The sequence below is a fragment of the Marinobacter sp. L-80 genome (assembly GCF_056859395.1).
Genome location: NZ_JBSXOI010000067.1, coordinates 115,344 through 173,014, shown reverse-complemented (window position 1 = coordinate 173,014; position 57,671 = coordinate 115,344). Strand labels below are relative to the sequence as shown.

The following is a 57,671-nucleotide window of genomic DNA, read 5'->3' as shown; positions in this document are numbered from 1 at the left end:
AGCTCACCGCCGCCAACGGCTATGATCTGGTGAAGTTTTTCTTCCTGATGACCTTCGCCGCAGCCATTCCCGCGATTGTCTCCGGTGGTATCGCTGAACGGGCAAAGTTCTATCCGATGCTGATTGCCTCTGGCCTGATTGTTGCCTTTATCTATCCCTTCTTTGAGGGGCTGATCTGGAACGGCAACTATGGCTTCCAGGGCTGGCTGGAGAACCAGTTTGGTGCGCCCTTTCACGACTTCGCCGGCTCCGTTGTAGTGCATGCAGTGGGCGGCTGGATAGCCCTGGCGGCCGTTCTGGTCCTCGGTGCACGAAATGGGCGCTACCGTAACGGCAAGGTGGTGGCTTTTGCCCCCTCCAACATTCCCTTCCTGGCCCTGGGCGCCTGGATCCTGACCGTCGGCTGGTTCGGCTTCAACGTCATGTCCGCCCAGACCCTGGACGGCATCAGCGGCCTGGTGGCCGTAAACAGCCTGATGGCCATGGTCGGCGGCATCCTGGTGTCCATGCTGCTGGGCCGCAAGGACCCGGGCTTTATCCACAACGGTCCGCTAGCAGGGCTGGTGGCGGTATGTGCCGGCTCTGATCTGATGCACCCGGTGGGTGCCCTGGTAACGGGCGGCGTCGCCGGCGCCATCTTCGTGTATTTGTTCGAGTGGGCCCAGGCCAAGATCGAGCGCCTGGACGATGTCCTGGGTGTCTGGCCCCTGCACGGTGTCTGTGGTGTCTGGGGCGCGATTGCCTGCGGCATCTTTGGCCAGGAGGCACTCGGTGGTCTCGGCGGCGTCAGCCTGATGTCCCAGATCATCGGCTCGGTGGCCGGCGTGGTGGTGGCCTTTGTGGGCGGTCTGATTGTCTATGGGGTTATCAACGCCATTTCCGGACTGCGTCTGACCGAAGAAGAAGAGTTCAACGGGGCGGACCTGAGCATCCACCGGATCGGGGCAACCGCGGTCGAATAAGCACTGAGTGTTCAGTCGCCGTAGCCGGTCAATTCCATGTAGCCCTCGCCAGAGTGGCTGCCGGCGACGGTGACAGGGCTTTCCCAATAAGGGTAAAGCCCGTCATTCAGGTAGTTTCCAGGGGGAGCCGAAATTTCAAGGCTCACCCCATAATCCGGAACCTCCAGACGCCAAAGGCGGGGAAAGCCCCGGGCGTCTGGTTCCTCCGGGCGAATGCGAAGCTGACTGGGCTGAAGCGCTACGGGCTCGCCATCCTCCGGAATCCAGGTTCCGGAACGAAAACCGCCGTCCTCCTCGCGGAGCTGGAAAGCCATCAATTTGTCACCCGACTCCAGGTGCAGCGCAAACCAGTCCCAGCCCTGCTGGCCCGATTTGAGAAACTGACTACTCCACTCCCGGTCGAACCAGCCCTTGCCCGCAACCTCAAGTGTCTCATTACCCAGCGTGACAGTACCCTCGATGTGCAGGTCCACCAGACTGAAATACATCGAACCCTCACCATCGGCGGATTTGGCACTGAAGCCGTTATCACCGTGCGCAACAGGCTTGCCATTGATCGAGAGGGACAAGTCGTAGGACCAGCCATCCGCCGCCAGCTGCAACCGCCATGACTCGCTTTCGGATGTTGCCTCAAGCTGCCAGTCGTCCAGCCAGACGGCCAGTGGCTGCGCCTGTGCGCCGGCATGGCCGACATCGCCCCGGGCCAGTTTCTCTGCAAAGTAGTGCCGGGCATCAAAGCTCACCGCGGCATGGGCCATCCAGGCCGCTTCCAGGGGCCAGTCGGCTGCCTCAGGAGGTTCAGCATCTGCCGGTCTGGGCGTAATGGCTTGGCGGAACTGGGTCCATTGCAGGCCCAACGGCTCACCTTCTTCAGTCCTCAAATTGGCGGTCAGATACCACCATTCGATCCGGTGTTGCGGGTGCGGGCCGAAATCATCGGGAAATATCAGGCGGTCGCCCGGCCCGGGCTGAAGGAAGGGCACTTCGGCGTCGTTTTCTGCGACACCCGCCAGTCCGGCGAACCCTGCTTCTTGTTGTGACTCCGAACAACCGGCCAGAACCACGATGGACAACATCAGTATCCAGCGTCTCATCGCTCACCTCCCGCCAGCGCGTTGGCGTTCACAGGGGCAACCGTTGGTGATTTCAACTGGCGCATCATCAGCAGGCCGATGCTGAGGCCAATCAGCAGACTCAGCACCCCAAGCTCCAGCCAGAACCGGGGATAGACCGCCATGGGCAGGGACCAGCCGAACGCGATGGGGTTGATGCGATGCACCAGAACCAAGGTCAGCCAGATGCCAAGCGGCAGGGCCAGCAGGGTAATTGCAGCGGTCAACGACACTGACAGCCGGATCAGTTGGGCCGATGCTTGTCGCACGGATAGTCCCCAGACGACCAAAAGCCGGAAATACCAGGCCCGGGTGGAGAAGAAGACCCAGCCCATCATCAACAGTGCAATGGCCGCCAGTATCAGGGTCAGGGTAGTCATGGCCCGGGTCAGCAGGAAGGTCTGGTCAAAGATGGCCGTGGCGAGTTCTTCAATAGCCCGGTTGTCCCGGACCGTCAGCTCATCCACCTGCCATACCCGCTTTAATCCACCGGTCACTTCCTCGATGTCGAGATTTCCGGGCGATACCGACAGGCTCTGGAAACCGGTTGCGAAGTCTTCAGGAAGCACCGAAGGATGAATCAGGATTTCGCCAGCGGGGCGACCGTAGTCCGGGTAGGTGGCCAGCACGGGAAACTCGAACGAACCGCTTCCGAGGGTTACCTCCAGGGACTGGCCGACCTGTACATTCTGCCTGCGCGCCAGCTGTTCATTCACCATCACTCCCTGGCCCTGCTGCAGTCGCTGCCAGGGCCGTGACGCTGACTCAAGCAACTGCCAATCGGTCACCAGTGGGCCTACAGGGCCGATGGCAAAGACGTCCACCTCTGTGCCTGCCTCATCCCCGTTGCCCGGCAAAGTTGCACGGCCGCGAATCACCCGGTGCCACAGGCCAGACGCTGCGAGTTCCGGTTGCTCAGCGAGCCAGTCCACCGCGAGGGTCGCATCCGCTGACTCAGGAACTTCAATGTAATAATCCGCCTCCAGTCTCTGCGCGAGCCATCGATCAAATGTACTTTCAAAGGTCGTCACCAGAGCCTGAACCGCCAGAACCATGGCCATGGCGAACTGCAGAGCGACCAATGGCAGTGCCAGACGCCGCGCCAGCACTGATAGCTCCCGATGGCGCCAGCGGGCCTGCAGATTCCGGTCGTGCCCGGACCGCCAATCCGCAAGCCAGGCAATCAATCTCGGTGCAAGGATCCCGGCAGCCACAAACACGAGGGCCACGGCGACAAAAAGCCAGAGCAGATCCGTAACCCAGGCTGACAAGGCCAGGCCAGCGATAAGCACCAACACCACCAAACCGCCGGACCGGCGGCTACTTCCCGCAAACGCTCGGGCCCATGGACGGAGAAAATCGGCCAGGCAAGCCACCAGAACCACCGTCAGCATGGTTGCAAGCGGAACCAGCCAGTTGCCACCCTGGCCCGCGTACAACGGCTGATCGAACAGCCCCTCGAGGGCGCGCCCGAATCCGCTACCCAGCCCGGTCGCCAGCCAGCGACCCAGCCATATACCAGGTACGATACACAGCAGGGCCAACAAGAGAATCTCCACGACCAGCAGCCGGTTGAGTCGGGCTTGGGGGACACCAAACCGGTGCAGCAAAGCGAAGCTGTCTCGACGTTGCGCCATCCCCAGCAGATACACGCTGCGAACCAGCAAGGCGGTAATCAGCAAAACCAGCACGCCCAGCGCGTCAAGATTCAGCAGAAAACTGTCGCCCAGCTCTCCGGTATCCGGGCCAACCCGAAACGGCGCCAATCGATACCCGTCAGGAAGTGACCCGTCAGTGTGGGCATCGGAGATCAGCAACGACAACCCACCTTCGTTCTTTCCGGCAAGTTCAGCCGCTTCACTGATATCAACAAAGGGACGACCATCCAGTTCACCCTGCCAGGGCGCCTCTTCGCTGTCAGGACTCTCAAAGCATCCGGCCGCCAAAGGGGCGATACCCACCACACGACCGCCTTGCGGCGAAGGCACTTCCCACCAGGGCATCACGCAGAGCCCTGCTCGGCGCAGCTCGACAAAATCATCCACAGTCAGGGGCTTACCGTCCTGGCGGACTATCTGCTGGCGTTCGGCCACCGCCGATTCGCTCTGATCAAGACTGGCCCGGGCCTGGCTGGTGAGATGGTGCACGCCCGTCCAGAGCATGGTGGCGAGCACAATCATGGCAGCCAATGCCAGCAGCTGAAGCGGATGGCGGCGGTAATGACTGAACAGGGCGGCCAACAGGGTCATGTCGGGCTCAGGTTTCCGGCACGTGGCCAAGATCCAGATGCTGGCTGCAGCGGGCGGCCAGTTCCGGATCGTGGGTGGCGAGGATCAGTCCGCAGCCATGGCGGGCCTGCAATTCGAAAAGCTGCCCGATCACGGCCTCTGCCGTGTGCCGGTCCAGGCTGCCTGTGGGTTCGTCAGCAAGAACCAGGGCCGGCTTCATGGCAAACACCATGGCCAGTGCCGCGCGCTGGCGTTGTCCCCCGGACACCTGATCCGGGTATCGGTCGGCAAGCTCGCCGATCCCCAGGCGCTCGAGCCAGTCCTGACATCCATCCTCGGATTGGCCGGCAAGCCGGGCACGAAAACGGACGTTGTCCAGCAAAGACAGGGCCGGCATCAGGTTGGCTTCCTGAAAGACTACCCCGATCTGTTGTCGGCGAAGCGTCCCCCAGCGACGTTCAGACTTGCTCTCGGCCTCCGTTGACCGGGCATCAAATGTCTCGCCGAGCACCTGAACCACCCCTGAATCCGGTTTCTCCAGACCACAGAAAATGTTCAGCAAGGTACTCTTGCCGGATCCGGATCGACCGGTCAGCGCCAGTGACTGGCCCCGCTCCAGACCCAGGGAGAGCCCCCTGAGCACGGGCACCGGTTCATTACCGCTGCGGAATTGCTTGTTCAGGCCACGGGCCGAAAGCAGAGAGTCCACCATAGTTTCCCTGTCTGACGAGTTGAGGCGACGGCTTTGCCCGGGTCAATCAGAACCAGGTGGTCAATCCGCCGCCCCGATAGGATCAGCATAGGTTCCGTGCCGGCGCGCACGCCACTCGCGGAACTGCTCCAGCCAGGACAGCAACGCCGGTATGACCAACAGGACCAGCAAAGTCGATAGCCCGAGGCCAAAGGCAATTGAGGTGGCCATGGGGATCAGGAACTGGGCCTGCAGGGACGTTTCGAACATCAGCGGCAATAGCCCGCCGATGGTGGTCAGGGAAGTCAACATAACCGCACGAACCCGCTGTACCGCGGCCTCGTTAAGCGCATCGGTGATTCCCAGGCCCTTTTTCCGCTGCTGGTTGTAGAAAGCTACGAGGATGATGGCGTTATTGACCACAATCCCGGAAAGACCAAACAACCCGAAGAGGGAAAGAATGGTCAGTTGCAGCCCCATCAGCCAGTGCCCCAGCAACGCGCCCACCAGGGCGAACGGGATGATGGCCATAACGATCAGCGGCAGGCTCCAGGAGGCAAACACCCACGCAAGCACCACGTACATCAGCGCCAACCCGATAACCAGTCCGGTTTGCATGTCTCCCAGGGTCTCCCTCTGGTCGGCCGCACGGCCCTCGAAGCTGTAACGCACATTGTAGCGACTGGCGATATCCGGCAGTGCGTCTGCTTCAAGGCTGGTCAGAATCTGGTCGGTGGTGCTGACCCGGGTGTTCAGCCCAGAGGTGACTTCAACCGCCAACCGGCCCTCGGCGTGTCGCAGGGCCTGGAAGCCCTGACGGTGGTCCAGGTTCATGACCTGGGTCAGGGGAACAAAGCGACCGTCCGGCACCCGCACGGTGATTCGGGAGAGCGTCGACAAGCGCTCCCGCTGATCCTTGGGCAGTTGCACGCGAACTTCGACTTCATCCCGGCCATCCTGGTAGATCTGGGCGATCCGGCCGTCGAAGGCAGCCCTGAGCTGGCGCCCGAGATCGGAGGTGGTCAATCCGAGTGCCTCGCCATAGGCGCTGACCTGGTAAAGCAGCTGCTCCCTGCCCCACGGCATGTCATCCTCAACGTCCAGCACACCGGGCAGCGTCGAGAGCGCCTGCCCCAGTTCATCCGCGGCACGCTTCAGATTCTCCGCGTTGTCGCCGGTCAAACGCACATTCACATCCCGGCCCGGCGGCCCGGCCTGACGTTCGGAAATCGTCAGATTGTCCAGCCCGGCCGGTGTCTCCAGACGGCTGCGCCACTCCGTGATAAATTCCGGATTACGAACCGAACGGCGATCGGAGGGCACCAGTTCGATCATCATCGAACCCAGTTCATCGCCGCTACGGGAACTGCCCTCGGCACCCTGGGTTGCGCCCCGGGTAGTGACTGCATGCAAAATGAAATCACCACCAAGCGCCTCTTCGGTCTCATTGAGCGTTCGCTGCATCTGGGTCAGGAACTCCTCAACGGTGCCGCGATCCGTTCCGGCCACAAAGCTGGCATTGGCGTAGAAGACCGAAGGCTCCGGTGTTGGGAAAAAGTTGAATCCGAGCCGGCCACCGGCCAGCAGACCGACCGTTACGATTGCCAGGGCCACCGCGCTCGCCACGGTAGCCCCCCGGTGTTCCAGGCTATACCGAGAGAACCGGCGAAACCGGCCTTCCCGGAAACGGTCGAAACGCTGCTCGAACCCCCGCCGGAAGCGCTCCACGGGACCCGGTGCTTTTGGCTCGGGTTCTGCCTCTCCCGCTTTTTTCTTACGTCTGGGCACGAAGGCATGACGCAAGTGCGCCGGCAATACGATGAAACACTCAAGCAGGGACGCGACCAGAACGCAGATCATCACCAGCGGAATATCGCCCAGAATGTTGCCAATGACACCGCCCACCACGAGCAGGGGCATAAAGGCCGCAACCGTCGTGAGAGACGAGGCCAGCACGGGCCACACCATACGTTTGGCAGCCCCTTCCGAGGCGTAGATGGATTCCTCGCCCATGCGGGAGTGGGCGTCGGCATCCTCGCCCACCACAATGGCATCGTCGACGATCACCCCCAACGCCATGATCAGGGCGAACAGGGAGATCATGTTGATGGAACCCCCAATCAGCCAGAGAACCGCCATGGCCGCCAGGAACGCCGTCGGAATACCCACAGCCACCCACATGGCAACCCGACCGGGGAGAAACAGGTAAAGCAGGCATACCACCAGAACCAGGCCACCCAGCCCGTTGTTCACCAGTAGGGAGATACGATCATCCAGAAGCTGCCAGGTCTCATCGTACACCTCCAGCTTTACCGTCGGCGGCAGCACCGGCCGGGTATCGGCCAGCCAGGTTTCCAGTACCTGGGCCGCTGCCAGCGAATTGCCGTTTTCCGATCGCTGCAGCTGGAGTTCAACGGCCGGCTTGCCGTCCTTCTCGAGGGTCACCTGGCTCTCGCGGGCCTCCTGCCGGATAATCGCCACATCGCCCAGATTGAGCTGGATCCGCTCACCACTGAGCACCGGAATGTTCTCGAATTCCTGGGGGCTTCGGCGCTGTTCCACGGCCCGAAGTTCCCGGGTCGCATCCTGCTGCGCCATCATGCCGGCAGGCAGATCCCGGGAGATGGCGGCCACGCGCTCGGCAATCTGCTCCAGTGACAGCCCCAGTGCTTCCAGCCGCTCAACCGGCACATCAATGCTGATCTGCTGCTCCGGCAGGCCGCGGATCGAAACCCGGTCAATGCCACGCTGGAGCAGTTCATCTTCAAAACGGTAGGTCATCTGCCGCAGCTCACTGCGGTCTACATCGCCGTACACCAGCAACCGGGCCACCGGCTCGTAGCGTTCAATGCGGGTTACCTGGGGTTCCTCCGCCTCCGCCGGGAAATTGGTGAATTCATCCACCTGCTGGCGTACGTCGTCCAGGGCCTGGATCGGATTGGTGCCTTCCTCGAATTCGAGGGTTATGGAGGAAACCCCCTGGGCCGAGGTGGAGGTCATTTTTTTCAGGCCATCGACGCTGCGCAGGCGCTGCTCCAGAGGGTTGGTAATGCCCTGCTCCACGTCTTCGGCGGACGCACCACTCCAGACCACCCGGACACTGACCACGTCCAGGGCAAAGGTGGGGAAGAACTGGATGTTCATGCGGGTCAGAGCCAGCACACCACCGAGCAGCATCACCAGCATGACCAGGTTGGCAGCAACCCGGTGATGAACGAAAAAGCCGATGACGCCCTTTTTCCGCCTCATTGAGATGCCACTCCGGAATCTGCCACATCCACCTTGAGGCCGGTGACAGCGTTGGGCAGATGCGTCGTAATCAGTTGCGCGCCAGATACCAGGGCTTCACCGGATACCAGCAGACGGCGCTCACCATTGCTGCCCCGGGCCTCGCCAATACGTTCTATTCGGGCGCGCTGCATCCGGCCGTCTGAAGACATCAGGTAAACGCTGTCGGCGCCATAAAGAGCACTGAACGGAATCGACACGGTATTGCTCCGTGCCGCCCGTTCAAGCGTGACGGGCATTAAACCGCCCGGACGGATCCCACGGGGATCCCCCTGCAGTTCGAGAATGGCTTCGGTTCCGGACGGATCACTGGTTCCGGCAAACCGGGCAAGCTGAAACCGGTGCTGATCTCCGGCACTGGTGGCAATCAGTGTTTCCCCCCGCTGCAGGGCATCCAGAAGTTCGCCCCGGAACATCTCCGGCACCCTGGCCCTGAGTTCCAGACCATCAACGGGGTAGAGCGACAACAGAGGTTCATTACGGCTGACCTGGTCACCTTCGGCCACGCGGATGTCGGTCGCCATGCCGTCAAAAGGCGCCGTCATAAGGGCCCGTTCGGCATCCCGTCGGGTGCTGAGCAGGTTTGCCTCTGCCTGGGCGAGTTTCGCCTGAAGGCTCTGCAGCCGCGCCGGATGCTCTTCGATTGCCCGTTGCCTGGCATTTACCGTCAGCTCTGCTCTGGCCGCGGCGTCCGTGGCCGCTTCCAGTGCCTCGCGGGAAGCCAGGTTGCGATTCACCAACGACCGGGTACGCTCCAGCTTCCGCCGGGCGTTTTCCAGAATGGCCTGTTCGCTGGCCAGCGCCGTCTGATCATTCCGGTACCGGACCTGCTCCGATCGGATCTGGGCTTCAAGGTCTTTGACCTGTGCTTCGGCCTGGGCCAGCGCAGGCTGGATATCGGCATCGTCCAGTGCCACCAGAAGCTCGCCCTCCTTGACCCGCCGCCCCTCGGTCACGGGCCGCGTACCGATTCGACCGGCCAGGGTTGCTGTCACCGTCAGTTGCTCCGGGGCCAGTACTTCGCCATACAGGGGCAGCACCGGGGTATGCGTGCCCGGCTCAATTTCCTGAACCTGGACACGCCAACTGCGCTCGGTGGCACTGACCTCTGCAGGCTCCGGGCGGGTCATTTTGAGAATCATGAAACCGGCGATACCGACGGCGAGAATCAACAGGGGAATCAGTCTTTTGGACATTACTTGCAGGCCAGCTAAGGTAAATAAAGCCCATTGGGCTGTCGGGTTCAGACTACTATACAATCAGGGCTCGTTTTCGGATCGGACAAGCCGAATTCCTGCGTCAATTTTACGCAGTGTTTTTTCAGTCATGGCAACGGAGAGCATCATTGTTGGCAGCAGAACACCATGTCAATCTTCTCAACGCAACGCTCATTAACGGGCTGATCGTTGCCGTTGTGGTGCTGATCCATCACGAAGTGCTCCTGAATTTAAGCAGCCTTCTGTCGAGAATGCGCCAGAGCCACCGTTTCCGACTGATCGCTGCCGTCTTCGGCATTCTTGCCGCTCACACCCTCCAGGTCTGGATCTTTGCCAGTGCCTTCTATTTCATGCACCACGCCGAGGGCTGGGGCCATTTAACCGGCAATTTCAGCGGCAGCATCCTGGACTGCGCCTACTTTTCCTTCACCACCTTCACGACTCTTGGCTACGGCGATATCGAACCTTTCGGTATTCTGCGCTTTCTCACCGGCATAGAGGCGCTGGCCGGACTGGTTCTGATCACCTGGAGCGCCTCTTTCCTGTTCGTGGAAATGCAGCGCTACTGGCCGACTCGTTGAGGACCCCCTGCACCCTAGACTTTAGTCTAAGGTAGACGGCTACATTGCCGGATTTCTGATCTAATGGCCGGAGCTTGCAGCATGTGCAACCACTTTGTACACATCACTCCAGTGCACCGGATGCCCAGACCAGACCCATGGAAAGCTATACGGAATCACAGAAGCACCTTGCCCGTCCGTACCGCAAAGCGGTGTTAAAAACGCTGCTGATACTGACCGCCGTCAGTGGCCTGCTTTTCTTTATGCTCAACATGCAGAGAGGGAACTACCCCCTGGCCTTTGCCGAGATTGGCATGGCGTGCTACTCGGTTTTCATTTTCTGGGCAATCGGAAACACCAAACACCTGGAACGATGGATCCTGGCGTTTATCCTGCCCTTTTGCATCACCATGATGTTCGCGCTCACGTCTCCCCGGGCGACAACAACCGTATTCGCCTGGGTTCTGTTAATTCCCATCCTTTCTCACCTTCTGATGGGGCGGCGGCTGGGTCTTCTGGTATCAGCCGTGTTCATGGTTACGGCGGCAGTGATTTTCTTCTTCAAATTCCACGATGCGCCGGAGCTGATGCAGCCGCTTCCGATTGCCAACATGGGGCTGATGTCCCTGACCATTCTGGCCTTCTCCCATATTTACGAGATCACCCGGGAGCAATCCGAATCGCGCCTGCTGAAAATGGCCCAGACCGATGCGCTGACAGGTCTCGCCAACCGCGCACGCCTGAGCGACGTTTTCGAGCAGGAGCGCAAGCGCAGCCTCCGCAACGGAACCCCGCTGTCCATGCTGGTGCTGGACCTGGACCACTTCAAACAGGTCAATGATCAGCATGGTCACGAGGCGGGCGACCGGGCGCTCAGGCATGTTGCCGGCACACTGCGGGCATCGCTGAGAGCAACCGATCTTGCCACACGACTGGGCGGTGAAGAGTTCGCCATTCTGCTCACCAACACCACCGCAGACCAGGCTCATCGGGTGGCCGAAAAGATCCGGAATGAGATCGAGTCAAACCCCGTGTCCTATCAGGACCAGGCCATCAGGCTCACCATCAGCGGCGGCATTGCCCAGTTTGGTCCGGACGGCGCCGACCTTCGCAGCCTGATCGGCCGTGCCGACGAGTACCTCTATAACGCCAAGGACGCGGGGCGGAACCGGATCATCAGTTCCGACAGCGTCCTGGTGCCATGCCAGGCGTAAACACCCCGCGTCACACCCACTTGCAGCGCGCCAGGGTGTAATACAGCAGGGGCACCACCAGCACGGTCAGTAACGTGGACATGGCCAGACCGAACACCAGGGATATCGCCAGGCCGTTGAAAATCGGATCGTTCAGGATGAAGTAAGCCCCCACCATCGCCGAAATCGCCGTCAGGGCGATGGGCTTGATGCGCACCGCGCCGGCCAGGACCACCGCTTCGTCCAGTTCGACACCCTCCTCAATGAGCTGCCGAATAAACACCACCAACAGGATGGAATTGCGCACGATGATGCCGGCCAGGGCAATCATGCCGATCATGCTGGTGGCGGTAAATTCCCGCCCCAGAAGGGCATGGCCGGGCATGATGCCGATCATCGTCAGGGGAATGGGCGCCATGATCACCAGCGGCAGAATATAGGAGCGGAACTGGGCCACCAGCAACACGAAGATCATGAACACGCCCACGCTGTAGGCGGCGCCCATATCCCGGAAGGTCTCGTAAGTAATCTGCCATTCACCGTCCCATTTCAGGGTGCCTTTTTCCGGCAACGGGGGCTGATCGATGAAATACTGCTCTGGCGCTCCCTCCTGCTGGTTCAGGCGCTCCACCATGGCAAACATGCCGTACAGCGGCGAATCGACCTCTCCTGCCATATCCGCCGTCACGTAGGTCACCGGCAGCAAATCCTTGTGGTAAATCGCGCCCATCCAGTCGGCCTCGCGAACGTCGGCAATACTCGCCAGCGGGACGAGGTTGCCATCACGACTTCGCACGTTCAGGGATAACAATACCGAGGGCTGGGCCTTGTCACCTTCGCTCAGAATCACACGAATTGGAACAGGGTACTTGGCATGGTCATCGTGCAGGAAGCTGACACTGGTACCGCCCAGGGCCGTCTGGAGGGCACCGACCACCTGGGCCTGGGACACGCCAAGCCTTGCCGCGCGGTCCCGATCCACAACCACTTCCCATTGTCGTGTGGGCGCTTCCAGCGTGGTATCGATATCCACCAGGCCATCCACCTCGGTCATGCCCTCGGCCACCTGGCGGGCCAGTTCCGCCCGGCGGGTTTCATCCACCGCGTAGATTTCCGCCACCACGGGTGACAGTACTGGCGGGCCAGGCGGAACCTCAACAATCTTGACGCTGGCACCGTACTGCTTACCGATCTCGGTCAGCGGCCCCCGCAGGGATTGGGCAATGGCGTGGGACTGCCGTTCCCGGTCCTCCTCATGAATCAGATTGACCTGGATATCGCCATGGTAAGGGTCGCCACGCAAGTAGTATTGCCTGACCAGACCGTTGAAATTGATCGGCGACGCGGTGCCGGCGTAGGTCTGCCAGTTGGCCACCTCATCCACCGTTTCCAGGTAGCTGCCCATTTCCATCAACACCCGCTGGGTCTGCTCCATGGGCGTGCGCTCGGGCATATCCACTACCACCTGCAACTCGGACTTGTTGTCGAACGGCAGCATCTTCAGGATCACCGCCTGGAACACCGGCAGCGAGGTTGCAGCGAGAGTCAGACCCACCACACCCAGCGCCAGCACACGACGCCGCCAGGGATGATCCCCCAGGAACGGCCCGAGCACGGTCCGGAAAATCCGCAGGGACACCGGGCTGACGCCATCGGCAGAGCTGGAAGCCTCCTCGGCTTCGGCGGCCTGCTCACCCTTCTTGTGCTTGAGCAACCGGAACGCCAGCCAGGGCGCCACCACAAAGGCAACAATCTGGGACAGCACCATACCGGCCGAGGCGTTGATCGGAATCGGGCTCATGTAGGGGCCCATCAGGCCACTGACAAAGGCCATCGGAATCAGGGCCGCCATGATGGTGAGGCTGGCCATAATGGTGGGGGTGCCCACCTCGTCCACTGCAACGGGAATAATGTCCTTCACCGCCCGCCGGGTGTTCTGGATCCGCCGGTTGATGTTCTCGGTGATCACGATGCCGTCGTCCACCAGAATGCCGATGGAGAAGATCAGCGCAAACAGGGAGACGCGGTTCAGGGTGAAGCCCCAGGCCCAGGAAAACACCAGGGTCAGCAGCAGAGTGATCAGCACCGCAATGCCGACAATCAGCGCCTGGCGCCAGCCCATGGCCGCCAGCACCAGCAACACAACGCAGAGGGTGGCGGAGATCAGATCGGTTATCAGTTTGCGGGCTTTCTGGGAGGCGGTCACACCATAGTCACGGGTCACCAGAACCTCCACAGATTCCGGCAGTGCCCGGTTGCGTAATTGCTCCAGACGCTCTTCAATGGCCGTGGTGATGTTGATGGCGTTCTCGCCCGGCTTCTTGGCAATGGCCAGGGTCACCGCGGGGTAAACCTCACCGGGCCGGCCGGCCTGGCCGTCCTTGTGGGCCGGCCCGAATCCGGTCATCACACTCTGGTCCACCACGGTGCCACCGCGGCTGACATCCGCCACATCTTCCAGGTACACCGCTGCGCCGTTGTGCATACCCACCACCAGGCGCCGGACATCCTCCACGGTTTCCAGAAGCGTTCCGGCCTGGACCGGTATCGACAGGTTATCCCGGGTAATCCGGGCCTCCTGGCTGCTGGTGTTGGCCGCCGCCAGGGCGTTACGGACATCGTCGATGGTGAGATTGAACCCCGCCAGCAACGCCGGATCGAACCGGATATCCACGCGATCCGGAATGCCACCGGTGGTATAGACATCCCGGGTACCGGGAACCCGTTTCAGGGCGACTTCCAGCATGTGCGCCAGACGGGTCAGCTCCTCACCCGTGTGGCCGTTGACCGGATCGTAGAGGGTCAGGGTCATCACCGGCACATCATCGATGCCCTTGGGCTTGATCACCGGCTGGGTCGCGCCCAGATCGGGCGGCAACCAGTCCTGGTTGGAGTACACCTGGTTGTACAGCCGCACCAGGGCTTCCTGCCGTGGAATACCCACCTCGAACTGCACCGTGATCACGGCCTGGCCCTGGCGGGATACCGAATAGACGTGTTCGACGCCTTTGATCTCACTCATCACCTGTTCGGCGGGCGTGGCAATCGCGCTTTCCACCTCCCGGGTGCTGGCGCCGGGAAAGGCCACCATGATATCGGCCATGGTGACGTCAATCTGGGGCTCTTCTTCTTTGGGCGTGACCACCACGGCCAGGATGCCCAGAATAATTGCCAGAATGGCCAGCAGCGGTGTCAGATGGTTGTTCTGGAAAACCCGGGCGATGGCACCGGATGGACCAACGGGCGGCAAATTACGGCTCACGGGTTCGACTCCTCGCCCGTTCTTTCAAGCGGATTCAGGCGCTCGCTGCCCACCAGTACAGACGGGTTTGTGACTACCCGCTCGCCCTCGCTCAGGCCCGCAAGAATCTCCAGCCGGCCATTGTCCCGCACCCCAGTGCGAACCTGCCTCAGCCTGGGCTGATCCTGATCATCGAGCACAAATACCGCCCTGAGTTCACTGCGTTGAATCAGGCTGCTGGCCGGCACCCACAGGGCCTCCCGGGTGGCAACCGGCACGCTGACTTTCACCAGCATGCCGGGAAACAGGGAACCGTTGGGCTCACTCAGGCGCATGCGCAGGCGGAAAGTATGGGTTTGCGGATTCGCATAGGGATAGAAAGTCATTTCACCGGTTTCCAGCACCCGGCCGTCGGCCAGGGTAACCTGGGCCTGACGCTCCGTACGCGCCAGTTCGGCGTATTTCTGGGGCAGATCGACGACAACCCGAAGCTGTTCCAGAGACAAGCCACTGAGCAGCGGCTGGCCGGGATTGACCGCTTCGCCAACCTCAACGTGGCGTTCGGTCAGGATGCCGCCATAGGGCGCCACCACACGGGTATAGGAAAGCTGCTCCTGCGCCTCGGAAACGGCGGCACTGGCGCGCTCTACCCGGGCCCGGGCAGCGGCCAGGTTGTTGCGGGCCTGATCGAACTCCTGCCGGGATACCAGCCCCCGTTCGTGGACTGCCTCAATCCGGTTAAACCGCTGGCGTGCGTCCACCAGTGCTGCCTCGGCCTCTTCCAGCCCGGCTTGTGCCTGGCGCAAACGGGATCGCTGCTCACTGTCCTCCAGCTGGACAATCAGGTCGCCGGCAGCCACGGAATCATCCACATCAAAGGGCAGGCTCTGAACGGTGCCGCTGGTCTGGGCTGAGACGGTGCTCTGCTGAACGGCTTCGATGATGCCATCGAGGTGCACGGTTTCGTGCAGCTCGTTGCGCTCGACGACCGTTGTCGTCGCCGGTCGGGAAGGCGACGCCTGCTGGCCGAGCGCCGTCTGGGCCAGCAGGCCCAGGGTCACGATCAATCCTGCGGCAGCCATTCGCGACATGGGGCACCTCCGGGAAATTCTGGCTATTAGGTAATAACCAGATATTATCAGGGATCGCACCCGGAAAACACGGCAGGAACAGCTAGCCGGCCGATACGCGGGTGCCCGCGGAGCCGTCAAGGATGGCCACGGCGTCCTGCAGCCGGCCAATGCCACTGACTCCGCCGGCCTCGGCAAAATCGCAGGCGGCCTGCAGTTTCGGGCCCATGGAGCCGGCGGGCATTTCCAGCGCCTGCGCCTCGGCCACGGTCAGCTCGGCAAGCGGCGTCGACTGGTCGGTACCAAAATCGCGATGAACAGCATCCACATCCGTTAACAGGAGCAATGCATCCGCTCCCAGTTGCCGGGCAAGCAACGCACTGGCAGCATCCTTGTCGATAACCGCTTCAATGCCGACCATGCTGCCGTCGTCACGACGCAGCACCGGTATTCCACCGCCGCCGGCGCAAACCACAACCACGCCCTGATCGAGCAACAGTTTCAGTACCCGCATGTCCGGTATTTCCAGCGGTTTCGGCGAGGGCACCACCCGGCGCCATTTGTCACCGTCCGGCGCAATGCTCCAGCCCGCACCGGCTGCCCGGCGCTCAGCCTCCTCGCGGTCATAGACGGGTCCGACAAACTTGGTCGGTTTTTCGAAGGCAGGGTCCTTCGGATCCACCAGGACCTGAGTCAACAAGGTCGCGACCGGCCGGTCATGGCCGAGAGCATTTTCCAGTTCCTGCTCGATCATATAGCCGATCATGCCCTCGGTTTCCGCGCCCAGGACATCCAGCGGGTAAGCCTCATCCGGTTTGTAGGAAGCGCCCTGCAGAGCCAGCAGCCCGACCTGTGGCCCATTGCCATGGGTCACCACAAGATCGTGACCGGCCCGAACGACCGCAGCCAGCGATCGGGCTGCAATCTGCACATTTTTACGCTGGACCTCTGCCGTCAGCGGTTCTCCGCGTTTCAGCAGGGCATTACCCCCCAAAGCTGCCACAACCAGCATGTCAGCCTCCCAGGGTCGCCACGAGAACGGCCTTGATGGTGTGCATGCGGTTCTCGGCCTGATCGAAAACAATCGAAGCGGGGCTTTCGAAGACTTCTTCCGTCACCTCCATGGCGTCGATGCCATAGGTCTCCTGAATCTCCTTCCCCACCACGGTTTCGGTGTTGTGAAAGGCCGGCAGACAATGCATGAATCGAACCCGGGGATTGCCGGTTTTTGCCATAAGGGCGGCATTGACCTGGTAAGGCATCAACAGTTTTATGCGTTCCGCCCATTTTTCCTTTGGCTCACCCATCGACACCCAGACATCGGTGTACACGAAATCGACCCCCGCAACGGCGGCGTCAACATCCTCCGTGATGGTGATGCGGGCTCCGGTTTCAGCCGCCAGCGCCTGGGCCTCCTCCTGAACGGCCTGGCCAGGCCAGCAGGCTTTTGGTGCGCAGAGGCGCACGTCCATGCCCATTTTGGCGCCGCCGATCAGCAGGCTGTCGCCCATGTTGTTGGCAGCATCGCCGATGAACACATACGCCACGTCACGCAGCGGCTTTTCCACATGCTCTTGCATGGTCAGGAAGTCCGCCAGTATCTGGGTGGGGTGAAATTCGTTGGTAAGCCCGTTATAGACCGGCACGCCGGCGTACTGCGCCAGTTCCTCGACAACGGATTGTCCAAAGCCCCGATACTCGATGGCATCGTAGACCCGGCCAAGTACCCGCGCCGTGTCCCTCACCGATTCCTTGTGGCCGATGTGAGTGCCGGTTGGCCCGAGGTAAGTGACCCGCGCGCCCTGATCGAAGGCGGCAACTTCAAACCCGACCCGGGTACGCGTGGAGTTTTTCTCGAAGATCAACGCGATGTCCTTACCCTCGAGCTTGGGGACCTCCGTGCCTGCATACTTGGCGGTCTTCAGATCCGCAGACAACTTCAGCAGAAAACCGATTTCCTTCGGTGTGAAATCCCGCAGCGTCAGAAAATGCCGGTTCTTAAGATTGAATGCCATAACGTTTCTCCTTGGCTATCAGACAGCATCCCGGATGGTCGGGCAACTCATACACCGACCGCCGCCCCGACCCCGGCCCAGCTCGGCACCGGGTATTGCCAGAACCTCGATGCCCGCAGCCGCCAGGGCCGCATTGGTATCGTCGTTACGATCGTAGCCGACAACCACACCGGGGCTCAGGGCCAGCACGTTGTTGCCGTCGTTCCACTGCTCCCGCTCACGCTCTTCGGGCGTGTCGCCACCCGTTGCCACGACCTCCAGAGCCGGGTAGCCCAGAATCTCCGCGACCACCTCGAACAGATGCCGGGAATCCTGATTGAAGGCCAGTGTTTTCGCTCCCTCGCCGGGGCGCAGGTCGTAGCAGATCACGGCATCTGCCACTTCCTTGAAGGCGGTGACCACGTTGCCGCCACAGAAGGTAAACACGGTATCCAGATGCATGGCCGAACGGGTTTTGGGCAACTGGCAGGCAATCACCCGATCCACCATGCCGCCATCAAACAGGGCTTTTGACAGCTGGCCGATGGCCTGAGGCGAGGTTCGCTCGCCCATGCCCACCAGCACCGTTCTGTTGCCCAGCGGCATGACATCCCCACCCTCAAGCGTGGCCAGACCGTGATCCGCCAGAGGATCGCCCCAATGCACCTTAACCTTGCCCGCGAATTTCGGGTGGAATCGGTAGATGGCAGCCATCAGCAGGGTTTCCGGCTTGCGGGCAGCCCAGTACATCGGGTTGAGAGTCACCCCACCATACACCCAGGCGCTGTTGTCCCGGGTGAACAGGAAGTTGGGCAGCGGTGGCAATACGAACCCGAAGCGCCCCAGATGGTTGCCGAACAGACCGACCGGATCAAACGGCAGATCCCCCACCTCCAGACCACCGATCAGGAATTCAGCAAGTGCCTTCTCTGGCAGTTCATCCATCCAGGCCCGCAAATCCGACACCATGCCCACGCCTATGTGGTTCCAGTTGATCCGGTGGTCGAGAATCCAGGCACGGCCTTCGGGAATGGCAAGCGTTTCCGCCAGCAACTCGTTGACGTCCAGAACCTCAACGCCCCGACCACGCATCACGCTGGCAAACACGTCATGATCTTTCTGGGCCTGTTTGACCCAAAAGACATCATCAAACAACAGGGCATCGCAGTTGGATGGGGTCAAACGTCGGTGCGCCAGCCCGGGCCGGCAGATGATGACCTGGCGCAATTTCCCGGTTTCAGAGTGCACTCCAAGTGTGTGTTCAGACATGACAAAGCTCCTTTTGTCGCAGGGTTACAGCGGGGGTCACAAAAGTGTGCCGACGCTGATAACCACAGTGATAAACACGGTCAGAATAAGCAGCAAGGGCCAGATAAAGGCCAGCCAGCGATCGTAGGACACGCGCCCGATGGCAAGGCCGCCAACCACCACCGCGAAGGTGGGGTTGATCAGGTTCACCAGACCGTTGGCAGACTGATAGGCAGTTACCACCAGATCCCGCCCGACGTTGGCAAAATCCGCCAGCGGCGCGAGGATCGGCATGGACAGGACGGCCAGGCCAGAGGACGACGGCACGAAGAAACTCATGCCCACCTCGATCCAGAACATCAGGTTGATAAAGGCCAGTTCCGGCAGGCCACCCAGCGAGGTTTCGGCGCTGTGGAGGATGGTATCGGCAATCATGCCCTGCTCCATGATCACCACGATGCCGCGGGCAAGGCCGACCACCAGGGCAACCCCGAGCAGATCCCGGGCGCCATCGACAAAACTGCCGGTCAGTTTCTTTTCGCCCAGTCGTGCAATGATGCCGATCACAATGGCTGCACCAAAGAACAGAGAGCCCATCCGGGCCATCCACCAGCCCTGGGATGACACACCCCAGATCATCACGGCAAAGGTCAGGGCAAAGATAACCAGGGCAATAATCTGGGTGGTTGTCAGGGTGGCGCTGTGAATCTCCTGGTCACCTCCCTGCAGAAACAGTTTCTTGTGCGCTGCCCATTGCTTTGCCACCACCGAGCGCGAGGGGTCGGTTTTTACGCGATGGGCATATCGCATAACGTAGCCGATACAGATCAACAGGCCGCCGATCAGCAGAATAAAACGCAGCACGATGCCGTCGGTGAACGGTATTCCAGCAGCATTGGCTGCAATCACCGTGGCGAACGGGTTGATGGTTGAACCCAACACGCCGATCCCCGCTCCGATCAGGATGATGGCAACGCCTGTAACGGCGTCGTAGCCGGCCGCAAGTATCACGGGAATCAGAATGGCGTAAAAAGCCAGGGTCTCCTCTGCCATGCCGTAGGTGGTGCCACCGATGGCGAAGAGCACCATCAGTATCGGAATCATCCAGATCTCATGGCCTTTCAGATGCCGCATCGCGCTGCGAATGCCGGTATCAATAGCTCCGGTCGCATTCATCACACCGAGGAAACCACCCAGGAACAGTATAAACATGGCGACATCGATGGCATTGGCAACGTAACTGTCGGGGTCGTAGAACCCGGCTGTGGGTGCCATCAGGACATCAACGAACCCCTGGGGATTCGGATCAACGGTCTGGTAGGTGCCCGGAACTGCCACTTCCCGACCAACCTCTTCATTCATGGCGCGCTCGTACTGCCCGGCCGGAATAAGCCAGGTCAGCGCGGCCACCAGAATAATCAGGCCGAAAAGAATGGTGTAGGCGGTGGGGAATCGGGAAGCAAGGTCGGTTTCAGGGTTTTCTGGCAATTTTTCGTCTTCAGTCACGATGCGTCTCCTTTCGTGAATCGCATTGTGCAGACAGGTTCCTTCCGGGAACCTCAAGAAGCCAAACACAGCCTCAGCGGCTGATGGCCACTGGTTCAGATCTGCATCAGGCCAGCATAGTGCAGCCCGCCGCTTCCTGAATTGAGATAGCGCAATTTTTAATCAACCATAAAAAAGCCCCGGGTGGAGGAGTTGTTTCCACTCGGGGCAAGAATGTCACCCGCCGGCTATGAGAAGCGGGTAACCGCCATGCAAGGTCTTACCACCTGGCTGTCAGTGCGGCACGCAGGGTCCTGCCAGGCTCATTAACTCTTACGGCTTCGGGGTTGAATGGATCAGTATTGGCCCTGCTAACATGGGGCGCCCATGTATTGTCGAACAGGTTATCCACTGCCCAGCTGATGCTCAGATAGTCGGCGAGCGGGTGGCTCCCGGACAGGTTCAGCACGCCGTAGCCTGGCGAGGTGCCGGGATCCTGGCCGGATTCCAGGTCCACCCGGTCCTGTCGGCGGGCCAGCACCCACTCCAGTTCAACGCCATGGCCCATGTGCTGCCAGCCAAGGGTCTGAATAAACTGCACCGGCGGAATCTGCGGCAGGGGTTTGTTTTCGTCACGGTTTTCACCTCGTACCGAGGCCAGACTGCTGTTAGTGCTCCAGGTGCCGTTGCTCCACCCAAGCTGAGCCTCAACACCCATCAGCCGCGCATCGATATTGCGGTAGACGCTGACCTGATCCACATTGCGCGTGCGCAGGACGAAGTCATCCACCTGATCCACCCACACGGCCGGGCGCCAGTGCCAGCCGTTGCTCTGGCCAGGCATCGCCACTTCCACCTTGCGATGCGTCTCAGGGTCGAGAGAAGGGTTGCCTACCCAGCGTCTTGCCGGATCCATGTTGTTCCAGCTGGCAATGTAGCGTTCAGTCACGCCCGGGCTGCGGACGCTATGGCTTGCCGTAACCACCAGCGACTGGATGGGGGAAAACCGCCAATCGCTGCTTACAAAGCCACTGAAGTTGTCATCGCTCGCATCGGTGTTGGTAGTGCCGTAGATCGCCTCGTAGGCATCGGCGGCAGACATGGCCATCATGCCACTACCAAACACCTGATCGGCGGCCCCAGCGGACATTTCCACGCGATCGTAGCGCACGCCACCACCCAGTTTTAACGCCGGGGTTACCCGGTAGAAGCGCTCAGCGAAGAGGCCGAAACGGTCTCGATCCACGTCGGGCCAGAGTACCGACGTCAGCGTATCCAGATTCGCGCCGCCAAACCGTTCGGCGTGCCAGTTATTGGTCTCGACATCCGCACCAATGGCCCAGTCTGTTCTGGCATCCGGACTCTGATCCAGGGTCAGACGGAGGCCCCGGGTTTCGGTCTCGGAATCGGTCAGCATTTTCATCATGGACTCACGGAGACTGAAATTATCCATGATGTGATCAACATCGGCCTGCCAGGCCAGCAGGTTCCAGTTGCCGTTGGCCACGGGCGAGCCCAGCTCCAGTCGCATGATGTCGGTATCGGTTTTCGGCGCATCCATGCCGGAGCCGGCGTATTTCACGTCCCGCTCCTCCTGACGGCTTACCAGGCCTTTGATATAGAACCCGTTATCCGCCTTCCACGCGGCATCGAGGCGGGCCTCAGAGTTCTTGTAGGCGCTGCGCACTTCGTTGCCATCGCCGTCCTCGTAATCGTCCGCCTCGTCGTAACCGCCTGCGAGCCGAAGCCAGGCACTGTCACTCCCCACTGCGGCACTGCCATTGACCAGTTTGCCATTGCCGTTGTCCGCGCCGCCCACCGTCAAATGACCTGTGGTGGCGGAATCATCGAAGACAGGCGCTGCTGTGGTGGCAATAATCTGGCCACCGGTGATCGGGCCCCAGCGAAGGGTCTGGTTACTGGTGCGCAGCTCGAGCAAGGGCGCCAGTGCCGAACTCAGGCGACTGGTTGGGGGATCCATGCGATTCGGGCAGGCCCCTTCAACGCGAATACCGTCCAGAAGCACATCCACCCGCTCCTGGCTTTGACCACGAATCACCGGTTCCAGGCCGCGACCTCCCATTCGGGAGAGCGACACTGACGGATCAGAGGACAAACGTTCAACGGGCTCTGAAGCCAACGTACTCGAGGCCTCTTCTATGCTCTGCCCCTCAGTAACATGAATGACCGGCAAGTCGGGAGAACTCTCCTGGGCCAACACTCCGGCGGGCAAGGAAACCAATCCCGCAGCACACAATCCGATGAAACGCGTTCCAATTACCGTCGCCATACAACCTCATCCTGACCAGCTCTGATAGTTGGCGCCAATCATAAACATCAGCCGGCGCCGGCGCCTGAGACCAAATGCCGCATCCCCTCGGAGGTATTACCGCGTATCCCGATGGAAAAAAACGCTAGAATGCCCGCTATGGAATGGCTGACCCACTCACAGACCGGATTTCAACAGACTGCCCGCTATCTGCTGGGCATGCGTCTGGCTATTGTTGCGCTACAGCTGATCTCGATCGCCGTGGCGGAAACCATGGTAACCCTGGCCCATCGGGCTGAAGCGGTTATCCTGCCCCTCGCCTATGGGGTTATGGCAACCCTGGCCTGGCTCTGGTTTACCCGTCGCCCACCGCGTTCGACACAGGCCGTCAGCCTGGTGCTGATTGTCGATTTGCTTTTGATCGGAGTCTGGCTTTACCTGACGGGCGGCTATACCAACCCCCTGGTTTCCCTGTTGCTGCTGCCTATCGCCGTTGCCATTGTGCTGGTGCCACTGGGCCAGAGCATTGCCGTTACCGTCGCCGGCGTTGCGGTTTACACCTCCCTGGTGATCTGGCATACGCCGGTCACCCATGGACATCACAACGCCAACCTGGCCCAGTTACATCTGGTCGGCATGTGGGTGACCTTCGCCACAACCGCTGCCATCCTGCTGCTGGTTGTCGGTGCCCTGGCACGTCGCCTGCGCCAGCAACAGGCCCAGCTCGCACAGATACGGGAAACCCGGCTGCGAGATGAGCAGATCATCGCCCTCGGACTGTCGGCTGCTGCAGTGGCACATCGCCTGGGGACGCCGCTGAACACCATGACGCTGCTGGTGGAGGAAATGAAATCCGCTGCCCCGGTCGGCGACCCCATTGCCGACGACCTCGCACTGATGGAAAGTCAACTGGGCCTGTGCACGACCCACCTGCAACAGCTGTCTTCGGCGGCCGTGCAGGCCAAGACCGCGCAACTGGAAACCCTGCCAGCCCGGGACTGGGTGGCACGTCTTCGGGAATCCGCTACCCTGCTTTGGCCGGGTGCCGCCATTGAATGGCGTCAGCCTATGTCGGACTGCTCGGTTGCCGTGGACGCCACCCTTGATCAGGCCGTTCTGAATGTGTTGGCCAACGCAGTAACAGCCAGCCCGTCTTGGGTCGCCGTTGCAGCCAGTGAGGGTGCCGATGGCCGGCTGGAACTGGTTGTCGAGGACCATGGTGATGGCCTGGAATCCACCCCGGAAGGTACGCTCGGGGACAAGGTAGTCAGTTCGGAGAATGGGCTCGGAGTTGGCCTTTTCCTTTCCAACGCCACCATCCAGCGTCTTGGAGGCACACTGAAAGCCCGGGGTAGTGCGGACGGTACCACCATCATCATAGAGCTGCCGATAACGGCAGCGACCAACGGCCTAGCGGGAGAACAGGCGTGAGCAAACAACAGGCGTGGCTGCTTATTGATGACGACGACGCCTTTCTGCAGGTGCTTCAGCGCTCACTCGGACGCCAGGGCATCGAAGCACAGCTTGCCCACGGGCATCAGGAAGCAAAAACCGCCCTGCTGGAGGGAACCTTTCACCGGTGCGTACTGGATCTGAACCTGGCCGGCGAAAGCGGCCTGCAGCTTCTGCCAGAGATTCTGGACATGCATCCGGATCTGGAAATCCTGGTGCTGACCGGTTACGGCAGTATCGCCACGGCGGTCGAAGCCATGCGCCGCGGCGCGGTGAACTATCTGTGCAAACCGGTAACGGTCAACCAGCTGCTGGCCGGATTCGAGCCGATTGATGCACCGCCGGATCTCCGGGCGGAGCCGCCCTCGGTCGAGGAAATGGAGTGGGAGCACATCCAGCGGGTTCTCAACGAAAACGAGGGCAACGTCTCTGCCACCGCCCGCGCCCTGAACATGCATCGACGTACCCTGCAACGAAAGCTCCAGAAGCACTCGCGCTGGCGTTGACCGGTACCCATAGGTATTTGGCGCAAAACTGACATTTATCAATTCACCTAGACCATTTACCCATGGTTTTTCAGGGGTATTGCGGTAGCATATGCGGCCGCTCGAACAGGTCTCACAGGGAGGAGAGTTCATTAATTTAAAGACCGGAAACTCAAATTACTGACTCTCATGCCCAGATCCCCCACGACGATTACACCACCCTCAGACATCGACCCCAAGCGCCTGGCCATGGTTGCGGCGGCTACGCCCAATTTTCTGGTGATGCTGGATGATGCCGGCCGCATTGAATGGGTTAACCCCAGCTTTGAGGAACACACGGGGTATCAGCTTGAGGAGGTGCGCGGATGCCTCCCAAAGGAAGTGCTTTACGGGCCGGACACCGACCCCGAAACCATCAAGCGCATTAACCAGAAGCTGCATCGGGCCGAAATCATTGAAGAAGACATTCTTCACTACACCAAAGCCGGACAGCCCTACTGGGTGCATACCTATTGCGTTCCGATAGGTACAGAGCAGGGCGTTGCCCCCGGTTATATCGCCATTCAGAACAACATCTCCGACAGGAAGAACAGCGAGCGGGGCCTGCGGATCGCGGCCAGCGTGTTCGACCGCAGCCACGAAGCCATCCTGATCACCGACCAGTCGAACCGGATCCTGGATGTGAATCCCGCGTTTTCGCGGATTACCGGCTATAGCCGGCAGGAGGTTCTGGGCCTCAACCCGGCGATTCTCAGCTCCGGCCGACATTCCGGGGCATACTACCGGTCCATGTGGCGCACCATCGAGAAAACCGACCACTGGCGGGGCGAAATCTGGAACCGTCGGAAAAACGGTGAAGAGTTTGTGGAGCTGCTATCCATCAGCCGCGTGCATCTGGAAGAACCCGGGCAGTATTACCATGTGGCGGCCTTCTCGGACATCACCGCACTCAAGAACCATGCGCGCGAACTCGACCGGGCGGCCAACTACGACGATCTGACCGGCCTGCCAAACCGCCAGTTGCTGGAAGAGCGACTGCGCACAGCCCGCAGCCACGCCGACCGGCAACATCGCAGCGTGTCGGTGTGCTATCTGGACCTCGACGGCTTCAAGGGTATCAATGACAAATGGGGGCAGTCGGCCGGTGACCAGACCCTGCGCACCCTGGCCGAGCGACTGACCCGTGCGCTGCGCAGCGGCGACACCGTTGCCCGGATCGGTGGCGACGAATTTGTCCTCCTGCTGCAGGGCGATGACAACCACGAAGCGGTTTATCAGCGCATTCTGGCCACCGTCGGCGATCCGGTAACGGTGGGCGATCAGAATGTTTCACTCACGGCCAGCCTCGGCATTACCCGCTACCCGGAAGATGGATCAGACGCCGAAGGTCTGATTCGGCATGCCGATCAGGCCATGTACTCCGCCAAGGAAAAAGGCCGCAATCAGTATCACTTGTTCGATCCCGGCCTGGACGAGCATCGCCGGAACCGGCGCAATCAGTTGATGGAAATCTCCAGGGCCCTGGAAAACGAGGAGTTCGAGCTGTTTTTCCAGCCCCAGATCCGTGTCACGGATTGCGAACTTTTCGGTTTTGAGGCGCTGATCCGCTGGAACCACCCCCAGAAAGGGCTGGTTTCACCGGGCGAATTTCTGCCGATTGTCGAGAACAGTCACCTTGAAGTACCACTGGGACAGTGGGTATTGAAAGAAGCCATTCACCAGATGAACGCCTGGAAGGAAGCGGGAGAGAATCTGGCGATCAGCATTAACATCAGCGCTCCGCACCTGATGGACCGCTCATTTGCCGACTACCTGGAGAGTTACCTGCACAGCCACCCGGAGGTGGCACCCGGCCAGATCACGCTGGAGGTTCTCGAATCGACTGCACTGGAGGACACCCAGCGGGCCAGCAACGTTCTGGCGCGCTGCCAGAGTCTCGGTCTTCAGGTGGCGCTGGACGATTTTGGCACCGGTTTCTCATCCCTGACCTACCTGCGTACGCTTCCGGTGGACATCATCAAGATCGACCAGAGTTTTGTTCGCAACATGCTTGAGGATGCCGGCGACCGCGCCATCGTTGAGAGCGTGATCTTCCTGGCCCAGCGGTTCGCCCACCCGGTTCTGGCCGAAGGCGTTGAAACCATGGAACACGCCCGGACACTCAGGCAGATGGGATGCAATTTCGTGCAGGGCTACGGGATCGCCCGCCCCATGCCGGCAACCGAGGTGCTGGGCTGGGCAAGGAAATGGCAGCATAGGGCCCGTTCCGGCAAGGCCGGCGACCTGCTCAGCACCGCCGTCGCCAGTGGCAAGGGCCTCTGAGCCGGAAAGCTCTACCGGTAGCGTCTCTGGTCCAGCGTGGTCAACCGGTCCGGATGGAAGACCATGAGGCCAGTCACAAAAGTGCCGTTCACGAACCCTTCGGGAATCATGAACAACGGCAGGTAACGGATGTACTCATGCACCAGTTGGTCAAACGTGTAGACGCCACTGCTCCATAGCATGAGGCACATGACACCACCAGCGGCTGCCACGGAAATGCCGGCCCCGAAGAACCCGCAGAAGAAGATATAGGCGAAGAAATTCCGGAAATCCCGCCGGCGTTCCCAGAGCATGATTCCGTGGCTGACAATGGCAGGCACCATCACGGTAATCAGCCCGTTGGCCGCAAACATGATCAGGGGTTCTCGTCCGGTAATTACCGTGATCACCAGCGCCAGCAATCCCGCCAGCACCGCAAGCGCCCACCCCAGCATCAGCGTTATCACCGTGATCCCGAAAATGTGGATGGCCAGGCCGGGAGAAATGCCTGCCCTCAGCTGCCAGACGAATCCGAGTACCACGGCCGCACCGAAGAACGAATGCTGGAGCGCGTTGTCCTTGCGGAAGGCTGGCCAGTCAATGGAGCGCACCGCCCGGACAAGAATTACCAGAAAAAGCAGCAGCGTGATGATCCACTGGCTGGTGGATAGCAGATTTTCAGTCATGCCCATAGTGAACGTACCGCAGTAACGGGGTCGGGTATGACACCTTAGCGGCTCGCCCCACCCCCGGTGCAAGCGAGCCCAGATAGATCAGGCGACCTGTCTCTCTTGCTTGCCAAGGTCAGTGAGGCGCTGCCAGGCTTCAAAGGTGCTGAGGAAAACCTCGCCACCCAGGTGGGAAAGCAGTTCCGTGCCTTTCAGTTTGTCCATGACGGGGCCTTTCACTTCCGCCAGGTGCAACCTCACTCCTGCATCCTTCATACGCTCGTTAATCGCCTCCAGACTTTCGAGGGCCGAGGCGTCCACCAGATTCACGGCCGGACACATCAGCACCAGGTCCTTAAGCTCAGGCTCCCGTATCATCAGGTCCATAACCGTTTCCTCAAGGAAGCGTGCGTTGGCGAAGTACAGGCTCTCGTCCACCCGCAGGAAAGTCACCTTCGGACACAGCTCCACGTCATGGCGGAGCACGTTGCGGAAGTGCTCGGTTCCCGGTACCCGACCAACCACCGCGCTGTGGGGGCGGCTGGTTCGATACAGAAACAGGCCTATCGAAAGCGCCACCCCGGCGATAATGCCGGCCTCGACACTGTGCACCAGAGTCAGCACGATGGTGGCGAGCATGGCGCCAAAGTCCGTGCGGGAGTAGCGCCAGGTGCGACCCAGGGCCGGAAGGTCGATCAGCGTGGCCACGGCGACGATAATGGTCGCTGCCAGGGTCGCCTGGGGCAGATAGGCAATGGCTGGCGTCAGGAATAACGTAGCCATGGCGATACCCACAGCCGCATAGGCGCCGGCGGCGGGAGTCTCGGCCCCAGCGTCAAAGTTGACCACGGAACGGGAGAAGCCACCGGTGACCGGCATGCCGCCGGAAAAACCGGCGCCCAGGTTGGCAGTACCCAGGCCAATCAGCTCCTGGTCCGGATCAATACGCTGGCGACGTTTCGCGGCCAGGGTCTGGCCAACAGACACCGACTCCACGAAACCCACAACACTGATCAGCAACGCGCTGACCGCCAGCTGCTGCCACAAGCCCATGTCCAGGCTCGGCATGGTGAAATCGGGCAGTCCCCGGGGCACATCTCCAACCAGACGCACACCCTGGCCATCAAGCTGGAACTGCCAGGCCACCAGGGTGGTGACCAGAACCGCCAGAATCGGCGCGGTTTTGGTAAGAATATCCGCCATTCTCGGGGCCAACCCCATTGCCATCAGAAGCGGCTTCAGACGTTTGCGGGCCAGCATCAGGAAAATCAGCGCTCCGGCACCGACCCCCAACGTTGCCAGGTTGGTGTCACCGATGGATCCCAACAGCGAGTGAGCAATTTCCAGAAGGTTGTGACCCGAGGCCTGGATTCCGAAGATATGCTTCAGCTGACTGGCAGCAATCACAATGCCGGAGGCCGTGATAAAGCCCGAAATCACCGGATGGCTGAGAAAATTGGCCAGGAAACCCAGCCTAAGGACACCCATCAGGGTCAGCATCAACCCAGACATGACCGCCAGCAAAACGGCACCCGCCACGTATTCCGGTGTACCGGACTCCGCAAGGGGTGCCAGGGCCGCTGCGGTCATCAGGGAAGCCACAGCAACCGGGCCCACCGACAGTGTTCGGCTGGTGCCGAAGACAGCGTAAATAACCAGGGGCAGGATACTGGCGTACAGACCCACCTGGGCAGGCAACCCGGCCAGCAGGGCATAGGCCAGCGACTGGGGGATGAGCATGACGGTAACGATGATCGCGGCCACCAGATCACTGGTGGCCTGTTCCCGGCCATATTTTGGGGCCCAATCCAGAATGGGCAGATAGCGTTTAAGATTCATCGGGAATCTCAGAACAGGTTAACCGGTACTTTCAGGTAAACCTGACCATTGTCTTCAGCCGGAGGCATATGGCCTGCCCGCATGTTGACCTGGACCGAAGGCAGAATCAGCCGTGGCATATCCAGGGTCGCGTCCCGTTCGGTCCGCATCTTCACGAACTCTTCCTCGGAAACACCTTCGTGGACATGGATGTTTGCTTCCCGCTGCTCGGCCACCGTGGTCATATGCTGATACTCGTCACGGCCGGGCGCCTTGTAGTCGTGACACAGGAAGATACGGGTTTCTGCCGGCAGAGACAGTACCTTCTGGATAGACTGGTACAGGGTGCGGGCATCGCCACCCGGGAAATCACAGCGGGCGGTGCCGAAATCCGGCATAAACAGGGTGTCACCCACGAAGGCGGCATCGCCAACCACATAGGTCAGGCAGGCAGGGGTGTGCCCCGGGGTATGCAATACGCGCCCCTCAAGACCACCGATGGCGAATGTGTCGCCCTCTCTGAACAGCTGATCGAACTGGCTGCCGTCGCGCTGGAATTCGGTGCCGGCGTTAAACGCCTTGCCAAATATTTCCTGTACGTCTCGGATGTGCGCACCAATGCCGGTCTTGCCGCCCAACTTCTCATGCAGGTAAGGCGCGGCCGACAAGTGATCCGCGTGTACGTGGGTCTCCAGAATCCACTCGACCTTCAGATCGTTGCTGCGGATGTACTCGATAATCTCGTCTGCAGAACGCACGTCGGTGGTGCCAGCGGCGTAATCAAAATCCAGGACCGAATCGAGAATGGCACAGGCCTGGCTGTCCGGGTCGCGCACCACATAACTGAAGGTATTGGTGGGTTCATCAAAAAAATGCTGAACGATCGGGTTGCTCATGGCAGTCACCTCTGGAGTATCCGAATATCAAATTTAATATAAGCATATACTATTTCGTAATATGAGGTGAAATGATCTTTTTTTATATGCGCAATGTTCCTGATGCATCAACAAGGCAGTCCCGCCCTGCCTGCTTGGCCATATAGAGCCGATCATCTGCCCGGGCAATCAAGGCATCGGGAGTCGCTGGCTGGTCAACGAACTCTTCGATCGCCGCCACACCCGCACTGACGGTCACCGGAATGTCCGTGTCATTGAACACAAACCTTTCCTCATGCACAGCTTCGAGAATTCGCTGCACAAACTGCCTCACGTCCCCGTGTTCCACGGCGCTGAAAACAACAATGAACTCCTCGCCACCGAAACGGGCAACCACATCCATGGAGCGGGTCTGGCTCACCAGGATGTCAGCAAAGCGCTGGAGGATATAATCGCCCCCGAGGTGTCCGATGGAGTCGTTGATCGTCTTGAAGTGATCGATGTCGAAGATCGCCAGGGCGAAACGTTCTCCCCGACGGTTACTCCGGCCCAGCATTTCATCCAGCCTTGGCATCAGGTAGCGGCGATTATGCAGACCGGTCAGCGGATCACGAATGGACTGGTTAAGCAGCTCTTCTTCCAGGCGATTGCGCTCAAGAGCACCCGACAACAGGCCGGAGACGATGATCAACAGATCGGCCTGATCCAGACGCCAGCTTCGTCGACGCAGGGAGTCAACGCCGAAAAACCCGGTGACCCGTCCACGCACCCGGATGGGCACACAGAACATGGAAGATACGCCCTGCTCCTGAAGCAGAGCCCGCTCGGGTGCGGCCTCCCGCGGCAGTCGATCGACATCTTCGATGAACACCACGCGGCTGCCACTGACCATGCCCTCGATCTGTTCCTGCCACCAGTGAAAATCCTCGATCGGTACCTCTTGCTGGGTCTCAATCAGGGCAGGGACACCGTCCCTGCACCATTCATGGGTATTGGTCATTACGGCGTAATCGTCGGTAAAGCAGTACAGGTAGGCCCGGTCTACCTTGAAAAACAGGCCGATGGATCGCAGGAGCTCATCAATGCACTGATCAATGGTGCCAAAGCCCAGATTGATGAATTCGGTGGAAAGGCGGGCAATGAGCTTCTGGAAACCAGCCTGGAAGGAAAACTCCGCCTCGCTATCTCGGAGGCTCTGCTCCAGGTTTTTGTAATGCTGGATGTTATGGAACTGACCGTACCAGAGGGTACTGCCATCGGGTTGCCGCTCCGGCTCGGAGCTGACCTCGAACCACTCGTAGTCGCCATTCTGCAGTCTGAGCCGCGCGCGGTACGACCAGGTTTTCAGGGTATCCGCAGAGACACGGATACTCTCCATGACGGCCTCAACGTCGTCGGGGTGGATCATCGCAAAAATCGGATCCGCGTTGTCATTCAGATCCCACGGGGCTATGCCAAAAAGTGCCTGAACACGTTCACTGATGAAGGGGCATCGATGGGACTCCCGATCTGCACCCAGCCAATAGATGAAAAGGACGCCAGGCACCCCTGAGGCCAGTTTCTGGAAAAAACGGGCAGACAAACCGGTTTGCTGCCCGTTGCCGGACCTTGACGCCTTGGACACCCTGTCCTCCCAACGGACGAATCACCCTGCTCATAAAAGAGTGTAGCCCACGCTGACAGGAAGCAAACCGATTCCGGAGACGACGAATCAGAGCGAGTCCAGACGGTTCCTGGCTTCTTCCCGCCGACCGGCATCAGCGACGTCGCGGCCCGCCCTGTCGGGTGCTTCGAGGACTTTCTGCAGATAGCTCCGGGCTCTTTCAGGCTCGCCCTGGTCCAGCAGAAAATCGCCAAAGAAGAAATTGGCATCCATACCATCAGGATTGATCGCCAATGCTTTCTGCAAATACTGACGGGCCTTGTCGTCATCACCGAAGCCCAGTGGCCAGCCAGGAACCTGGTAATAAAGGCTGCCAAGGGATGTGTAAGCCGAGCCATCCAGCGCATCAGGATCGATAGCCAGGGCCGCTTCCAGGGATTTCCGGGCGTCCTTGACCAGGCCCAGGGCACCCAGACCACCTTTGGCACCGGCGTAGGTGCTCAGCACAATACCCTGCCAGATCAGCGGCTCTGCCCGATCCGGATAATGGGCAACAAACTGTTCCGCCTCGCCAGCCAGGCCCTCGAAGGCTTTCTCTTTTTCGTCCTCCGGTACCTGGTACTGGATCTCGGCCCAGCGATGCTGGATGTCGGCCAGCTCGGTCTCAAGAGCAGCTGCCCAAAGCGGCTGGGCAGCCAGACACAAGACCATCAATAAAACACGTTTCATGACAACACTCCCGGATTCAGAAACCGCCGGATCACCGGCAGTTGCTTCAGCATCGCCTTATCGACAATTTTGGGCAGGATGCCGTTGATGACCACGAACAACTTCTCGGGCCAGCCCAGAAAACGCCGGCGATCGTCATTTTCCATAGCAGCCAGAATCTGCGCCGCCACCGCTCCAGGTGCGTCCATGGCGTTGCCGAGTGCCCGGTTCAGCTCGTTCACGGCCTTCGGATTCATGTCCGTGGCAGTGGCGCGGGGGGCCACATAGATCACCTGAACCGGGGTATCGGCCAGTTCCCTGCGCAGGGCTTCGCTGAAACCGCGCAGACCAAACTTGCTGGCGCAGTATGCGGTGTAGCCGGGGAAACCGATGCTGCCAAAGGTGGACCCCACGAACACCAGCGCTCCCTGTTCGGCTTTTTCAAACCTTGGTGCAAAATGCCTGGCGACAATCATCGCTGACCGGAGATTGACGGCAATCTGGGCGTCCAGTTCATTGACTGTCATATTGCCCAGGCTGGCAAAGCAGTTCTGGCCGGCACAGTGGATAACGCCATCAATATCCGGATAGGCATCGCCGAGCCGAACCAGCTGCTGGTCGAGGTCCGGCGCCGCAAGATCCAGATGTACGAGCGAGACACCTTCCCGATGTTCAAGCTTTTCCGGGTGCCGGGAAGCGATAATCACCCGAGCACCTGCCCTGACCAACGGCTCCACGAGCGCCTTTCCTATACCGCCGGTGCCACCCAGAAGCAGGAACACCCGATCATGCAGCCTCATGGCGCCGCTCCTTGCGATTCTCGGGCACGGGGATGCTGTGCAGCATGTCGCCGTATAGCCGGTAGACCATACGGGCCGCCTCGATAATGGCCTGCTGGTCATCCGGATCGGTGATTTCGTTCATCAGGTTCCGGAAGAACTCGAAATGCTCCTGGTCCAGAGCACCATGGGAGTAGAGGTAGCTGAACGCTTCCTTGGGCAGGCCAAGCTGTTTCTGGATGGCTTCACCGAGCGGCGTCGCCAGCTCGATCGACGTTCCCTCAAGCACCTGAACCATGCCGAAAAAGGCGGCCGGGTTCCCGCGGTTGATGCGGTCATAGAGGTAGGCGACCATCAGCTCGATAGAGGTATCCGGGCTGCCATGACGAATGGCTTCCTTGTCCTCTCCGCAGGCCGCAAGATCGTTGAGGATCCACTCATGGTGGCCATACTCCTCCTCGATGTATTCCACCAACGCCTTTCGCACAAATTCCAGACGCTCGGGTAAGCGGCCACCGCACGCCATCATCAGGGGCACGGTGTGTTTCACGTGGTGATACGCCTGGGTGAGAAACCAGGTATAGCCATTCAGGTCAAACCGGCCCTCGCGGATGGCCTCAATAACAGGCGCACCGGTTACGTGGGCGCGGGCTTGTGCAGTTTCGGACTGCAGTCGATCGAAAAATGCCATGAAAGATCCTCCTGGCGGGTTTGAAAGTTCAGAATTGGATATCGAAAGATTCATGAAAATCGGAAATGCGCCGGCCAGCAGCGTTGGCAGATCCGCCTGAATCTGTTGGCGAACAGGCCGGCCGTTTGCAGTCAGGTAGCCCTCAGCCTGGCTCAATGGCTGACGGCGGATATAGACACCGGACAAACGGGCGTAGTCCGGCAAATTGTTGTTCAGAGCGTCCAGCTGCGAGCGCAACGCTTCAGGTGAACGACCATCCTGCACCACAACGAGGGCGGAAGGGCAGGGATCGCCATCACCAAACACCACCGCCTGGCGGGCACCTATCGCCTGTATGAGTTCACTCTCCAGCCATTCCGGGCTGATGTTGCGACCAAAGCTGGTAATCAGAAGATTCTTCGCGCGACCGCTCACCGACAGGAAACCCCCGGCATCCCGGGCACCCAGGTCACCGGTATCCAGCCACTCATCCCCTGCCGGTTCATCCCCCAGGTAACCCAGGTGGGTGTTCCCGGCCACCAGAATGTGTCCGCGGTCATCCACCCGTACCCGAACATGGGAGAGCGGTTTACCCACCGCACCTTCGCGTTCGGTTCCAGGCACGTTCAATGCAACCACGGAACTGCACTCGGAAAGCCCATAACCCTCATAAAGCGGCAGGCCGACCGCGCGGCCCCTGGCAAGCAGGTCGGACGAAACCCGTCCGCCACCAACCGCCAGAAACCGGAAAGAATTACTGTCCAGCTGTTTCTGTTCGGCCGCAGACACCAGCGTCATAGCCAGTTCCGGCACCAGAATCAGGGACTGCGGCTGGTGTTCGTTGACGCCCTGTACCAGCCGGTCGATGTCCAGCCCACTGCTTCCGGTCATGCCCAGATCCTGCAAGGGTGCGACCATTACCGTACTGCCCATAAGCAATGGCAGATAAACCCCGGCAATGTTCTCCAGCAATGTGGCCAGTGGCAGGATGCACAGGTGCCGCTCAAGGTCGACGCCCTCAAGACGCTCCTGCAAGGCCAGCGTGGTGGCCGTCATCTGGGCCACCGACAGGCAGACGCCCTTTGGGTTGCCTGTACTGCCAGACGTAAAGGTTATCTTCGCGGTCTGCTCCGGCATCCAGGCGGCTGCCGCTGTTACCGGCAAATGCCTTAGCCAGACACCATGGCCAATGTGCTCACCGCCATTGCTTGCGCCCCCTGACAACAGGCAATCAAGGCCAGCTCGTTCAGTCAGGTGTTCCGTCTGGGTCCGTGAAAAAAACACCGGCACGGGGACACACACCACGCCGGCAAGCAAACAGGCCAGATCGGCAAGAATCCACGCCACGGAGTTGTCGCCACACAGGCCGGCCCGGCGCACACCAAGGCGCGTCAACTGGTCGGCGAGAGCCTCGGCCGCCTGCATCATCTGAGCGTATGTGAAGGCCGACTCCGGCCCCTGGAGCGCCGTTTGTGAGGGTTGGACGGCCGCCTGGCGTTGCAGAAGTTCAGGCAATGTGGCCATAGGAACCTCCTGCCATCGCTTCTTCCCCGGGGGCTTCGGACTCAACCGGCTGAATCAACCGGAGCAAACCGGCGGTCCGCAGTGCCGACATACCATCGGCGACACGAATGGCCATCACCACCGGATGATGGTCGTAATAACGCCCCCAGCCGGCACCGCCATCGGGCAACATGGCGGGATCGGCAGTCGCCAGGACCTGAGTGGCAATGCCCAGGCGATGAAAACTGTTGCGTAGCTGATCCGTGCCGGTGCACACCACCCAGTCATAACCGGCCCCATCCAGCCACACCGACAACGAGGCAAACAGAAAACGGCTAACGCCGGCTTCAACGCCCGCCAGATGGGCAATCTCCGCGATCCGATGTCGCTCGATGCCCGCAACCGGCATCACCGACTCCACAGGCACCGACAGATAATCTTCCAGGAACAGTTTTTCCAGCGCAGCATTACGAACACCGACCGCGGCAAGAAGACTGCCCTGAGCCGTTGTCAGGGCAAGCAATGCCGGTATGCGCAGAGAAGGCTCGGCGCCATAGGCATGCAGGAAGCGCCGACGGATAAAATCCGCGACCGTCCCGGCCATTGCCGTCTCGGGACGGATCTCGTTAAACCAGCGACCGGCACAACGGATGACCGGAACCACCTCCTCGGAATCCGGGGGACAACATGTGGACATCATCAGCGGGTCTGTCATAAAAGGCCTCTCTTAAGGTACGCCTCCCAGACTAGAGCGCCAGCCTTAACCAAGGCTTAAGAACAGCCGGAAGTTTTCTTAAGCTGGCCTTAAGATTTCTGTGCCAGAATGATCACCAGACCGGTAACAGGACCTGCCATGCGGATATTGCTTGTAGAAGACGACCATCACCTGGCCAACACCATGCTGGGAATGTTGCGTGACGGACAGAACACGGTGGACTGGCTCGACGACGGCCAGCAGGCCCTGGGTGCACTCACCAGCGAGCACTTTGATCTGGCAATACTGGACCTGACTCTGCCCCGCGTTGATGGCCTGGACATCCTGAAGGCAGCCAGGAAACAGGGCGTGCAAACGCCGGTGATCATCCTGACTGCCCGTTCCGGTCTGGATGAAAAACTGACCGGCCTGGATGCCGGCGCCGATGACTACCTCACCAAACCCTTCGCCATGGCGGAGCTCAAGGCCAGAATCCGGGCAGTCACACGTCGGGGCTCCTCGGTGCCGCAGAACGGTCTGACGGTGGGCCAACTGGTGCTCAACCCGGACAACGGACAACTGACCAGCGGCGGCGAAACCACCACATTGCCCCGCAGTGAATTCCAGATTCTTCACTACCTGATGCGACACCCGGATCAGGTAGCCACACGACGACGGCTGGAAGAACAGCTTTACGGCTGGGACCACGGCGCGGAAAGCAACGCCCTGGAGGTGCACATCCACCACCTGCGTCGCAGGGTTGGCAAGGAAACCATTCGGACCCTACGCGGTGTCGGTTATCTGCTCGACAGCCAGGCTGCCGCCAGGGTGACCGAATGTCCCTGACCCGCACACTGACCCTGCTGGTTACCTCCACCGTTCTGCTGATTGCACTTGTTGCTGCGGCCTGGAGCTACATCGAAAGCAACCACGAGCTTGAGGAGCTGTTTGACGCCGAGCTGGCACAAAGCACGCGGATCGTTCAGGGTCTCGTGCAGCACCTGGCAGACACCCAGTCTGTAGAGCAGCTACCTAGAACTTTGAGCGAAACCCTGGAGCTGCCCCGACCCGACACGCCAGGAGTGGATTTTGAAGCTGACAATAACGAAATCCTGCCCGGTGGAACCGGGCACAAGTACGAGAAGAAACTGGCATTCGAGGTCTGGACCCCGGAGCGCGAACCATTGCTGGATACCCTCAAAGCCGACGATACCGAAGGACTGACACCCGGCTATTCCTGGGCAGAGTCCAGTGGCTTTCGCTGGCGAGTGTTTACACTCCAGGATCCAATCACCGGTTTCTGGATCCGGACGGCACAGCGCGAAGATATTCGTGAGGAGCTTAGCGAGGAACTGGCCCTGGGGAACATTCTGCCGTTGTTGATTGCCCTGCCCCTGCTGTTACTTGCCGCCAGTGCCGCCATCCAGCTCGGTTTCAGGCCGCTTTTAAAGCTTGAGCGCCCAATCCGCAACATGGCCCCGGAAAATATACACCCACTGGACGACCGGCAGGCGCCCAAGGAAGTCGCCGGTCTGGTGCAGGCGGTGAATGGTCTGCTCCTTCGCCTCAACCAGGCCCTGGAACGGGAGAGGCGGTTTTCTGCCGATGCCGCCCACGAACTGAGGACACCGCTTACGGCCCTGCGCCTGAATTTGGAAAAAGTCTACGAGAACGACCCGGAGCAATACGGCGGTCTGATCCAGTCCGTGGACCGCATGGTGCACCTGGTTGAGCAGATGCTGCTGCTCAACCGCGTCGACTCTGGTGCCGATTTCACCCCGGAATACCACAACCTGTCTGCCATCGTGGAACAGAGCATTGCCGATGTGGCACCGCTGGCCCTGAAAAAGGACATCGACCCCGTGCTGCAGGACGATGCCGGTCAGGCCCTGGTCTCCTGCCACAGCGCCTTGATCAACACGCTCATGCGCTCCCTGCTGGCGAACGCCATCCAGTACAGCCCCGAACACACAAGCATCGAAACACACCTCACGCCTGCCGGTGAGGGATACCATATAACCGTGTGCGACCAGGGCCCCGGCATCCCAGCCGAGGCACGTGAGCGGGCTTTGAGCCGTTTTGTCCGGCTGGACCAGCGACTCGGTGGTGGCGCGGGTCTCGGGCTGGCCATCGCCAGGCGCATCGCTGAACTTCATGGTGGCCAGCTCACCCTGGGCGACCGGCCGGATGGCAACTCGGGCCTGTGCGTCAGCATCTGGCTCCCGGCCCGTGCCACCTCTCGTCTCAAGAAGGTTTAAGATTGTTTTAAGGTTTGAGGAGGATACTCCGGCCCAATTGAACAGGGCCGACAGACGGCCCGGTTGATATTCCGTTTTCGAGGATGTCTTTACATGGGTCAGGAAAGAACTCTTTCGCTGGTTATACCGGCCAAGGATGAAGAAGCCAACATCGCTACCCTGCTGACCGAGGCCTATGGGGTAATGCGTGACTATCACGGCTTTGAGGTGGTGCTGGTGGATGATGGCAGCACAGACAGCACGCTGGACACAGCCGTTCGGACAGCCCGGGCCCTCGGCGGCCGGTTGTTGACCATTCGCCACGAGCGCAGCATCGGCCAGAGCGGTGCCCTGGCATCGGGTATCCGACAGGCCCGGAGCAGGTTGATTGTTACCATGGATGGCGATGGCCAGAACGATCCGGCCGACATTCCCGCCATGCTGCAGAAAGCCAACACCATGCGGAACCCGGACTTCTGTATTGCCGGCTATCGCAAGAATCGCAAGGACACTGCGTGGAAGCGCTTCCAGTCCCGCCTGGCCAATCGCGTGCGGGATGCACTGCTTCATGATGGCGTGCCCGATACCGGTTGCGGCCTGAAGCTGTTTCCCCGGGAAACCTTCCTCAAACTCCCCTGGTTCGATCACGGACACCGATTCATCCCGGCGCTGGTACGCGGGATCGGCGGTGACATTGCCATCGTGGAGGTAAACCACCGCCCACGCATCGCCGGGATTTCCAAATACAACGCCTGGAACCGGACCTGGGCCGGCATCCTGGACCTGCTCGGTGTACTCTGGTTGCTGCACCGCACCCGGGTTCCTGTTATCAGCAGTGCCGGTCAGGCCGATCCACAGGGATCGGTGGCGGAGCGCTCCTGACATGATCAACGGTTCCCGCTGGCTGGCCTTCGCCGCCCTGGTGCTGGTTGGCTATCTGACCATCCACAACGGCTGGCTCGACTTCATTGCCGACCAGAATGAAGTGGCGAACTATCTCCACAGCCATGGTGTCGGCGGATTGGTGGTGATTACCCTCGCCGGCGCATTGTTTACCGGCCTCGGCGCTCCACGCCAGTTGCTCGCCTTCGTGCTGGGTTTTGCGCTGGGCGGGTTCAACGGGACACTGCTGTCGACCCTGGCCGCCGCCATCGGGGCCACCGGCTGTTTCCTGACCGCCCGCTGGCTGCTGCGAACGCCATTGAGCCGGCGGTTCAGCCATCGCATGCAGCAGTTTGATCGCCTGTTCCGGGAGCAGACGCTGTTGAAGGTTCTCATGGTGCGTTTGCTGCCGGTGGGCAGTAACCTGGTGACCAACCTTGTCGCAGGCTGCTCCGGGATCCGTTTCTCACCGTTCCTGTTCGGCAGCACCCTTGGCTACCTGCCCCAGATGCTGGTGTTTGCCCTGGCCGGTGCCGGTATCGGCAATGCTAATGCCTATCAGCTTGCCGTGAGCATCGGCTTTTTCATTCTCGCCTCGCTGATTGGTGCTTTTCTCTATCACAACCAGAGGGCCAGGACGCTGGCCGATTCCGTTTCCGACTCTCTCTGAGACCGAACCATGCCTGCATCACCCTTCGTCCGCCACCTGCCGGACACCGTGTTTAACCTTTCCCGCAATCAACTCCTGCTGTTACTGCTGGCCTTTGCCGCAGTCGTGATTTTTACCGGGATCGGACTACGTTCCCCCTGGCCTGCCGACGAACCGAGGTTCGCGGAAGTGGCCCGCGAAATGGTCGCCTCCGGGCAATGGCTGATCCCCATGCGGGGTGGTGAGTTCTACCCGGACAAGCCACCGGTGTTCATGTGGAGTATTGCCTTCTTTTACTGGCTGACCGGCAACCTGAAGATTGCATTCCTGCTGCCCAATGCGCTGTGTAGCCTGCTGACACTGGGACTGGTCTTTGATCTGGGCACCCGCCTGTGGAACCAGCGAACCGGTGCCATCGCGGTCATGTTGCTGATGCTTGCGCCCCAGTTCGTGATCCAGGCCCAGAAAGCCCAGATCGACGCCATGGTCGCCTGCTGGATTGCGGTTGCCTGCTACGGCCTGATCCGACACTTTTTTAGCGGGCCCGCCTGGGGATGGTACTTCGTTGGCTGGGCATTTATGGGGCTCGGGATCATCACCAAAGGGGTTGGCTTCCTGCCGGCGCTGATGCTCATTCCGATCGTGGTCATGAAGCTTCGCGATCGCGCATTGTTCCGTGGCACGCTCACCTGGCGCTGCGCACTGGGCCCGCTGGCCATGCTGGCAGTGGTTGCCGCCTGGCTGATTCCCATGGTGCTTTACGTTAACAATCTCGGCACCGAAGAGGCCCTGGCTTATCGGAATAATATCCTGTTCAAGCAGACCGGCGAGCGCTATGCCGACTCATGGGGCCATATCCAGCCCTGGTACTATTACCTCACCAGCGTAATTCCCTCGCTCTGGTTTCCTCTTCCGCTGTTGCTGCTGGCCTTGATCCGGCCCCTGTCTGAAACCGCCCGGTACCGGCCGATTATTCCTGTACTTCTGGGCTGGATTGCCCTGGTCATCGTGTTTTTCAGCCTCAGCCCCGGCAAGCGCGGTGTTTACCTGTTGCCAGCATTGCCCATGCTGGCGCTGATTCTCGCCCCGCTGCTCAGCAGCCAGAAACCGGCGGGGTGGTTTCCGCCGCTCCTGACAGGTGTGCAGTTACTGCTCGGTATCGCGTTGATGGCGGTTGGCGTCCTGGCCTGGAACGACCACCCCAGGTTGGTTGAAAAAGTGGCTGACTACAGCACCGACCCGGCCAAACTGCACGAGGCGGGGACGTTCGTCTTCGTCATAGGACTGGCCTGGCTGATCACCCTGTTCGGGTTCTGGCGCTCCCGTGCGCTGGGGCGTCTGTTTCTGGCCATGATGATCACCTGGCTGCTGCTGGGCACCTGGGGCTATCGAATTCTTGAGCCGCTTCGAACTCCTCGCAACGTGCTGGCCGCCGCAGAACAGCATATCCCGCCCGGCGGGCAGCTCGGCATGATCGACTTCCGGGAGCAGTTCCTGCTGTTTTCCAAACGCGACTTCACCCATTTCAGCTTCTTTACCGGTCGGGAACAGGAAAATCGCAATGCCTGGTTGTGGATGAGCGAAACCGAGGACAGCTATCTCCTCGTCGCCGATCAGATTGAGCTACCCTGCTTCACCAAAGAGGGTGCCATTCCCGTGGGCACGGCCCACCGGGACAGCTACCTATTATTGACTGATGAACAAATGAACCCCAGCTGCGCACCACCAGACAAGGTCAAACGGTTTACCACGCCTGAGCCCGGCAGTTGGCAGGATTGAGCTGGCGAGGGATTAAGAGAAGAAGAAACGATGAAAAAGCATGAAATTAAAGCCCGTCGGAAAGAAAACCGTGTTGATTCCGTGAAAATCGTACGATCCCCCTCGAATGCGCACGAATGGGTCATACTTTTTAAGGATATTGAAGGAAAGACCTTTTTCCTGATCTCAGACGACGATCATGTCTGCAGCTACGCAAACCTGGATGCGACCGTCGAGGCACTCGACGCCCTGGGGTTTGCCCGTGCCGAAGTGCTGTTCTGACAGGCCCTACCTGGTTTTGGGCAAGGTCACCGAAACCTGCAGGCCCTGACCTCCCGGGCCAGCACCCAGCCGGATATCGCCACCCATCCCCCGAATCAGGGTGCGGGCGATAGCCAGGCCCAGGCCTGCGCCACCGGTTTCGCGGCTGCGTGAGTGTTCCAGCCGATAGAAGGGTTCAAAAACCCGTTCCCGGTCCGCCTCCAGAATACCCGGCCCCTGATCAACAATCGTGACAACCGCTTCTGTGTCTGTGGTTGCCAGTGTTACTTCCGCCTGCTCGCCATAATTAACCGCGTTCTCAATCAAATTACGCAGGGCACGTTTGACGGCTTCGGGCTGCCCCTGGAGTACAGATCTCGGGCTGTCATCACAGTGCACCGCCAGCCCCATTTCCTGGAGATCGCCACACAGGCTGTCCAGCAGGGTCGCCAGATCATAGCGACGATGCTGTTCGGTGGTGGTGCCCCGGATGAAATCGAGGGTAGCTTCGGCAAGATGCTGCATTTCCCTGAGGGAATCGAGAAGACGGTCCCTGTCCTCACCTTCCGGCAGCATTTCAACCCGCAGCCGCATGGAGGTAATGGGTGTCCTCAGGTCGTGAGCGAGAGCCGCCAGCAGCCTTGCCCGGTCTTCCTGGGCGCGGCCAACCTGATCCTGCATCTGGTTGAAGGCGCGGGTAACCTCACGAACATCCTCCGGCCCCTTTTCAGGAATCCGGACTTTCTCCCCCCGCCCGAACGCGTGGGCCGCCTGGCTCAACTCGTTCATTGGCCGCAGGATTCGACGAACCGCCAGCAACAAGGTCAGCGTGAGCAGCACTGCAGTAATACCAACACTGGTGAGCGTCGCCTTTAGCCACAGCCAGGAGGGCGCCGGTGGCCGGGCCCGGGCATTGAACCACTGGCCGGAAGACAGGGCCAGGGAAACACCCAGCACCGGCGGGCATTCCTGCCGTTCATCGTGATTGTCATCATCACGGTGTTCTTCATACTCGTGGTGTTCATCATCCTCATCGTCATGCCGTTCACGGTCCCGATGATCATCGCGATCCCGCAGGCAGTCGTCTCCATCAGCCTCCATGGCCGTTCGAACCTGCGCCACGGGCAGACCCAGCTCCTCGGCCAGCCGGCGCCTCATGTCGGAGGACTGATCCTCGGTCAGATAGGGCGCGGGATCAATGGAAAGCCGCAGGGTCGGGCTGGAGAGTGCCCGGAGGATGCGCTCCTGCCGTTCCGGATCGGTAGTATCGGCCAGGGTATAGCCATCGGCCACCCGCTGGAGGACGTGTTCCAGACTGGCACTGCGCAACGCTCCCTGGCGCTCACCCGCCAGAATAACGATGGTGATAACCTGGGCCACCAGCAGCACCAGAATCAATAACAGCGCCAGCTGCCCACCGGCGCGCCGTGGCCACAGTCTCATTGTTCAGCCCCTTCGACCGCAGCAATCCACTGGTAGCCACCGCCCCAGATGGTCTTGATCAGCCTGGGGCTGCGGGCATCCGGGTCGATCTTTCGGCGCAGGCGGCTGACATGATTATCAATGCTGCGATCGAAAGCATCCGCCTCTCTGCCGAGGGTCAGGTCCATCAGCTGATCACGGGACAACACGCGGCCGGCGTGCTCAAGGAAGGCGAGCAGAAGCTTGTACTCGGCGGTACTCAACGACACCTCGACACCTTCCGGATCGATGAGTTGATGGCGGTCGACGTCCAGCGTCCAGCCCTCGAACGTCAGGGACTGCCCGGCCATGGGGCTGCGTTGCGGTGGCAGCGCTGTGGTACGGCGCAGAACTGCTTTTATGCGGGCCAACAACTCCCGGGGGTTAAAGGGTTTGGTGAGGTAATCGTCGGCGCCCATTTCGAGGCCGACAATGCGATCGGTTTCCTCGCTCATGGCTGTAAGCAGAATAACAGGCAACTCGGTGTGCTCACGAAGGTAACGGCAGAGCGTGAGGCCATCGTCCCCGGGCATCATGATGTCCAGCACAACCAGGTCGATGGAGTGCTGTCGCAACTGGCGCTTCAAGGCATCGCCGCCATCCGCCAGCAGCACGCGCAGGCCATGCTCCTGAAGATAGCGGCCGACCAGATCTCGAATGTCCCGGTGGTCATCGACCACCAGGATTGTGGGAGAGTCGCTCACTCGTTACTCCGTTGAATTACCGTCTGCCCTGATTATAGGGGAGTCGACTTCCCGCTTGGGCGCGATCTTGTCAAAAACCGTCGCAAATCCCTGCCTTGCGACAAGTTGCGACAAAGTCGGTGGGTCACCGAGACAATTCTGCGACGTTTCCTTGATGGAATAACTCCCGACCAACAATGACATTCCGTCATGGGTTTAACCAACCAAGGAGTTCGACCATGAAGAAAACGACCACCATTGCTGCTCTCTCCATCGCCGCGATACTCGGCGCCACGCCACTGCTTGCGTCTGCCGATGACGACTACGGGCGAGGTGACTGTGACGATCGTTACGAGAATCGCCACCACGGCAAATCCATGGGTTCCGATCTGAAGCAATACAGCACCGACGAAATGCGCATCATGGCTTACGGCCAGGCGCTAAGACGCTTCGGCCCGGGCGTGGATGTGTCCGTTGAGGAAACGTCGGATGGCACATACCGGGTCCAACTGCGAGATGCCGAGCAGAATCTGATCCGGGAGCAGGAGTTCAACCAGTACGGTGCCCCGGTTCGCGGCGGACACCGGAGCTGATTACCAACAGCCAGCGCGGGGCCCGAGAGGTGCCCCGCCAGCCTTTGATCAAGGAGAATCGCGATGACACTGATGGACGCTGACAACCGCTATGGTGCCGTTTCCCGGGCTGTGCACTGGATAATGGCGGTTATGTTGCTGGTAATGCTTGCCAGCGAAGTCTGGTTTGAAGCCCTGGAGCACACACTCTCTGATGCGTCGCTTATGGCCTGGCACCAGACCCTGGGCCTGACCATTTTCGGGCTGGTTATCTTTCGCGGTCTCTGGCGCTGGCTTAACCGCGCACGTATAACACCACCGGCTCAATGGGCGACCATGGCCAAGCTCGGGCACATTGCGCTCTATGCCCTGATGATCCTGATGCCGCTGTCAGGGCTCGCATCCTCCCTCGGTGAAGGCGATCCTGTTACCTTTTTCGGCTGGACAGTCTTTGGCTACGGCCCGGAAATCGAGTGGCTGGAAGACAGCGGGGAAGAGGTTCATGAAGTGCTGGCCAACGTGTTGTGGCTCATGATTGGCGTACACGTAGCAGCTGCCCTGGCGCATCAGTACCTGCTGGGAGACCGGATCATGAAGCGCATGGCCTGACGGCCCAAGATACAGGAAAACCCTCGGGCTCAAGCCACCGGCAGCGAATCGTCGCTGCCCCAGTCCGCCCAGGAACCATCGTAAAGAGAGAGCTGGTCATACCCGGCCAGCTCGGCCGCCAGCAGAATGATGCAGGCGGTGATGCCGGAACCGCAGGAAAACACCAGTTGATGCCCGTCTCCGGGCTGAAGGTTCGTACCGAGATGCCTGAACTTTGCCTCCAGCTCACTGACCGGCTTAAACCGGTAACCATCCAGCACCTCGGTAAACGGAAGACTGAGTGAGTTCGGAATATGGCCGCCGCGCACTCCCGGGCGGGGTTCCGGGGCCTGAGCCAGGAACCGCGCCCGGGATCTCGCATCAATCACCGAAACTCGCTCGTCGTCCAGATGCTGTAGCACGAAGGCGGAATCCCGAACCCGTCCGCGGTCCAGACGGCCCGCCACGTTCCCGGCGGAAGCCGCACTATTAATCGGGGCCGACACCGTCTCACGCCCCTCTGCCAACCACTGTGGCAGGCCACCATCGAGCACGAAAACCTGTTCGAGGCCCATCGACCGCAGAATCCACCAGGCCCGGGGAGCGGAATAGATTCCCTGGTTGTCGTAAAGCACCACCAGTCTTTCAGGCGTTATGCCCAGCCTGCGAACTTCCTGAGTGAACTGTTCCTCGGTAGGAAACGCATGGAGCTGGGACGATTCCGTATTGCAGAGCGTTCCCTCCAGATCAATCTGGAAGCTCCCCGGTATCCACACCGGGTGATCATAAACGATCGGCTCCTTGCCAATAACCGTGGCCATACTCGCGTCGATAAGAACCAACCGTTCGTTATCGAGGTTTTCCTGCAACCAGTCGGTGGTTACGAGTGGGGACGCCATGGTGTGCTCCTGTTCCTACCAGAAATAAACGGCCGACTTCTCAGGCCGACAAATCGCCAGACCTTCCCGGCTGCCGTCAGGACGTTGCGGCAATCACCGAGATTTCCACCAGCAACTCCGGCGACGCCATCTGAGCCTGAACGCAGGCCCGGGCCGGCGCCGTACCTTCAGGCACCCAGTTGTCCCACACCTCGTTCAGGGCTTTGAAATCGGCCATGTCTGCCAGGTAAATGGTTGCCGAAAGGATTCGATCGCGGCTGGAGCCGGCGGTCTCGAGCAGCTCGTCCACTTTCTCCAGCATCCCGGTTACCTGGGTATGAATATCGGCGTTACGGTCCTTGGCAACCTGACCGCAAAAGTAAGCAGTGCCGTTGTGTTTTACGATCTTGCTCATTCGGCTGTTGGTGGAGATACGTTCAATGGTCATGGTGATGGCCTTGTTGGTGGTCGCCGTGTGGCGGATTGTTAAAGCCTGCCCAGCCAGTACTGCGGACGCCGCCGGTCATGGGCAACAGCCAGAACCTGAAAACCATCAGGCATCTCTCGGTAAACAATAGACAGGGGAAATCTGTGAAGGGGCGCTCTACGAATATCTGGTGGCAACTCGACTTGCCAGGCTTTGGGTGACTCGCCAACTAAATTGGCCAGGGCCTCAAATTCCTCTATAAAGGCACCACCCAATCCCGGAACTTTTGATTCGTAATAACCAACTGACTCCAGGAACTCGGCTTCCGCTGCCGGGTGAAAAGAATAGGTCATTTAATCAGTGCTCTAGCCTTCTTCATGACCTCATCGCCAGACACAGCCTGAACTGTGCCATTGTCGAGCTCTTCACCCCTGCGCCGGGCCTCAAATAACCAATCGGACCTGAGCTCTTCTTCTGACGGAGACTCCAGACTCAACACCAGTCGCTGGATCAATTGGGCTCGCTCCTCTTTAGGGAGGTGGAGCGCCTCGTCTTCAATTTTTTGGAGATTCATGGAAAAATCCCTCGTTCACGTATCGTCCAATTTTGACACGAATGGGAATACGGTGCCACGACTCGGGTTTTCGCTTTAACGCTCCGCTAATGCGCGCAGCCTCACGATCCAACGAGTCGACAACCCAAGCCGGGAAATCGACGTTGATTCGCTTTTCTTCCTGATTAACGCGGCGAGCAGAAGACAGGTCCAAGTCATCAACAATGTCTTCCTGACCTTCCTCAAATTTTTTGTCGAAGTCTTTAGCTTTCATAGAGCTCAACCTCTACAGCACTCTCTCCACGTGAGAGCCCCTCAAGCAGCTCAATTCTACGCTGCATGAATTCGTAATCCTGCACATCAACAAGATAAGCCGATGGCTGGCCATGTTCAGTTATCAGTACCGGCTCTTTAGACCGGTGCAGATCAGCCAGGATTTTTGTAGCTTGGCGCTTGAGGTTTGTAACAAGCTCAATTTTCATGGGTTCACCCTGATCCAAACTGGCAGTGACACTGCAGCATCACTTTGTGGGTGAGGCATTCACAGCTAACGCTGATTGTAACCAGCGCCGGAGCGCAGCGGGGGAACCAAAAGTGGTACGCTTTTGGCGTCCGGTTGACCGCTTCGTTAACGAAGCTCTCAAACTCCGTTCACATTATCAGAAGTTGGAATTTCGCGAATCAAGAACTCTTCCAGGGCCGCGGCCTCAAACGACGTTGTTCGAGGGACACCAATTATGAACTCATATCGAGGTTGATCAATCCAACCATCGTGCTTCAACTTGCAACTTTTATCCGGACCATAGCTGGCGTACGCGTTCAATCTCGCACTAACTGAGCTCTTCATCGATGACTTGCCGATGTAGACTAATGCGCCAGCACCATCGAGAAATGCATAGACACCGGCTTGGCCGTTACTTGGCCAAGTCTCATTCCATTTGAGTTCAGCGTGCAGCATTCCGCCTGCTTGACCTGGAAACAAATCGTATAGTGGACCTAATGTGAAGTCTTCGAGGTCAGGATGCCGATAATTTGCACAGTATTCAGCAACTATATCTTTTAGGTCTTCCAAGGTTCCGATCATATGAAAACTCGTTGACGCACTTTTTAACTACTCTTACAGCTTAGCCAGATCATCAATAATTGCTGGACTCATCCTCATGAAATCGACAAACGATTTTCCAAACTCTGTAAGCCGATAGCTACCTTGTGCGTAAACCATCAAGCCGGCAGTAACTGGATAGGAAAGATACTTCAGATAATCCCAACTTTGGAGAGCATCCGGATGCTCTGATGACACCAGTTTGAAGTGATTTTCTATCTCCCCTTGAGTAACTACACCTGGCCCATCACGAAGTGAATTGAATAGCTCAAATTGGGATCTGAACAAAACTCGAGCGACATTCAAACATTGAACAGAGTTTTGAAGGAGAGATACTTCTTTACTGAGGAGGTCAATCTTTGATTGATCGTCTACTCCCAATGCATTCAAATGCGCAACAACATTTTCGTAAAGTCGTTGGGAATACGGAGTTTCTTGCCCTTGCTGTCTGGCGACTAACTCTTCGTAGTCTTGCCCTTGAGGTAATACAGCTGGGCCCTTGTCCGCATTAGTAAGGTCAGATGTTTCCGCGCTTATCTGCCGTTCTGCCTCAAAAGTGGCAGATATTCCAGCCGCTCCAGCTTTGAATTCCTTCAAGCTAGACCTACTAAAAAGTTTCTCAAATCCGGACTTGATGCCACCTCGGAAAACTAGCCCGAGTGTCAGGACTGTTGCAGGCCACGCAACGTGAGAGATTCCGCTTACTACCAGCTCTCCAATGGAAGCAGCCTCAGCCATTTTGTGACCCCTCTAGGTTAAGTGATTTTATTGAAATTTTCGAGTTAACGCGATTGGTAACGGGCGGAAACAAAGGGCAGCGTATTTGGCGCCCTGTTAACCAACTAGTTAGAATCAGCCTTGAACCTCACCATCACTATGTTTTTTAAGCTCCGCGAGGACTCCTCTTAAATAAACCTCATAATCAACGTCGACCTGAACTTTCTGATAGAGATTCACTAACGACTCAAATGCTCGTTTAAAATTTGTGCTGAAGAGCTCAAAATTTTCATCATCTTGGAGAAAACCATCTCGATACTTCGCAGAGTTTTCGTTCCACTCATGGGCAAGCTGGTTCCGGTTAGCGGCTAAATCTTTTAGTTTTTTCTCCAGCGACGAATTGATCAAACCAAACTGTTTTAGTGCTCTGATTCTTTGCTGAAAAGGGAGCTTGTTAACTATGAAAGATAGATCATCTATTTTCGACGAGTCTGCGTTTACTATGTGAAGATTGATAGTTTCATTTACTAACAGTTCAAGCTTAGCAAATGCAGCCAAAATCAAGCCTCTATCGAACACCCTAATATCCGCATAACCGAACTCGTTGAAGTGCTCAGACCACGAATACCTACCATCAATTGCGCGGAAAAAATGATTTTCCCCAATGGCAAACACTCGAAAATGGGAAGGCATAGACCTTACTTTTCGAATGGTTTCACACAAAGTTCGGATAGTCTCTTCCATATCTCTGATACGGCTCCTTTTTTCTGACAGCTAATTCAACGACAAATGACATCTATCCCAACTTCACTTTTCCGCCACTCGACAGTTCTAGATTTCCACTGTGTATCGAAAAATTACCAATCTTAAACCGTAGACGGGCCGGGGATAGGCGTCAATTTTCGACTTTTCGCCCGCCCCCTAATCATTTATTCCCAAGCTCTTTGTGGTCCGTGATTAGACCTTTAACCCGGCACAAACACCGGAAACCCATCCAGTTCGGCAGAGAGCAAGCTCTGGCCAAACAGGCTTTCGAGCGCAGAAGTCACCAGTATGTCGCGGGCCGGGCCCCAGCAGGCCTGGCCGTCGGGGTACAGGAGAAGAATCTGGTCGCACCATCGGGCGGCCAGGTTCAGGTCGTGGAGGCACATGAAGATTGCGCGGTCCGCAGCGGCCCGTTGGCGCAGCAGTTTCATAACGGCGGTCTGGTGCTGTAAATCCAGGTGATTGGTCGGCTCGTCCAACAGCCAGATTTCCGGGCTTTGGGTCATCAGGGTGGCAATGGCTACCCGCTGGCGTTCGCCGCCGGAGAGGGTATTCACCAGGCGATCCTTCAGGTGGATAACGTCCAACGCTTCCAGCGCTTTTTCTGCAATTGCGAGATCCTCGCCGCTCTCCATCTGCCAGGGAGATAACCAGGGATGGCGGCCGATCAGGGCGGTCTCAAGGACCGTGGCCGGGAATCCATCCTGCCGGTCCTGAAATACCAGGCCCATGCGTTGCGATACGGTCTTGCGGCGGATGCCGTCCAACGGCGTTCCATCAAGCAGCAGCTTTCCGCTTCTGGGCTCCCGCAATCCTGCGAGAGTATGGAGCAAGGTGGTTTTACCCACACCGTTAGGGCCCAGCACGCCCCAGACCTGTCCCGGTTCGATGGCCAGATTCAGGGGAACGCCTGAGCTGCGGCCCGGAATGTCGATAATCAGCGCTTCGGTTGCCAGGCGTGTCATCATCGGCTCCTATACAGCAGGTACAGGAAGGTCGGGACGCCGATCAGCGCGGTGATCACCCCAACCGGCAACTGCTCCGGCGCAATCACCACCCGCGCCAGGGTATCCGCCAGCACCAGCAGCGTACCGCCCGCCAGTGCGCAGGCCGGCAGAATCAGGCGCTGGTCGTTGCCCAGCACCAGCCGCAACATGTGCGGTACCACCAGGCCAACGAAACCAACCGAACCGGCCATGGTGACGGCGGCTGCGGTCAGCAGGCTGGCCATCAGGTAGATCGACCATTCCAGTGGCCGCACCGAAACGCCCAGCGCCGCCGCCTGCAGGGAGCCCCGTGCCAGCACGTTCAGGGCCCGGCCGAGCGGAAACACCATCAGGCATACGAGCACAAGAATGATCAGTCCCGGCCACGGAGTGGCGGCGTGGGAAAGATCGCCCATCAACCAATACAGCATGCCCGGCAATCGGCTGGCCGGGGTCATCGAGAGGATCAGGGTAATCATGGCGCCCCAGCCGGCGGCGACCACCACACCGGTAAGCAACAGCCGCGATGGGGTCCAGCTGCCACTGCCGTGAGCCAGACCAAACACCAGCAGGGTGGCCAGCATGGCACCTGCAAACGCGGAGCCGGATATCAGAAAACCGGCAGCGCCGGCCAGCATGGCCAATAACGCACCCACTGCCGCGCCACCAGAAAGCCCCAACACATAAGGATCGGCCAGGGGATTTCGCAACAATACCTGCATCAGTGCCCCGGCCACGGCCAGCAATCCGCCAGTTGCGAACGCGCTCAGGGTGCGAGGCAGGCGCAGCTCCAGAATCAGCGTTTGCTGCAACTCGGTGCCACTGCCGGTGATCACCCTCAGAGTGTCACCAAAACCGATGGACGTACTGCCAATGCTGACGGAGAGCAGTGCCGCCAGAAAGCCCGCCAGCAGCAGAATGAGGAGAGGTTTGTAAGGGCTAGAGATAGGCACGGGCCTGCTCCAGGGTCTGGCACAGGTGCCTGGCGCCGTCTGCCATACGTAGCGTGGGGCGCGCCAGAAGGTCCGGCGGTTCGAGGAAGAGGTTGCCGGCGGCTACCGCTGCCAGGCCCGGAAACTCGCGCCAGGCTTCCAGCCACTGCCTGTCGTCCGACGACCCGGCGGTAATAATGACTTCAGGGTTGGCTTCGAGAACCGCCTCCCGGCTGATCCGGGGCACCAGCCGTGGCAGCCCGCCAAACACATTCACTCCGCCGCACAGGGTTATGGCCTTGCTGATCAGCTCGTCCCGGTTCACGGTCATCAGTGGCTGGTCCCATATCTGGTAGAACACCTTAACCGGTCTGGCATCGGCATACTGAGCTTTAAGTTTGACTATTTCTGCACGAAACGCTTCGGCCCGCTCATTGCCGAGATCCGGTGAACCCGTCAGCAACGCCAGATCCGATACCGCCGCGGCAATGTCGTCAAACGTTCGCGGGGCTAGCCAGAATACGGAAATACCAAGGTCAGACAGCCGTTCCAATTGGCTGCGGGAATTGCCATCCACCCAGGCCACCACCAGGTCCGGTGCCAGCGAAACAATGGCTTCCAGGTCCAGGCGATTGCTGTCGCCCACCTGCGGTAAGTTCTCCGCCTCTGGCGGGTAGTCGCTCCAGGCACTCACCGCAACGACCTTTTCGCCGGCACCGGCGGAGAACAACAGCTCAGTGGCACCCGGTGACAAAGAAACAATACGCTGCGCTGGCTCGGCCAGGCATACCTTCTGGTTCAGTGCATCGCGTACGCAGGGTCCCTGGGCCTGCGCCAACGAGGGCGCAAGCAGAGACAGTACACACAGTGCAGCGAGCCATAGGTGCCTCATAGAGGGCGGGAGCCTCTCAGATCAATGAATTTACTGTTGGAAATCATAGCGCACCGAGGCCATGAAGGTTCGTCCGGCGGCCAGATAATCAAAGGGCGCGAAGGTCGCACTGTCATATCCGATGCTGGTGGCATACCGACGATCCAGCATGTTATCGACCTTGAATGAGGCCGACCAGCCAGGCTGGAAATTCCAGGCCGCTCTCAGGTCTACCGTGCCATAGCCCGGCAGCAGACTGGTATTTGCCGCATCGTTATAGCGGTCACTCTCGGCAATAAAGCTGGCGCCCACCGACCACTGGGAGAACAGGCGATCAATATCCAGACGCACGTTTTTTTCCGCGCGGCGTGGTAAACGGGCGCCGGTATCGCGATTCTCGGTATCCGCGTAGGTTACTGCTGCCGCCAGATTCCAGTCAGCCGTCTCGATACCGGAAGAAACCTCAACGCCACGGATTCTGGCCGTCTCGACGTTTTCCATGGTGCCCTCAAAGGTCACCGGGTCCGACACGTAGGTAATCAGGTCTTTCACGTCGTTCTGATAAAGCGCAATGTCCCAGTACCACCGGTCATATCGCCCGGAGAAACCGGCTTCGACCATCTGCCCCTCTTCCGCATCGAGGTCAGGATTACCGGTGTAGAACGGCACCGTCAGGTAAAGGTCATTAAAGGTGGGTGCCCGGAACGATGTCGCATAGCTGAGGCGAAAGCGATGGGCGCGGTCCAGCTGGTGACCGAAGGCCACACCGCCAGTCTCCTCTTTGCCATAGGCCTCGTTGTCATCCAGACGCAGACTGAGCATCAGATCGGTGGCATCAAAGTTCAAACGGCCCTGACCGAAAACCGCGCTGTTGGTCCGGCTGTCTTCTGTGAAATTGCTGGTGCCATCCACTTCGTCAAGCATGACCTCCGTACCCAGAACCAGCTCATGAACACCGGCCGTCAGGGTGTTTTCCCAGCGCGCGGAGCGAGACAGGGTGTCGAACGTGCTGGGATTGGCTCCGAAGGTATCCTGTTCGTCGCGAGCTTCCGAGAACTGGATACGTGTACGCCAGTAGTCACTGGCAACCGCTTCCAGATGCAGCCCCATGGCACGAATCAGGAAATCGGTATCACCGCCTTCAAACTCGGTATTACCTTCAGACTGGAAAACCGTCAGTCCTGCGCCGCCGCCCTGGTCAAAACTGTGGCTCAGTTTGGCCAGGCCACCAGCGTTCCGGAATCCTTTGTCCTCGCCGCCAGCACGCAGGTTCGTGCCATCGGTATCCGAATAAACGCCACCGGCCAGGAACGACGAACGGCCTTCCCGGCCAGCCAGCCCGGCCGTTGCCTCACGGGTTTCATGGGAACCGCCTTTCAGCTCGCCCCAACCCTGGCGCCCGGCCTCCGGTTCCAGGGTGAACGCCTGGATGACACCACCCACCGCATCGGCACCGTAGAGGGAACTCTTCGCACCTCGCACCAGCTCAACCCGTTCCATCAATTCGGGAGGCAAAAACTGCCAGGGTGGGATACCCGCAGAGGCCGAGCGCAGGCGGATACCATCGAGAAGCAGCACGGTACCTGAGCTGCCAGCGCCACGCAGGAATACGCTGGTAGTCTTGCCGTAACTGCCGTCCGACACCACGTTGATCCCCGGCTGGGCGCGCAGCAGGTCGCGGAATTCCGCGGGCTGTTGCCGATCAATATCCTCCTTCTCGATGACCGTAACCGAAGACAGGCTCTCCCCAACGGTCTTCGGCCCCAGTGTCGCGGTAACCACGATGGGATCCAGGGCATCGGATTCAGGGGCAGACTGGGCCGAAACGGCCAGAGGCAGGGCGGCCATGGCAACGCCGGCCAGTAAAACAGGGCTTTGAATTCTGAACATGAAACTTGCTCCGCACTCCGCGCGCACCCGCACGGGAATCTGGGTTTTGTTGCGGAACAGGGAATGGGGGCAGGCGGTAGACTGGTGTCAGGAATGCGGAACCGGCATATCACCCACCCAGGTTGCCCACCGCAACATCGGGTGTTTTTCCAGGCCGGTCTCCGGGCTGGCAGGCGGAACTCTGGGTTCCCGGGCAATCACCTTCCCATGTCTTGGCGACACAGTGGCGCACAGATTGCCGTTGTCCTGCTTACCGTTGCGGGGGCAGCATCGGACTTGCACTGGCGTGACCAGGCTCACCGATTTCCCGTTTCACCCGTCGCGCTTTGCGACGGGCACCTGAAAAAAGTGTGGCAAGGCTAGCAACACCGGGGTAAGCGGTCAATGAAATCCATCAAAGGTCGACATGGTCGCAGGCCTCTGCCACTGCTATATTCCATGACTGACAATCATTTTTTCTTCGCCAAAACAGGGAGTTTTATGCAGGCCGAGCTGGTCGACATCCGCAATCACATGGCTCAATACTCGCCGTTTGACGAGATGACCGAGGAGCTGCTCGACAGGGTGGTGGGCGGTATTGAGGTAGTCTACTTCAAGGCCGGCAGCCAGATCCTGGAATTCGGCGAGCCCAGTAACTGGCTTTATTACGTGCGCAGTGGCGCGGTAGAAATCTATCGGCGTTCGGGCGAGCTGTATAACCGCATCAGCGAAGGCGAAATATTCGGCCAGTTTGGCCTCCTGATGAACCGGAAAGTGCGATTTCCGGCAAAAGCCCTGGAAGACACACTGGTCTACAAGATTCCGGGAGAAATCTTCCAGTACCTGTGGGAAAATGAGGACAACTTCGCCGATTTCGTCGAGATTGAAGACCGCAGTCGCCTGCGCTCTGCCGTTTCCCGTCGGGAAAAGTCCAACCAACTGATGACATCCAAGGTTACCCGGTTGATTGCCCGGGAGCCGGTATCAGCGCCCCACACCGTTCGCCTGCAGGAAGCGGCGCGGATCATGACCGAAAACGGCGTCTCCGCACTGCTGCTGATGGACGAGGAAGGTGAAAAGCCCCTGCTCAAGGGCATCATTACCGACCGGGACCTGCGCACCCGGGCCCTTAGCGAAGCCCTGGCCTCGGAAACTCCGATCAGCGAGATCATGTCGGAGGATCTGATCACCATCCGCTCGAACATGTTCATATTCGAGGCCATGCTCACCATGCTGCACAACAATGTGCACCATCTTCCGGTGATGGATCGGGATGAGGTTCGCGGGGTGATTGCGCTGTCTGACATCGTAAAGTACGAGAGTCAGAGCAGCCTATACCTGGTCAGCAACATCTACCATCAGCAGGATGTAAAAGGGCTGAAGAAGATCAGCCTGGATGTGCGGGACAGCTTTGTTCGCATGGTGAACGAAGATGCCAACTCCCACATGATTGGCAGTGCCATGGCCGGCATCGGGCGCAGCTTTACACAACGTCTGCTGGCGCTGGGCGAGGAGAAACTCGGCCCCCCACCCGTGCCCTACTGCTTTATGGCCCTCGGCTCCATGGCGCGGGACGAGCAGCTGGTGGTCACGGACCAGGATAGCGCCATGATCCTGGACGACAGCTTTGTGCCGGAAGAACACGACGAATACTTCCTGGCGCTGGCGAAATTTGTCAGCGATGGCCTTGCGGAGTGCGGCTATACCTACTGCACCGGCGACATCATGGCCACCAACCAGAAATGGCGGCAGCCACTGCGCGTCTGGAAGGACTACTTCACCGACTGGATTGATAATCCGAAAGCCGAGGCTCTGTTAAACAGCAATATTTTCTTTGATCTGGATGGCATCTACGGCGAGACCGACTTTGCCGAACAGCTCAAGACACTGGTGGCGGACAAAGCCAGCAACAGCCAGCGGTTCCTGGCAATGCTGGCGCGCAACGCCCTGAACCGCACGCCGCCGATCGGCTTTTTCCGGACTTTCGTGCTGGAAGAGGATGGCAAGCACCAGAAGACCTTCAACCTGAAACGTCGCGGAACAGCGCCCCTGTCGGATCTGATCCGGGTTCATGCCCTGGCCTGCGGCTCCCGTGCACAGAACTCGTTCGAACGACTGAAAGCCATTGGCAACACCAAGCTCCTGCTGGACGACGATCTGGGCAACCTGAGGGATGCGCTTGAGTTTATCTCCATCGTTCGTATCCGACACCAGGCCCTGGCAATCGAGGCTGACCGGCAGCCGGACAACAACGTACGGCCCGAAGACCTTTCACCGTTTGAGCGCAGCCATCTCAAGGATGCGTTCCAGGTAGTCAGCGGTGCCCAGAAGTTCCTGAAATTCCGGTATCACGCCGGGGTGGCCCGTAATGTCTAGTGAGGAGCAGGCCGAGAATTCTGTTACACGCCTGCCATGGCCCGAGCAATTCAAGGCCCTGGCGGAGCAGAGCAAGTCCCCGATTCTTAAAGCCTATTACGAGAGTGGGTGTGTGTCGCCGGAGACGCCCTTATCCGAGGTGCCCTTTGTCGCGCTCGATTTCGAGACCACCGGGTTGGACGCCAATCAACATTCGATTGTCAGTATCGGTCTGGTGCCGTTTACGCTCGACGGCATCCAGCTGGGCAAAGCCCGCCACTGGATCGTGCGGCCCAAGCTCCCGCTACACCAGACCTCGATTACTATCCACGGCATTACCCACAGTGATATCGACCAGGCCCCGGATTTGAACGATATCCTGAAGGATCTGTTTGCCAGCCTGAATGGGCGTATCCCCGTGGTTCACTACCGCAACATCGAGAGATCGTTCTTCGACGTTGCCCTGCAATGGCGCTTGGGGGAAGGAATCCGGTTTCCGTTGATCGATACCATGGCCATTGAGGCTCACCTGCACCCGGACCGAAACCCGTCACGCTGGCAACAACTGCTGGGGAAGAAGCCCGTGTCGATTCGCTTGGCTGATAGCCGGCTGCGTTATGGGCTGCCTCACTATGCCGCCCACAACGCCCTGATTGATGCGGTTGCCACGGCTGAACTCCTGCAGGCCCAGGTGTTGCACCATTTCAGCCGGGACACCCGGGTGGCGGATTTGTGGTTGTGAGTCAGGCGTCGCTCTCTGGTCTGACGTCATCAACCCATTTGCCATAACCGGCCTCTTCCATCTTCTCCAGCGGGATAAAGTCCATAGACGCGGAGTTCATGCAGTAGCGTAGTCCGGTTGGCGCAGGGCCATCGTTGAAGACATGGCCAAGGTGGGAATCCGCGTGGCTGCTGCGGATTTCCGTACGGGTCATGAAGAACGAGTTGTCCTCACGTTCCACCACCGCGTCTGGTGTGATCGGCCGGGTAAAGCTGGGCCAGCCGGTACCG

At 59.4% G+C, this 57,671-nt stretch carries 52 protein-coding genes and 1 riboswitch (2 of these 53 cut by a window edge); of the genes, 16 read left to right on the top strand and 36 right to left on the bottom strand.

All coding sequences use genetic code 11. The features are described 5' to 3' along the window. Positions 1–962 carry the 3' portion of an ammonium transporter gene (locus AC13E3_RS11685; RefSeq protein WP_405417961.1) on the top strand. It extends 247 nt beyond the left edge of the window, so only the last 962 of its 1,209 coding nucleotides appear in the window; its start codon lies beyond the left edge, outside the window; it ends in the stop codon at positions 960–962. A gap of 11 nt (positions 963–973) precedes the next feature. Here the strand turns inward: AC13E3_RS11685 and AC13E3_RS11680 are convergent, their stop codons facing one another. The 5 genes from AC13E3_RS11680 to AC13E3_RS11660 are packed head-to-tail and all read right to left on the bottom strand — an operon-like array spanning position 974 to position 9,477. Then, positions 974–2,056 carry a lipocalin-like domain-containing protein gene (locus AC13E3_RS11680; protein WP_136630684.1) on the bottom strand — a complete coding sequence of 361 codons (1,083 nt, stop codon included), beginning with the start codon at positions 2,054–2,056 and terminating at the stop codon, positions 974–976. Then, complete coding sequence (locus tag AC13E3_RS11675) at positions 2,053–4,323, bottom strand: ABC transporter permease (protein WP_136630683.1); 2,271 nt, start codon at positions 4,321–4,323, stop codon at positions 2,053–2,055. The genes AC13E3_RS11680 and AC13E3_RS11675 overlap by 4 nt, the downstream gene beginning before the upstream one ends. A 7-nt stretch (positions 4,324–4,330) precedes the next feature. Next, the gene (locus AC13E3_RS11670) at positions 4,331–5,014 is read right to left on the bottom strand and encodes an ABC transporter ATP-binding protein (protein ID WP_136630682.1); all 684 of its coding nucleotides are present in this window, start codon (positions 5,012–5,014) and stop codon (positions 4,331–4,333) included. Between the two features lie 60 nt (positions 5,015–5,074). Beyond that, positions 5,075–8,242: an efflux RND transporter permease subunit gene (locus AC13E3_RS11665; RefSeq protein WP_136630681.1), complete on the bottom strand. Its 3,168-nt coding sequence runs from the start codon at positions 8,240–8,242 to the stop codon at positions 5,075–5,077. Beyond that, on the bottom strand, positions 8,239–9,477 hold the full coding sequence (locus AC13E3_RS11660; protein WP_482902054.1) for an efflux RND transporter periplasmic adaptor subunit: 1,239 nt from the start codon (positions 9,475–9,477) through the stop codon (positions 8,239–8,241). The genes AC13E3_RS11665 and AC13E3_RS11660 overlap by 4 nt, the downstream gene beginning before the upstream one ends. 152 nt (positions 9,478–9,629) lie before the next feature. Here AC13E3_RS11660 and AC13E3_RS11655 point away from each other — a divergent pair, with 152 nt between their 5' ends. Both AC13E3_RS11655 and AC13E3_RS11650 read left to right on the top strand, forming a co-directional pair. Continuing rightward, positions 9,630–10,079 carry a potassium channel family protein gene (locus tag AC13E3_RS11655; RefSeq protein WP_136630730.1) on the top strand — a complete coding sequence of 150 codons (450 nt, stop codon included), beginning with the start codon at positions 9,630–9,632 and terminating at the stop codon, positions 10,077–10,079. A gap of 137 nt (positions 10,080–10,216) precedes the next feature. Continuing rightward, positions 10,217–11,272 (top strand): GGDEF domain-containing protein, encoded by a 1,056-nt coding sequence (locus AC13E3_RS11650; protein ID WP_069182641.1) that lies wholly within the window; start codon positions 10,217–10,219, stop codon positions 11,270–11,272. Between the two features lie 10 nt (positions 11,273–11,282). Here AC13E3_RS11650 and AC13E3_RS11645 read toward each other — a convergent pair whose 3' ends face one another. The 7 genes from AC13E3_RS11645 to AC13E3_RS11615 all read right to left on the bottom strand — a co-directional run bounded on the left by AC13E3_RS11645 (position 11,283) and on the right by AC13E3_RS11615 (position 22,579). Further along, positions 11,283–14,513 carry an efflux RND transporter permease subunit gene (locus AC13E3_RS11645; RefSeq protein WP_405417956.1) on the bottom strand — a complete coding sequence of 1,077 codons (3,231 nt, stop codon included), beginning with the start codon at positions 14,511–14,513 and terminating at the stop codon, positions 11,283–11,285. Next, positions 14,510–15,583, bottom strand: coding sequence for an efflux RND transporter periplasmic adaptor subunit (locus AC13E3_RS11640; RefSeq protein ID WP_405417954.1), 1,074 nt, complete (start codon positions 15,581–15,583; stop codon positions 14,510–14,512). The genes AC13E3_RS11645 and AC13E3_RS11640 overlap by 4 nt, the downstream gene beginning before the upstream one ends. Before the next feature lie 82 nt (positions 15,584–15,665). Further along, positions 15,666–16,574 (bottom strand): carbamate kinase, encoded by a 909-nt coding sequence (arcC, locus tag AC13E3_RS11635; protein WP_153637089.1) that lies wholly within the window; start codon positions 16,572–16,574, stop codon positions 15,666–15,668. Position 16,575: 1 nt separating this feature from the next. Then, the gene (locus AC13E3_RS11630) at positions 16,576–17,577 is read right to left on the bottom strand and encodes an ornithine carbamoyltransferase (RefSeq protein WP_136630678.1); all 1,002 of its coding nucleotides are present in this window, start codon (positions 17,575–17,577) and stop codon (positions 16,576–16,578) included. Between the two features lie 18 nt (positions 17,578–17,595). Further along, complete coding sequence (locus tag AC13E3_RS11625; protein WP_136630677.1) at positions 17,596–18,825, bottom strand: arginine deiminase; 1,230 nt, start codon at positions 18,823–18,825, stop codon at positions 17,596–17,598. A gap of 36 nt (positions 18,826–18,861) precedes the next feature. Then, complete coding sequence (locus tag AC13E3_RS11620; RefSeq protein WP_008177132.1) at positions 18,862–20,310, bottom strand: YfcC family protein; 1,449 nt, start codon at positions 20,308–20,310, stop codon at positions 18,862–18,864. A gap of 259 nt (positions 20,311–20,569) precedes the next feature. Further along, on the bottom strand, positions 20,570–22,579 hold the full coding sequence (locus tag AC13E3_RS11615; protein WP_405417950.1) for a TonB-dependent receptor domain-containing protein: 2,010 nt from the start codon (positions 22,577–22,579) through the stop codon (positions 20,570–20,572). Between the two features lie 138 nt (positions 22,580–22,717). Here AC13E3_RS11615 and AC13E3_RS11610 point away from each other — a divergent pair, with 138 nt between their 5' ends. The 3 genes from AC13E3_RS11610 (at position 22,718) to AC13E3_RS11600 (ending at position 26,817) form a co-directional block, all read left to right on the top strand. Further along, a complete protein-coding gene (locus AC13E3_RS11610) occupies positions 22,718–23,989 on the top strand; it encodes a sensor histidine kinase (protein ID WP_104270466.1) in 1,272 nt (423 codons plus the stop codon). Continuing rightward, entirely contained in the window at positions 23,986–24,516 is a 531-nt protein-coding gene (locus AC13E3_RS11605; RefSeq protein WP_104270465.1) for a response regulator transcription factor, read from the top strand. The genes AC13E3_RS11610 and AC13E3_RS11605 overlap by 4 nt, the downstream gene beginning before the upstream one ends. A gap of 168 nt (positions 24,517–24,684) precedes the next feature. After that, positions 24,685–26,817: a GGDEF and EAL domain-containing protein gene (locus tag AC13E3_RS11600; protein WP_104270464.1), complete on the top strand. Its 2,133-nt coding sequence runs from the start codon at positions 24,685–24,687 to the stop codon at positions 26,815–26,817. An 11-nt stretch (positions 26,818–26,828) separates the two neighbouring features. Here the strand turns inward: AC13E3_RS11600 and AC13E3_RS11595 are convergent, their stop codons facing one another. The 8 genes from AC13E3_RS11595 to AC13E3_RS11560 all read right to left on the bottom strand — a co-directional run bounded on the left by AC13E3_RS11595 (position 26,829) and on the right by AC13E3_RS11560 (position 36,135). Beyond that, entirely contained in the window at positions 26,829–27,488 is a 660-nt protein-coding gene (locus tag AC13E3_RS11595; RefSeq protein WP_104270463.1) for an energy-coupling factor ABC transporter permease, read from the bottom strand. A gap of 81 nt (positions 27,489–27,569) precedes the next feature. Further along, positions 27,570–29,303, bottom strand: a complete 1,734-nt coding sequence (locus tag AC13E3_RS11590) for a SulP family inorganic anion transporter (RefSeq protein ID WP_014579095.1) — start codon at positions 29,301–29,303, stop codon at positions 27,570–27,572. A gap of 8 nt (positions 29,304–29,311) precedes the next feature. Further along, positions 29,312–30,178: an MBL fold metallo-hydrolase gene (locus tag AC13E3_RS11585; protein WP_008177122.1), complete on the bottom strand. Its 867-nt coding sequence runs from the start codon at positions 30,176–30,178 to the stop codon at positions 29,312–29,314. An 82-nt stretch (positions 30,179–30,260) separates the two neighbouring features. Then, positions 30,261–31,781, bottom strand: a complete 1,521-nt coding sequence (locus tag AC13E3_RS11580; RefSeq protein WP_104270462.1) for a sensor domain-containing diguanylate cyclase — start codon at positions 31,779–31,781, stop codon at positions 30,261–30,263. Positions 31,782–31,868: 87 nt separating this feature from the next. Next, the gene (locus tag AC13E3_RS11575; RefSeq protein WP_014579092.1) at positions 31,869–32,489 is read right to left on the bottom strand and encodes a tetratricopeptide repeat protein; all 621 of its coding nucleotides are present in this window, start codon (positions 32,487–32,489) and stop codon (positions 31,869–31,871) included. Further along, positions 32,486–33,268, bottom strand: a complete 783-nt coding sequence (locus tag AC13E3_RS11570; RefSeq protein ID WP_104270461.1) for an SDR family oxidoreductase — start codon at positions 33,266–33,268, stop codon at positions 32,486–32,488. Before AC13E3_RS11570 ends, AC13E3_RS11575 begins: the two co-directional genes overlap by 4 nt. Next, positions 33,255–35,441, bottom strand: a complete 2,187-nt coding sequence (locus AC13E3_RS11565; RefSeq protein WP_104270460.1) for an AMP-binding protein — start codon at positions 35,439–35,441, stop codon at positions 33,255–33,257. The genes AC13E3_RS11570 and AC13E3_RS11565 overlap by 14 nt, the downstream gene beginning before the upstream one ends. Beyond that, the gene (locus AC13E3_RS11560) at positions 35,425–36,135 is read right to left on the bottom strand and encodes a thermostable hemolysin (RefSeq protein ID WP_405417946.1); all 711 of its coding nucleotides are present in this window, start codon (positions 36,133–36,135) and stop codon (positions 35,425–35,427) included. Before AC13E3_RS11560 ends, AC13E3_RS11565 begins: the two co-directional genes overlap by 17 nt. A 138-nt stretch (positions 36,136–36,273) precedes the next feature. Between AC13E3_RS11560 and AC13E3_RS11555 the strand changes: the two genes are divergently transcribed. From AC13E3_RS11555 to AC13E3_RS11530, 6 genes are all read left to right on the top strand, one after another. Further along, positions 36,274–36,960 carry a response regulator gene (locus AC13E3_RS11555; RefSeq protein WP_008177104.1) on the top strand — a complete coding sequence of 229 codons (687 nt, stop codon included), beginning with the start codon at positions 36,274–36,276 and terminating at the stop codon, positions 36,958–36,960. Continuing rightward, positions 36,951–38,372: an ATP-binding protein gene (locus AC13E3_RS11550; RefSeq protein ID WP_405417944.1), complete on the top strand. Its 1,422-nt coding sequence runs from the start codon at positions 36,951–36,953 to the stop codon at positions 38,370–38,372. Before AC13E3_RS11555 ends, AC13E3_RS11550 begins: the two co-directional genes overlap by 10 nt. A gap of 93 nt (positions 38,373–38,465) precedes the next feature. Continuing rightward, the gene (locus AC13E3_RS11545) at positions 38,466–39,233 is read left to right on the top strand and encodes a glycosyltransferase family 2 protein (RefSeq protein WP_008177102.1); all 768 of its coding nucleotides are present in this window, start codon (positions 38,466–38,468) and stop codon (positions 39,231–39,233) included. A 1-nt stretch (position 39,234) separates the two neighbouring features. Further along, entirely contained in the window at positions 39,235–39,903 is a 669-nt protein-coding gene (locus AC13E3_RS11540) for a TVP38/TMEM64 family protein (RefSeq protein WP_008177101.1), read from the top strand. Positions 39,904–39,912: 9 nt separating this feature from the next. Continuing rightward, the gene (locus tag AC13E3_RS11535; protein ID WP_008177100.1) at positions 39,913–41,661 is read left to right on the top strand and encodes an ArnT family glycosyltransferase; all 1,749 of its coding nucleotides are present in this window, start codon (positions 39,913–39,915) and stop codon (positions 41,659–41,661) included. Positions 41,662–41,691: 30 nt separating this feature from the next. Then, the gene (locus AC13E3_RS11530) at positions 41,692–41,922 is read left to right on the top strand and encodes a hypothetical protein (RefSeq protein ID WP_008177099.1); all 231 of its coding nucleotides are present in this window, start codon (positions 41,692–41,694) and stop codon (positions 41,920–41,922) included. A 6-nt stretch (positions 41,923–41,928) separates the two neighbouring features. Here the strand turns inward: AC13E3_RS11530 and AC13E3_RS11525 are convergent, their stop codons facing one another. Together AC13E3_RS11525 and AC13E3_RS11520 are read right to left on the bottom strand one after the other, a co-directional pair. Continuing rightward, positions 41,929–43,344, bottom strand: a complete 1,416-nt coding sequence (locus AC13E3_RS11525) for a sensor histidine kinase (RefSeq protein WP_482902053.1) — start codon at positions 43,342–43,344, stop codon at positions 41,929–41,931. Then, entirely contained in the window at positions 43,341–44,066 is a 726-nt protein-coding gene (locus AC13E3_RS11520; protein ID WP_008177094.1) for a response regulator, read from the bottom strand. The genes AC13E3_RS11525 and AC13E3_RS11520 overlap by 4 nt, the downstream gene beginning before the upstream one ends. 218 nt (positions 44,067–44,284) lie before the next feature. Between AC13E3_RS11520 and AC13E3_RS11515 the strand changes: the two genes are divergently transcribed. Together AC13E3_RS11515 and AC13E3_RS11510 are read left to right on the top strand one after the other, a co-directional pair. Continuing rightward, entirely contained in the window at positions 44,285–44,638 is a 354-nt protein-coding gene (locus AC13E3_RS11515; protein WP_008177093.1) for a hypothetical protein, read from the top strand. A 63-nt stretch (positions 44,639–44,701) separates the two neighbouring features. Beyond that, a complete protein-coding gene (locus AC13E3_RS11510) occupies positions 44,702–45,226 on the top strand; it encodes a cytochrome b (protein WP_014579077.1) in 525 nt (174 codons plus the stop codon). A 29-nt stretch (positions 45,227–45,255) separates the two neighbouring features. Here the strand turns inward: AC13E3_RS11510 and AC13E3_RS11505 are convergent, their stop codons facing one another. The 13 genes from AC13E3_RS11505 to AC13E3_RS11445 all read right to left on the bottom strand — a co-directional run bounded on the left by AC13E3_RS11505 (position 45,256) and on the right by AC13E3_RS11445 (position 54,326). Next, a complete protein-coding gene (locus AC13E3_RS11505; protein ID WP_008177089.1) occupies positions 45,256–46,104 on the bottom strand; it encodes a sulfurtransferase in 849 nt (282 codons plus the stop codon). Between the two features lie 76 nt (positions 46,105–46,180). Continuing rightward, positions 46,181–46,531, bottom strand: a complete 351-nt coding sequence (locus tag AC13E3_RS11500; protein WP_288365784.1) for a RidA family protein — start codon at positions 46,529–46,531, stop codon at positions 46,181–46,183. 38 nt (positions 46,532–46,569) lie between these two features. Then, positions 46,570–46,863, bottom strand: coding sequence for a type II toxin-antitoxin system RelE/ParE family toxin (locus AC13E3_RS11495; protein WP_288365783.1), 294 nt, complete (start codon positions 46,861–46,863; stop codon positions 46,570–46,572). Continuing rightward, positions 46,860–47,084, bottom strand: a complete 225-nt coding sequence (locus AC13E3_RS11490) for an addiction module protein (protein WP_288365782.1) — start codon at positions 47,082–47,084, stop codon at positions 46,860–46,862. The genes AC13E3_RS11495 and AC13E3_RS11490 overlap by 4 nt, the downstream gene beginning before the upstream one ends. Next, positions 47,065–47,337: a type II toxin-antitoxin system BrnA family antitoxin gene (gene brnA, locus AC13E3_RS11485; RefSeq protein ID WP_288365781.1), complete on the bottom strand. Its 273-nt coding sequence runs from the start codon at positions 47,335–47,337 to the stop codon at positions 47,065–47,067. Before brnA ends, AC13E3_RS11490 begins: the two co-directional genes overlap by 20 nt. Then, positions 47,327–47,545 carry a type II toxin-antitoxin system Phd/YefM family antitoxin gene (locus AC13E3_RS11480; protein WP_405417934.1) on the bottom strand — a complete coding sequence of 73 codons (219 nt, stop codon included), beginning with the start codon at positions 47,543–47,545 and terminating at the stop codon, positions 47,327–47,329. The genes brnA and AC13E3_RS11480 overlap by 11 nt, the downstream gene beginning before the upstream one ends. Positions 47,546–47,703: 158 nt before the next feature. Then, positions 47,704–48,147 (bottom strand): GIY-YIG nuclease family protein, encoded by a 444-nt coding sequence (locus AC13E3_RS11475; protein ID WP_288367880.1) that lies wholly within the window; start codon positions 48,145–48,147, stop codon positions 47,704–47,706. Positions 48,148–48,180: 33 nt separating this feature from the next. Further along, on the bottom strand, positions 48,181–48,903 hold the full coding sequence (locus tag AC13E3_RS11470; RefSeq protein WP_288367878.1) for a hypothetical protein: 723 nt from the start codon (positions 48,901–48,903) through the stop codon (positions 48,181–48,183). 114 nt (positions 48,904–49,017) lie between these two features. After that, positions 49,018–49,626, bottom strand: a complete 609-nt coding sequence (locus tag AC13E3_RS11465; RefSeq protein ID WP_405417932.1) for a hypothetical protein — start codon at positions 49,624–49,626, stop codon at positions 49,018–49,020. Positions 49,627–49,847: 221 nt separating this feature from the next. Then, positions 49,848–50,612, bottom strand: coding sequence for an ABC transporter ATP-binding protein (locus tag AC13E3_RS11460; RefSeq protein WP_405417930.1), 765 nt, complete (start codon positions 50,610–50,612; stop codon positions 49,848–49,850). After that, a complete protein-coding gene (locus tag AC13E3_RS11455) occupies positions 50,612–51,586 on the bottom strand; it encodes a FecCD family ABC transporter permease (protein WP_092031308.1) in 975 nt (324 codons plus the stop codon). Before AC13E3_RS11455 ends, AC13E3_RS11460 begins: the two co-directional genes overlap by 1 nt. After that, positions 51,573–52,457: a cobalamin-binding protein gene (locus AC13E3_RS11450; protein WP_288367871.1), complete on the bottom strand. Its 885-nt coding sequence runs from the start codon at positions 52,455–52,457 to the stop codon at positions 51,573–51,575. Before AC13E3_RS11450 ends, AC13E3_RS11455 begins: the two co-directional genes overlap by 14 nt. Before the next feature lie 30 nt (positions 52,458–52,487). Next, positions 52,488–54,326, bottom strand: coding sequence for a TonB-dependent receptor plug domain-containing protein (locus AC13E3_RS11445; protein ID WP_053113671.1), 1,839 nt, complete (start codon positions 54,324–54,326; stop codon positions 52,488–52,490). 135 nt (positions 54,327–54,461) lie between these two features. After that, a riboswitch (cobalamin riboswitch) is annotated at positions 54,462–54,684 on the bottom strand. Positions 54,685–54,806: 122 nt separating this feature from the next. Between AC13E3_RS11445 and AC13E3_RS11440 the strand changes: the two genes are divergently transcribed. Together AC13E3_RS11440 and AC13E3_RS11435 are read left to right on the top strand one after the other, a co-directional pair. After that, positions 54,807–56,681, top strand: a complete 1,875-nt coding sequence (locus tag AC13E3_RS11440; RefSeq protein ID WP_405421099.1) for a putative nucleotidyltransferase substrate binding domain-containing protein — start codon at positions 54,807–54,809, stop codon at positions 56,679–56,681. Further along, positions 56,674–57,402: a 3'-5' exonuclease gene (locus AC13E3_RS11435; RefSeq protein ID WP_008177073.1), complete on the top strand. Its 729-nt coding sequence runs from the start codon at positions 56,674–56,676 to the stop codon at positions 57,400–57,402. Before AC13E3_RS11440 ends, AC13E3_RS11435 begins: the two co-directional genes overlap by 8 nt. Before the next feature lies 1 nt (position 57,403). Here AC13E3_RS11435 and msrB read toward each other — a convergent pair whose 3' ends face one another. Continuing rightward, on the bottom strand, positions 57,404–57,671 hold the final stretch of the coding sequence (gene msrB / locus AC13E3_RS11430) for a peptide-methionine (R)-S-oxide reductase MsrB (RefSeq protein ID WP_008177071.1). 956 nt of this gene lie beyond the right edge of the window; the window shows 268 of its 1,224 coding nt (coding positions 957–1,224); the start codon falls outside the window, past its right edge; the stop codon is at positions 57,404–57,406.

Excerpts from the sequence above, each read along its gene's own strand:
- AC13E3_RS11680 (WP_136630684.1), bottom strand. The coding sequence starts at position 2,056 with ATGAGACGCTGGATACTGATGTTGTCCATCGTGGTTCTGGCCGGTTGT.
- AC13E3_RS11675 (WP_136630683.1), bottom strand. The coding sequence starts at position 4,323 with ATGACCCTGTTGGCCGCCCTGTTCAGTCATTACCGCCGCCATCCGCTT.
- AC13E3_RS11670 (WP_136630682.1), bottom strand. The coding sequence starts at position 5,014 with ATGGTGGACTCTCTGCTTTCGGCCCGTGGCCTGAACAAGCAATTCCGC.
- AC13E3_RS11665 (WP_136630681.1), bottom strand. The coding sequence starts at position 8,242 with ATGAGGCGGAAAAAGGGCGTCATCGGCTTTTTCGTTCATCACCGGGTT.
- AC13E3_RS11660 (WP_482902054.1), bottom strand. The coding sequence starts at position 9,477 with ATGTCCAAAAGACTGATTCCCCTGTTGATTCTCGCCGTCGGTATCGCC.
- AC13E3_RS11650 (WP_069182641.1), top strand. The coding sequence starts at position 10,217 with ATGGAAAGCTATACGGAATCACAGAAGCACCTTGCCCGTCCGTACCGC.
- AC13E3_RS11640 (WP_405417954.1), bottom strand. The coding sequence starts at position 15,583 with ATGTCGCGAATGGCTGCCGCAGGATTGATCGTGACCCTGGGCCTGCTG.
- arcC (WP_153637089.1), bottom strand. The coding sequence starts at position 16,574 with ATGCTGGTTGTGGCAGCTTTGGGGGGTAATGCCCTGCTGAAACGCGGA.
- AC13E3_RS11630 (WP_136630678.1), bottom strand. The coding sequence starts at position 17,577 with ATGGCATTCAATCTTAAGAACCGGCATTTTCTGACGCTGCGGGATTTC.
- AC13E3_RS11625 (WP_136630677.1), bottom strand. The coding sequence starts at position 18,825 with ATGTCTGAACACACACTTGGAGTGCACTCTGAAACCGGGAAATTGCGC.
- AC13E3_RS11615 (WP_405417950.1), bottom strand. The coding sequence starts at position 22,579 with ATGGCGACGGTAATTGGAACGCGTTTCATCGGATTGTGTGCTGCGGGA.
- AC13E3_RS11610 (WP_104270466.1), top strand. The coding sequence starts at position 22,718 with ATGGAATGGCTGACCCACTCACAGACCGGATTTCAACAGACTGCCCGC.
- AC13E3_RS11600 (WP_104270464.1), top strand. The coding sequence starts at position 24,685 with ATGCCCAGATCCCCCACGACGATTACACCACCCTCAGACATCGACCCC.
- AC13E3_RS11595 (WP_104270463.1), bottom strand. The coding sequence starts at position 27,488 with ATGGGCATGACTGAAAATCTGCTATCCACCAGCCAGTGGATCATCACG.
- AC13E3_RS11590 (WP_014579095.1), bottom strand. The coding sequence starts at position 29,303 with ATGAATCTTAAACGCTATCTGCCCATTCTGGATTGGGCCCCAAAATAT.
- AC13E3_RS11585 (WP_008177122.1), bottom strand. The coding sequence starts at position 30,178 with ATGAGCAACCCGATCGTTCAGCATTTTTTTGATGAACCCACCAATACC.
- AC13E3_RS11575 (WP_014579092.1), bottom strand. The coding sequence starts at position 32,489 with ATGAAACGTGTTTTATTGATGGTCTTGTGTCTGGCTGCCCAGCCGCTT.
- AC13E3_RS11570 (WP_104270461.1), bottom strand. The coding sequence starts at position 33,268 with ATGAGGCTGCATGATCGGGTGTTCCTGCTTCTGGGTGGCACCGGCGGT.
- AC13E3_RS11565 (WP_104270460.1), bottom strand. The coding sequence starts at position 35,441 with ATGGCCACATTGCCTGAACTTCTGCAACGCCAGGCGGCCGTCCAACCC.
- AC13E3_RS11560 (WP_405417946.1), bottom strand. The coding sequence starts at position 36,135 with ATGACAGACCCGCTGATGATGTCCACATGTTGTCCCCCGGATTCCGAG.
- AC13E3_RS11555 (WP_008177104.1), top strand. The coding sequence starts at position 36,274 with ATGCGGATATTGCTTGTAGAAGACGACCATCACCTGGCCAACACCATG.
- AC13E3_RS11550 (WP_405417944.1), top strand. The coding sequence starts at position 36,951 with ATGTCCCTGACCCGCACACTGACCCTGCTGGTTACCTCCACCGTTCTG.
- AC13E3_RS11545 (WP_008177102.1), top strand. The coding sequence starts at position 38,466 with ATGGGTCAGGAAAGAACTCTTTCGCTGGTTATACCGGCCAAGGATGAA.
- AC13E3_RS11540 (WP_008177101.1), top strand. The coding sequence starts at position 39,235 with ATGATCAACGGTTCCCGCTGGCTGGCCTTCGCCGCCCTGGTGCTGGTT.
- AC13E3_RS11535 (WP_008177100.1), top strand. The coding sequence starts at position 39,913 with ATGCCTGCATCACCCTTCGTCCGCCACCTGCCGGACACCGTGTTTAAC.
- AC13E3_RS11530 (WP_008177099.1), top strand. The coding sequence starts at position 41,692 with ATGAAAAAGCATGAAATTAAAGCCCGTCGGAAAGAAAACCGTGTTGAT.
- AC13E3_RS11525 (WP_482902053.1), bottom strand. The coding sequence starts at position 43,344 with ATGAGACTGTGGCCACGGCGCGCCGGTGGGCAGCTGGCGCTGTTATTG.
- AC13E3_RS11515 (WP_008177093.1), top strand. The coding sequence starts at position 44,285 with ATGAAGAAAACGACCACCATTGCTGCTCTCTCCATCGCCGCGATACTC.
- AC13E3_RS11510 (WP_014579077.1), top strand. The coding sequence starts at position 44,702 with ATGACACTGATGGACGCTGACAACCGCTATGGTGCCGTTTCCCGGGCT.
- AC13E3_RS11505 (WP_008177089.1), bottom strand. The coding sequence starts at position 46,104 with ATGGCGTCCCCACTCGTAACCACCGACTGGTTGCAGGAAAACCTCGAT.
- AC13E3_RS11500 (WP_288365784.1), bottom strand. The coding sequence starts at position 46,531 with ATGACCATTGAACGTATCTCCACCAACAGCCGAATGAGCAAGATCGTA.
- AC13E3_RS11495 (WP_288365783.1), bottom strand. The coding sequence starts at position 46,863 with ATGACCTATTCTTTTCACCCGGCAGCGGAAGCCGAGTTCCTGGAGTCA.
- AC13E3_RS11490 (WP_288365782.1), bottom strand. The coding sequence starts at position 47,084 with ATGAATCTCCAAAAAATTGAAGACGAGGCGCTCCACCTCCCTAAAGAG.
- brnA (WP_288365781.1), bottom strand. The coding sequence starts at position 47,337 with ATGAAAGCTAAAGACTTCGACAAAAAATTTGAGGAAGGTCAGGAAGAC.
- AC13E3_RS11480 (WP_405417934.1), bottom strand. The coding sequence starts at position 47,545 with ATGAAAATTGAGCTTGTTACAAACCTCAAGCGCCAAGCTACAAAAATC.
- AC13E3_RS11475 (WP_288367880.1), bottom strand. The coding sequence starts at position 48,147 with ATGATCGGAACCTTGGAAGACCTAAAAGATATAGTTGCTGAATACTGT.
- AC13E3_RS11470 (WP_288367878.1), bottom strand. The coding sequence starts at position 48,903 with ATGGCTGAGGCTGCTTCCATTGGAGAGCTGGTAGTAAGCGGAATCTCT.
- AC13E3_RS11465 (WP_405417932.1), bottom strand. The coding sequence starts at position 49,626 with ATGGAAGAGACTATCCGAACTTTGTGTGAAACCATTCGAAAAGTAAGG.
- AC13E3_RS11460 (WP_405417930.1), bottom strand. The coding sequence starts at position 50,612 with ATGACACGCCTGGCAACCGAAGCGCTGATTATCGACATTCCGGGCCGC.
- AC13E3_RS11450 (WP_288367871.1), bottom strand. The coding sequence starts at position 52,457 with ATGAGGCACCTATGGCTCGCTGCACTGTGTGTACTGTCTCTGCTTGCG.
- AC13E3_RS11445 (WP_053113671.1), bottom strand. The coding sequence starts at position 54,326 with ATGTTCAGAATTCAAAGCCCTGTTTTACTGGCCGGCGTTGCCATGGCC.
- AC13E3_RS11440 (WP_405421099.1), top strand. The coding sequence starts at position 54,807 with ATGCAGGCCGAGCTGGTCGACATCCGCAATCACATGGCTCAATACTCG.
- AC13E3_RS11435 (WP_008177073.1), top strand. The coding sequence starts at position 56,674 with ATGTCTAGTGAGGAGCAGGCCGAGAATTCTGTTACACGCCTGCCATGG.